We start from the raw sequence: 45,204 nt of genomic DNA on the forward strand, positions 1-45,204 counted from the left end.
CATCGGCAAGGAGCAGCTCGCATCGGCAAGGAGCAGCTCGTCGCCCGCGGCAAGCTCTTCGCCAAAACCGCCTACGGACAGAACCTCCTCAAACTCGCACAGGAAGACCAGACCGGCCGCCTCGTACGATGAGGCCCGCACGGGGCCGAAGCGGGCAGGGGCCTCCCCGAAGCGGGGACGGTCGGGTATAGGAGCGAGAATGGACAACATCATTCGCCCCACCTTCGGCGCCCCACGCCGCACGGAACCAGCCGATCCCCGTCGCGTCCAGGTCCTGACCCAGCGCGTGTACGGCGAGGCCCATGGCTGCCGGGTCTGCCTCGTCCACGACGAAGGCGCACCGGAGGGCGATGTCTACAAGGTGGTGGTGGGGTTCCTGACGGACGACGAAGTCAGCACCGTGGCGATCCTCCCGGCTACTCCGGAGGGGGACACCGATTGCGAGATCGTCGCCCTGGCGATCCTGCGCACCCTCGGCATGATCGAGGCCCGCCTGGAACCGCCGGGCAGCGCCTGAGGCAGCGCGAATCGCCTCACGGGCGGGCGTTCAGATGTGGGCTTGCATCGGTCCGGAAAGCCATGCTATCGCCCCTGCACCGGAACGGGCCGGGTCTCAACCGCTAGCCTCAGCAGCGCTCGAGACGAACGACCGGATCCTGCCTCGTGCCACGCGAGGATGTTGGGGGATAGTTTAACGGTAGAACAGTGGACTCTGACTCCTCTAGTCCAGGTTCGAATCCTGGTCCCCCAGCCACTGATTTGACTACTTATCGGCCACCTCGGAAAGCGGCTCATTTCAGAGCTAAACGGGTGCAGTATTAAATATCCGATTAAACAAATTATTTGGAAGCGCATTAGAAGTAGACTCTTAATATTGGGCACTTGGAAAATGCGCTCTCCAATTTAAGCCTGCGACTTATGCTGTAGATCTTAATAATAAAGCAAATATTCTATAGCATCGTTCCGGCTACAAGCTAAGACTGAGTTAATTCGGCCCTCCGGCGCGGCACATCAAGCCCGCATCAGAGTCGGCAAACACGCCGCCGGCAGTCCCCACGCGATCACTGATTCGCTCCAACAGCCACTTTAACGCGCGCGGTCGATAGGCATAAGACGCATGTCGAGTGCGCCCGCACGTATGCGCGCGACGCACTTTGAGCCCGCCCCCAGCGGCATTCCGACAATGTTCGGTTCGACCGGTTCGATGCCATGGGAGATTGTCGTGACTGCGGATGCGGACGGTGCGGTGGATGTCGCGCTTCTCAAATCCTGCGATTAGGCGGAGGAGATCGCAGCCGCGCAGCTTGCTGTCGATGGTCGTGTTGAACAGGGCGAGGTCCCCAGCGCGGCCCTCGTGCTGCAGGCAGGTGGGGATTGCCGAGATGTGCTTGGGCTCAAACGGCGACTCGGGTCCGACGAAGCAGCCGAGGTTCCACGGTCGGCGGGTCGTGTCACTGGTCGACGGGATGATGGAACTCTCGTTTGAGGAGCCAACAGCATCTCACCCCGGCCGCGATCCGCCCGCGCCGCAGCTGCGCACCAAAAGCGGAAGTCAGCCATCGGCCTGTAAGCGGACATTGTGCATCCTACCGGACCTTGCCGGACAAACCATTCTCCGCCATCCGCCGAAAGCGGTCGTTCGTCGATCCGTGAGGTGAGCAGCATCGCCCCATCTGCAGGTCCTGCCCCCGAGCGGGCGAGGGGCCGCCTCCGGTGCAAGAGCGAGCCCCGATACGGCGAGCATTGATATTGTCAGGTCGAAGTCGCCCGCGCGCATAAGGTCGAGATCGGACTCGGCGGCCTCCCGCCGGGGGCCTGAAACTTTTCGCCGGCCCGTTCCGTAACGATACGCGAGGATAGGAATCGTGCCCAGGCCAAAAGCCTCGATGTGAGCGCGGGCTGTCTCTTGCTAAAAAATTGCAGTATATAAAAGTAATTCTTTATTTTTCGAGGAACAACGACATAATCATACTGTTGCCCTGTGGGTTGGATATGATGTTCACCTCTACAGGAGATTCCACATGAAGAAGTTCACGCTTGCGCTGACCGCCTTGACCGCCCTCGGCGGCATCGCCCTCGCCGCCGGTTCGGCCATGGCCGCCCCGATGTCCGTCAACGGCCTTCAGTCCGAGAGCGGCGTCACCCAGGTCCGCATGGACCGCAGTGAGCGGATGATGATGAAGAAGCGCATGATGCGGAAGCAGATGATGAAGCGCCGCATGATGAAGAAGCGCATGATGAACCGCGGCATGTGATTTCAAGCCGTTGACGCTTCCGGAGGTCCCGACGCAGGGGCCTCCACCCTGACGGCGACGACTTCGAGGAATACCGTTTGGCGCGCACTGACCCGATCCGCTCTACGCCCGAGATCTGTGAGGTCGAGCGTCGCCGATGGATGTTCAGGCATCCCGTAGCCATCCGCATCACGCATTGGGTCAATGCGGTGTGCCTCCTGGTCCTGCTCATGAGCGGCTTGCAGATCTTCAACGCTCACCCGGCCCTGTACTGGGGCAACGTCTCGACCTTCGACACACCGCTGATGGCAATGGCGTCGACGGAGGACGATCCGCCCAAAGGGGTGACGACGGTCTTCGGACAAGGCTTCGAAACGACGGGCTGGCTCGGCTCATCGACGGGCTCCAACGGCGAGCCGGCCGACCGTGGATTTCCCGCCTGGGCGACCTTGCCGAGCGACCAGGATCTGACGGGCGGCCGAAGCTGGCATTTCTTCTTCGCCTGGGCCTTCGTCCTGAACGGCCTCGCCTATCTGCTCTACGGGCTGGTCAGCGGACAGCTTCGATTCCGCCTGATCCCGTCGCGCGATCAGGTTCGGCACTTCGGCGCGTCGGTGTGGGAGCACCTGACATTGCGCTTCCCGCAAGGGAACGAGGCCAAGCGCTACAACGTCATTCAGAAGCTCACCTATCTCGTCGTTCTGTTCGTGCTCCTGCCGGTGCAGGTCCTGGCCGGCCTCGCGATGTCGCCGGCGATGAACGCGGCCTTCCCGTTCCTGCTGACGGTGTTCGACGGGCGCCAATCGGCCCGCACGGTGCACTTCGTCGTGGCGGCACTGCTGGTCCTGTTCGTCGTCATGCACGTCGCCCTGGTCCTGCTCTCGGGCTTCTGGAACAACATGCGCGGCATGCTCACCGGTTGGTTCGTCATCGAGCGCCAAATCGAACCGACCGGCGCCCCGGAGGAGCGTCGGGCATGAGCCCTTTTCCCAGCCGACGCACCCTCCTGACGGGGGCGTCCGCGACGGCCGCTGCGGCCATGCTCGGCGGATGCGACCGCCTCGGCAATGCGGCGTGGTTCCAGCGCATGCTCAAGACCGGCGAGGATGCCAACCTGTTCGTCCAACGCCTGCTCCTCACCGACCAAGCGCTGGCACCGGAATATGCCGAGGCCGACATCTCCCCGTGGTTCAAGCCGAACGGCACCGAGGATCCGCCGGACAGGGCGTACAAGGCCCTGGCGACGGGCAAGTTCGCCAAGTACCACCTGGAGGTCGGCGGTCTCGTGGAGGCACCCTTCCGGCTGTCCCTGGCGGACCTCCGCACGCTTCCCGCCCGCACTCAGATCACGCGGCACGATTGCGTCGAGGGCTGGAGCGCCATTGGCAAGTGGACCGGGGTGCCGCTCGCTGACCTCCTGATCCGGGCCAAGCTCAAGCCGGAGGCACGCTACGTGGTGTTCCACTGCGCCGACACCATGGACCAGGGCAATCCGCTCGAAGGTGGGGGCGACGACGCGGAGACGGACGAGGCGGCGCCCGCGGGCAACGCCAACCCGGCCATGACCAAGCAGTCGGGCGGCCGCGAGAGCAGAAAGGATTCCGGCGGCCAGCAGGCGTCGGACGAGTCTGCGGCCAGCGCCGGATCGCCGGTCCGGTACTACGAGAGCATCGAACTCGTGGACGCGTTCCACCCGCAGACGATCCTCGCCTACAACATGAACGGGCAGGCGCTACCGGTGTCCAACGGCGCACCGCTGCGCCTGCGGGTCGAACGCAATCTCGGCTACAAACAGGCCAAGTACGTGATGCGTATCGAGGTGGTCGAGAGCTTCGCCCATTTTGGCGAGGGCAAGGGCGGCTACTGGGAAGACCAGGGCTACGCTTGGTATGCCGGCATCTAAGCCGTCCGCGTGCTGTCGGCTTCGGGAGGTGAACGCGATCAACGTCTGACGGGCGCCATCGGAAGGTCAAAGCTTGCCGAATGAGAATGGCTGTTCGCTTCATTCTCTGTCCAGGAGCGGACGGGCAGAACTCCAGCCGAAGCGGTCATGGAACGGACAAATGGGTCCCGTCCCAACCTCGCCGGACAATCCGGTCCGGACCGTCCTCGCGAGCGAAGGTTCGGTGTTTGAGCGCTACGAAACCTGCTCAGGCAACCGGTGGAAGGGCTGCTCACCACCGTCTCAGTCAAGCTCAATTCGGAAGCTTCAGGCCGCGCGCAGCGACGGCGCCTGTCCGATCACCGGCATAACATCCGGAGTGTTGTTGTGAAGCCCAGCCACAAACTGGGATTGCCATCGGCCTGCAGCGCACGCATTCAGACCCGCCTCTCTGCGAGATTGTCTTCCGATGCCAACGCCAATCCTCACGCCGGACGTGCCGCCGCGCGACGGCTTGCCGCCGGGCCAGCGCGGGCGCGCGATGATCGCAGTGCTGATGGGCGTCGCCCTCGCAACCCTCGATACCGCGATCGCCAACACAGCCTTGCCGACCATCGCCGCCGACCTCGGTGTCGATCCGGGCGCGTCCATCTGGATCGTCAACGCCTACCAGCTCGCCGTGGTGGCGACGCTGCTGCCGATCGCGGCGCTGGGCGAGATCGTCGGCCAGCGAAAGATCTACCTCGGTGGCCTCGTCCTCTTCACGCTCGCCTCCCTGGTCTGCGCGCTTGCCTGGTCCCTGCCGACGCTGGTGGCTGCGCGTGTGCTGCAGGGCGTCGGCGCGAGCGCCCTGATGGCGGTCAACATCGCGCTGATCCGCTTTATCTATCCGGCCGCTCAGCTCGGGCGCGGGGTCGGGCTCAATGCCTTCGTCGTCGGCGTCGGCTTCGCCGTGGGACCGACCGTGGCTTCCCTGATCCTGGTCGCCGCGCCCTGGCCGTGGCTGTTCGCCGTCAACGTACCGATCGGCCTCGCTGCCCTCGCCCTCGCCTGGACAGCGCTGACGGAAACCGGTCGCTCCGGCCACAGCTTCGACGGAGCCGGCGCCATCCTCAACGCCGTGGCCTTCGCTCTGCTCGTCCTGGGACTCGGGGATGCAGCCCACGAGGGACCGGTCTGGCGCATCCTGGCGGAGTTCGCCGGCGCGCTCGCCTGCGGCACGCTGCTTCTGCGCCGACAGGCCGGACATCCCGCCCCGATGCTCGCAGCCGACCTTCTGAAGCGTCCGCTCTTCGCGCTGTCCGCGTTGACCTCAGTCTGCTCCTTCGCGGCCCAAGGCCTCGCTTTCGTCTCCCTGCCGTTCCTGTTCCAGCACGCGCTCGGCCGCTCGCAGGTCGAGACCGGCTTCCTGATGACGCCGTGGCCGGTGGTGGTCGCGTTGATGGCGCCCCTCGCGGGTCGCCTGTCCGACCGCTATCCTCCTGGCCTGCTCGGCGGGATCGGGCTCGCCGTCCTGGCTTTGGGCATGGCGCTCCTGGCAGCACTGCCGGCGGATCCGAGCGTTTTCGACATCACCTGGCGCATGGCGATCTGCGGCGCAGGCTTCGGCTTCTTTCAGGCGCCGAACCTGCGCGCGATCATGACGAGCGCCCCGCCCACGCGTTCCGGAGGCGCGAGCGGGATCGTGGCCACCGCACGCCTCCTCGGCCAGACGACGGGGGCGGCCCTTGTGGCGGCATGCTTCGCCATCGCGGACGCGCGCGGGCCGGCGCTGGCGCTCGGACTCGGCGGCGCCTTCGCCGGGGTCGCGAGTGCCGTGAGCTTCCTGCGCCTCGCCGTGCGCGTTCAGCACACATAGTGGGCGTCTGAGTGCGGAACGGCTGAAAGCGAGCTGTCGGTGCGATCCTCCCCCGACCTCACGGACACGGGATTGGCCCGCATTCCGTTCGACCTGCTCGGGCGTGATGTCACCGAGTGCCGCGCGGATGCGCTGCCGATGTCATAGCCCTCGCTGTCGACGAACAAGTCGCCTCGGACCTCATCTCGGGTCGCCCATCGTCGTTGATGGACGAGTTCGACCTTAAGGGTGTGGAAGAAACTCTCCATCGGGGCGTTGTCGACGCAGCAGCCCGTCCGGCTCATGGAGGGCGTCGCCGTCATGTCGGCGAACTGCGTTCGGTAGGCCTCGGCGGCGTACTGGCTGCCTGATGGGAGGGGAAGTCACCGGGCCCGCAGCCGTGGCTCCTGGTGATCCTGCTGCCCGTGGTGGGGAAGAGGCTCCGATCAGCGCCCTTCGGCACTGTCTCAGCATCGAGGGTTGGATCCCGCGTTCGGCCGCGGTCTGCATCAGCGGCCGGCCGCTGCTGTCCAGCAGGGCCACCGCCTCGCGTTTGAACTCGCTGTCTCGTCTTCGCCATCAAACACCTTCCCCGCCCGTAACGAGCGTATCGGAGGTGTCCGTGAAACCGAGAGAGGATCACCTCTTGGTTCCTATCGCTGGCGGATGCTCATGAGCGCATTGAGGAATGGAGGTGCCACGACAATGAAGATTGACCCCACACGGCCCTGGGTGGCTTGACGCCCCGAGCCTTCGCCAACCACGCTGTCACGGCCCGAGAACTTGCATGGGTTCTGGACCACAAACCAAGTCAACTCCGAACAGGCTCAAAAGCCATACCAAAGGGCGGCCCCCTTCAATCGGGTCGGCTCACCATCGCACGCCTGACTGTCGAACGCGTGGCGTCGATGGCCACGTTGGCCGCCCCGAGCATCCGAAGCTCGGTCGGTCGATTGAGGGCCTGTCGGGCGATGCTCGCGGCCAGATCATCCACCTCGGCCGCCATGGCCTCCAGACGCGCGCGGTCGGTCTCCTGCCGCGCCGCCCCACGCAGTTCGAGCAGGCGGCTCGTCGCCACCTCGATCCGCTCCCGCCGGATGCGGCCCAGACGCTGGCGAAGCCAGGCTACCGTTGAGCCGACGCCGCCGGCCAGGATGGCCACGAGGTAGATCCAGCTCTCGTAGCGCTCGATGAAGGTCTCCTGCTCCCGCTCGTAATAGTCGATCGCCCCGGGATGGATGGGGAGGTGCGCGCTGGTGGCGTCGGCCGTGTCCTCGTAGGCGGGATTGTCGATGGCGTTGGCCGCCGACACCGTGTCGGCCAGCGCGCTGCGCATCTCGAACAAATGCTGGGTCACCTCGGCGGCGAGACTGCGCGACAGGTCGGCCCGGGCCACGAGCCGATAGGACGAGCCGACGGTGACCACGTCCTCGGCGGGGAGCCGGGGATTGCCGCCGAACAGAGCCGCCGGGAGCGTGACCGCTTGAAGACGTGGCCAGCGCGCCAGGACGGCCGTAGAATCCGGCACCCCGAACAGGGCGATCTCGTCGTCCTCGCTCTCGTCCTTGACGAACGCGACAAGCCGCCTGGCGATGGGCGAGGTGGGTGTCGTGACCATCACCAGCGCGTCGATCCGATGCTCGCGCAGGGCAGGGCCGACGTCGGCTTCCTCCAGGGGCACGAGCGCCACGGCCTTCTTCGGGAGGGCCCCGGTCTGTGGCTCCGTCAGGAGTTCCAGGTCGTGGTGGGCCACGAGCGTGCCGACGAGGGTTCGGTCGGCGGTGCGGCTCGCGAGCATGCCGAGGCGCTTGCCGGCCAGGTCCGAGAAGCCCTTGATGCCCGCGTTGGAGGGCGCCGCGACGAAGGCCGAGAGTTCGCGCAGGACGGCAAGCGTCAGGGCGTTCCCGGGCAACGCGACGTCGGGCCGGACCACGGCAAGGTCGGCCTTACCGGCCTTCAGCGCCTCGGCGCTCTCGCGAACGCCGTCGAAGGCGATGACCTTCAGCCGAATCCCGAGCTTTCTTCGGGCCAACTCGTCCGCGTAGGCCTGCAGCAAGGCTGGCTCGCTTCCGCCTTTCGGGGCAACCGCGACGGTCAGCGTCGTCGGCCGCGTCAGGTGATAGGTGGCCAGAGTAACAAGGAGGAGCACGGCCAACAGGCCCACCAGGAGCCATTGTTCACGGCCACCGGGGATTTTGATCCTGGACACGCCTGCTCCTCGTTGCCAACGGCTTCGCCCGCGGGTCGGGAATCCATCGCGGGATCTTTCCTGTTCGAAGGACAGCACCGGACCGACCGCCCACGCACTCGGGCGCCCATCCAAGACGGTTGTTTACGCAGGGAGCCCCACCAAGGCGATGGCCGCGTCCTTTGAAGACCAGGCTGTCGAAACTGTGGTCGACGAACTCCCGTAGGGTCCCGCCGCCCTTCGTTTCGACCGATGGCACGTCCGCGGCACGAAGCTCACGAATCGCTCCATGGATCGGGGTTCGACCTCGTTACGTCGGTAAAAATAGACTGAGCACCAAACCCTATTGCCGCGGATTTTTATGGGCCCTCTGACGTGCAACGGGACTCGAATGCAGTACGCAAGTCGACAACCAAAGCACAAAAGAGGAAAAGATAACTCCGAAGCAGTACCAGCGAAGTTGCATCCTGTAGGAAAAACCCACACGCGAGGAAATTTCCTATGTCCTTAAGGGTTTTTTAACTCTTCCGGCAGGGTCACAGGCATGGAACCTTCGCGGATGTGGAGGAGGCGTCCCGGAAAACAAGGGAACTCCTCGCATCCGATCAGGGCCGGCCATCGCCGCCCATGTCGTGCGGAGGGTGTCATGGCGGTTCATCTCAATCAGCAGGATCTGACCTTCATCCTGAGGCAGATCAGGATCGCCGAGGCCCACGCCAGCGGCATCGACCTGACGGAACTCAGGGTCGACCCCGCCACCGGCGACATCCTGACGGATCGCAGCCTCTACAACCCGGATGGCCTCTGGCTGGGTGCGGCCGACGCACCGCGCGCCATCCCCGATCCGCACGTGCCCTACGGGCTCCGCACGGTGGACGGGACCTTCAACAACATCGTGCCCGGCCGCGAGACCTGGGGCTCGTCCGGCCAGCCCATGCCCCAGCTTCTCGACAAAAGCTTCGTGAACGATCAGGACGGCGACGCCTTCGACCCGGACGGCCCCGGACCGGCACCGGCGGTCACCAACACCGACTACGGCACCGGTGGCAGCGTCGCCGACGCCGACCCACGCATCATCTCCAACCTTGTCGTCGACGCCTCGCTGAACAATCCGGCGGCCATCGCGGCCGCGCTCAGGCTCGCGGGCTCCACGGACATCCTCGGCGACCAGCGACTCATCACGGCGGCCTACGAGGCTCTGCGGACGGCGCAAGGGGCGGATCCCGCCGGCGAGCATGCAGAGCTGCAATCCGCGCTGGATACCATTCTCCAGCGGACGGGCGTCACCGTCACGAACGGCTCCATCAATGTCCTCAACGTCGCTCCGGACGAGGGCCTGTCCAAGCCCTTCAATGCCTGGATGACGTTCTTCGGGCAGTTCTTCGACCACGGGCTCGACCTGATCACCAAGGGCGGCAACGGCACGGTCTACATCCCGCTCACCGCGGACGACCCGCTCGTCACCCAGGGCCCCGACGGAATGCCCGGCACGGGCGACGAGGTGACCGCGCAGACCCAATTCATGGTGCTGACCCGTTCGACCCCCGTCGATGGCTCGCAGCGCAACGTCACGACGCCCTTCGTCGACCAGAACCAGACCTACACCTCCAACGCCTCCCACCAGGTCTTCCTGCGTGAGTACGCGCTGGTCGACGGGAAGCCCGTCGCGACCGGGTTCCTCCTCGGCGGCGTGAACGGCGGGCTCGCGACCTGGGCCGACGTCAAGGAACAGGCGCGGACGATGCTCGGCATCAACCTCGTCGATGCCGACGTCTCGGCGGTCCCCCAATTGCTCACAGACCCCTACGGCGCCTTCATCCCCGGCGCCGACGGCATGCCCCAGGTCATGGTCGGGATCACGCCCGGAGGGCAGCCGGTCTATGCCAGCGGCACCCTCGCGGCGCCGCTCTCCCTCTCCGCCATCCAGTTGCCGGTCGGCACGGTCCTCGCGGGCCCCAACGGCACCCAGAACACCATCGAGGCGGGCGAAACGGTCGCGGCCGCCCGCACCTTCAACGCCTTCCTCGACGACATCGCCAACGACGCCGTGCCGACCACCTCGCGGGGGATCGCGCTTCCCCAGGACGGAGACACCGCCCTGGGCTTCGCCAACGCGGACGGTTCCACGACGGGCCTGACCGCGCAGGGGCGCAATCTGGCTTACGACAACGAGCTCCTCGACCGGCACTTCATCACCGGCGACGGACGCGGGAACGAGAACATCGGCCTCACCGCCGTCCACCACATCTTCCACTCCGAACACAACCGACAGGTCGAGGCCCACAAGCTGACCATCCTGCGCTCGGGCGACCTCGCCTTCATCAACGCGTGGCTGGAGACGGACATCGCGGGGTTACCCGCGGGCTTCGCCCAGCTTTCGGCCCTGGAGCAGACCACGATTGCGAACGGCCTCGATTGGGACGGCGAGCGCCTGTTCCAGGCCGGACGCTTCGCCACCGAGATGCAGTACCAGCACCTCGTCTTCGAGGAGTTCGCCCGGAAGGTGCAGCCCCAGATCGACCCGTTCGTGTTCAACGCGGTGACGGAGATCAACCCGGCCATCTTCGCGGAGTTCGCCAACACGGTCTACCGCTTCGGACACTCGATGCTCACGGAAAACCTGCCGCGCGTCGGGGTGGACGGGGCTGCCCTCGACAATGGCCTCGGGCTGATCGAGGCCTTCCTCAACCCCGTGCTGTTTGACAGCCCCGGCGACCTCGCGCCCACGGGCACACCAAGGCTGAGCCACGACGAGGCCGCGGCCGCCATCATCCGGGGCATGACGGTCGAGCGTGGCAGCGAGATCGACGAATTCGTGGTCGACGCCCTGCGCAACAACCTGCTCGGATTGCCCCTCGACCTCGCCGCCCTCAACATCGCCCGCGGTCGCGAGACCGGGACGCCCACCCTGAACGAGGCGCGCGCGCAGCTCTTCGCCGCCACCGGCTCGACCTTCCTGACGCCCTATACCAGTTGGGCGGACATGGCCGGCAATCTCAAGAACGCGATGTCGGTCGTGAACTTCGTGGCGGCCTATGGGACACATCCGTCCGTGGTTGCGGCGACGACCCTCGACGGCAAGCGCGACGCGGCCCTAGCGCTCGTCCTGGGTGGGGTGGGGGCTCCGGAGGACCGCCTCGACTACCTGAATTCCCGGGGGGCCTGGGCGGGCCGGGAAACCGGCTACAACGCGGTCGACCTCTGGATCGGCGGCCTCGCGGAGAAGCAGATGCCCTTCGGTGGCCTTCTCGGTTCGACCTTCAACGCCGTGTTCGAGGCGCAGATGGAGAACCTGCAGGACGCGGACCGCTTCTACTATCTCACCCGCACCCAGGGGCAGAACTTCCTGGTCGAGTTGGAGCAGAACTCCTTCTCCAAGCTGATGATGGCCAACACGAACCTGGCGGAGCCCGGACCGGACGGCATCCGCGGCACCGGGGACGACATCGTCCCGCGCCACATCGGCGTCGACGCCTTCGCGGATTACGACTTCGAGCTTGAGGTCAACGCCGCCAACCAATCCGACCAGAACGGATCCGCCCCCGGTGTCGACCCGACCGGAGCCGATGCCATCCTGGAGGCGATGGGCCTCGGCAAGGTCATGCGGGACGATCCCGGAAGCGCGGCCGTCGAGGCCAACTATCTCCGCTTCACCGGCGGCGAGCACGTCCTCGTCGGCGGCACCAACGGCAACGACACCATCGTCACCGATTTCGGCGACGACGGGATCTGGGGCGATGCCGGCAACGACCGGATCGAGTCCGGTGCCGGCGTCGACCTCGTCAACGGGGGCGACGGCGACGACATCATCACCGATTCCGGCGACAGCGGCGACTTCCTCAAGGGCGAAGGCGGCAACGACGTCATCGCCAACTCGAACGGCATCGACATCCTGATCGGAGGCACGGGCAAGGACGTGGTCTTCGTGGGCGTGGACTCCACGGAGGTGTTCTCCGGTGCCGGCGACGATTTCGTCATCGGCGGCGACGGCGCCGACCTGCTGATGGGCAACGAGGGCGACGATTGGCTGGAGGCCGGCGGCGGCTTCGACACCACGGCCGGCGACAACTCGGAGCTGTTCTTCAACTCCGCCATCAAGGGCCACGACGTGATGTTCGCCGGCGGCGACGAACACGACTTCGACGGCGAGTCCGGCGACGACATCATGGTGCAGGGCGAGAGCGTCATGCGCAACGAGGGCATGTTCGGCTTCGATTGGGCCATCTTCAAGGGCAACGCCCGCGACGCCCACGCCGACATGCGCATCCCGATCTTCACGACCGAGGAAGCCGACATCCTGCGCAACCGCTTCGACAAGGTCGAGGCCCTGTCGGGGTGGAAGAACAACGACACGTTGATCGGCGACGACCGGACCGCCGCTGACGGGCTTGCGGAGGAACCCGGTGCCGCGACCGTGGGCGCCAACGAGGGCGTGTTCTTCAACGACGGTCTCGACGCGGACGGCCTCGCCCGCATCGACGGATTGAACCGGATCGTCTCGCTCGGCTCGAACGGGCTCTTCGAGGCCGGCAACATCCTGCTCGGCGGCGCGGGAAGCGACGTCCTCCAGGGCAATGGCGGCAACGACATCCTGGACGGCGACCGTTGGCTCAACGTCCGCATCCGCATCACCCGGCCGGACGATTCCTCGACCCCGGCCATCGAGTCCGCCTCCAACACCCAGGCCAACCAACTGACCTCTGTCGACAGCCTGCGCCACACCTTCACCCAGGGCCAGGTCACCACCGACGGCCTGCCGGCGTCGTGGGTGGGCAAGTCGCTGTTCGAGCTCCTGCTCTCGCGGGACGTCCGGCCGGACCAGATGCACATCGTGCGGGAGATCGTGTCGCCTGACGCGAACGCGTCCGATGTCGATACGGCCGTGTTCAGCGATGTGCGGGCCAATTACAGCATCACCCGCGGCACCGGTGCGGAAGCGGGGACGCTCACGGTCCGGCACGTGACCCTGAGCGATCCGGCGGTCGATGACGGCACGGACACCCTGCGCAACATCGAAGCCCTTCAGTTCGCGGACGGGCCGGTCGCCGTCGCGCTCATCCTCAACCAACCCTTCGACCGCTTGAACATCGTCGCATCCGATGGAGACATCGGCCGGTTCGACGCCGTGTTCACCGGCCTCGTCGCCGGGCGCCCGGTGACGGTCCAGTGGCAAGTCCTCGACGCCAACGGCACCTGGCGGAACGTCGGACCCGGGGACGGTCTCGTCGGCAACGCGCTGGGAGGCCCTTCAGGCGACCGTTTCACGCCGGCCAATCCGAACGTCGAGGTCCGGGCCGTCGCGAACTGGACGAGCACGCTTCCGGGCGTCACGCAGTCCCAGCAAACGCTGTCCGTCGAGACGGCCTTCGTCGGCACCGCCGGCGACGACGATCTTCCCGGTTCGACGGCTGCGAACGTCATCCTGGGTCTTGCCGGCGACGACGACATCGAAGGCGATGTGGGCAACGACATCATCGACGGCGGCGACGGGAATGATCGGGTCGACGGAGGGGCCGGCGACGACGACCTCCGAGGCAACGACGGCGACGACGTCCTCATCGGCCGGACCGGCGACAACACGCTCCGGGGCGGGGCCGGCGACGACCAGCTCTCGGGCGGACACGGCAACGATGCCATCGACGGCGATGCGGGCACGGATACGGCCATCGTGACCGGCCCGGTCGAGGCCTACGCCTTCGAGCGCACCGGGGCCGTCATCACCGTCACCGACAACCTCGGCTTGGAAGGCGACGGCCGCGATACGCTGACCGAGGTCGAGTTCCTGCAGGTCGGCGACACCGACGTCTATGCCATCGGCGCGGCCGGGACGGCCGGGGCCGACATCGTGGTGGGTACCGTCGCGTCGGAGACGCTGGCGGGCGGCGCAGGGGACGACCTCGTCTTCGCGGGCGGCGGGAACGATTCCGTGACGTGGCGCCCCGGGGACGGACGCGACTTCGTCGATGGCGGCGCAGGGACCGACACCTTCCGGATCCTCGACGGCGCGCTTCCGGTCCAGCAGCTCGGGCTTGCTGCCGCGCGCGCGCAGTTCCCGACCCTGACCTTCCGCGACGACACACAGTCAGTGGTGGTCCGCGGCGGCGTCGTGATCGCGGAGCTGAAGAACGTCGAAGCTGTCAGGGTCAACACCACGGCGACCGGCGTTCCGGCCATCGTCGACCCCACGCCGACGAACGGGCTGGTGTCGCCGACCGAGGGCCAGGCCCTCAGCGTCTCCACGGTCGGCATCGCGGATGCCAACGGCCTCGGCGCCTTCGCCTTCCAATGGCAGGTCCTGGCCGCCGACGGCGTGACCTGGAACGCCATCGCGGGCGCCACGGGCCAAGGATTCACACCCGCCCAGGCCCAAGTCGGCGCAGTCCTGAGGGTCCGTGTCAGCTTCACCGATGGCGAGGGCAACCCAGAAGAAGTCTTCTCCGCACCGACCGGCATCGTGGGAGACAACTTTACCGGTGCCCCTCTCATCGGCCTGAACTTCGTCGGCACGGCGGGCGACGATATCGCCAACGGTGCCAACGCCCTCCTGTTCTCCAACGACACGATGGATGGTCGGGGCGGCAACGACATCATCAATGGCCGTGCCGGCAACGACCGGATCACACAACTCAGCGTCGACGGGCGCGACCGCGTCGACGGAGGGGCCGGGACCGACACTTACGTGCTGAACGGGGTCGCGGCGGCGGAAGCGTTCGGCATCTACGCGCTCACCGGTGGGCAGAACGCCACGCTCGCGGCCACGCTCGGAACGACCTTCGGGGCCGCGACCGAGATCGTGATCACCCGCACCGTGGGGACGACGACGACCGTGGTCGCCGAGCTCGACAACGTCGAGGAGATCCAGGTGAACACGATCAACGTCACCGCCAACGATGGGGGCGGCCTGAACCAGGGTGCCGCCGGGAACGACACCGTCACGGTATCGGGCAACTTCACCGGGACCAGCCTGAACTTCAGCACCATCACCATCGACGGCGCTGCCGGCGACGATACGGTGGACATCTCCGGGCTCACCTCGGCCCACCGCATCGTCTTCCGGTCGAACGGCGGACACGACACCATCATCGGCACGCTGCGGCCCCAGGACGTCATCGAACTCGCCCCCGGCACGACGCGTGCCGACTACACGGCCACCCAGGCGAACGGCATGACGACCCTGACCAACGGGTCTCACACCATCACCTACGCAAGCTCGGGTACGCCGGCCTTCGGCACCACACCAGTCCAGGGCGGGGAGCAGCCGGGCGGCGGCGGAGCGTTCACCCTGACTGCGGCGGATCTCGCCGGCATCAAGAACCTCATCCAGGGACGTCCCGCCGTCGAGGGCGACGACGATACGGAGGGGGCGACCGGTGTCCGCACCCTGTCCGGAGCGGGCAACAACCTCGACCATCCCGAATTCGGCGCCGCGGACCAGCCGTTCATTCGGCTCACCGACGCCCATTACGGTGCGTTCGACCCGGCAACCAACAACAACGCCCTCAATCCGCTCTACGCCGGCCTCGATCCGCGCGCCATCAGCAACGTGCTGGGGACCCAGGAGGCCGACCTGCCGCACCAGGCCAACGGCTCGAACATCTTCTTCATGGCGTTCGGACAGTATTTCGACCACGGCCTCGACTTCCTCCCGAAGAGCGCCGCCAACGGAACCGTCCTGATCGACCAGCCAGGCTCGGGGCGCGCGCCCGGAACCAACAACCCGGCCGACCTGACACGGGGCGAGGTCTCGTCCATCGTGGACGGGGTGCCCCAGCACCTCAACAAGACCTCACCCTACGTCGACCAGAACCAGGCCTACGGCTCGCACGAACTCGTCGGCCAGTTCCTGCGCGAGAGCGACGGCAACCAGGGCGTCGGCGCGCGCCTTCTCGCGGGTGCTCCCGATCCCTCCAATCCCGCCTTCAACCTGCTCCCGACCCTCCGCGCCCTCATCCAGCACCATTGGGACGCGGACACGATCTTCCACGACCCCTCGCTCCCGGGCGGAGCGATCAGCTTCCGCACCTACTTCTCGAATTTCCCCATCTCCGAGACAAAGACCGGCTCCCTGTTCAATGCGGCCGGCGCGTATGATCCCGAGGCGGTGAGCGCCTTCGCCTCGAACTTCATGGGGAGCGGCAACGCGCTGCTGCTCGACACGAACCCCTTCGTCAGCCTGCTCGACCACTACGTGGCCGGCGATGGACGGGCGAACGAGAACGTGTCGCTCACCGCCATGCACACGATCTGGGCGCGCAACCACAACTTCCACGTCGAGAACCTCGTGGAGGCCGGCTTCCAGGGGACGCCGGAGGAGGTGTTCCAGGCCGCCAAGATGATCAACGAGGCTGAGTACCAGCGCGTGATCTTCGACGAGTTCGCGGATCAGCTCATCGGCGGCATGAAGGGCAGCGGAACGCACGGTCACAGCGGCTACAACCCGGACGTCGACGCCCGGATCTCCCACGAGTTCGCCTCCGCCGTGTACCGCGTCGGGCACTCGCTGATCGGCGAGACCCTGACGGTCATCGGCCCCGACGGCGCGCCGCGGCAGGTCGCGCTCTTCGATGCCTTCCTGAACCCCTCGAACGCCCCGGACGTCTTCACGGCGCCCCTGCCGCCCGGCTACGTGCCGCAGCCGGGTTACGCCCAGCTCGGGGCCAACGCCATCCTCGCCGGGGTCGCGACGCAACCGGCCGAGGAAGTCGACTTCAACATCGTCGACGCGGTGCGCAACGACCTGGTGCGGATCAACGCCGACCTGTTCGCCTTCAACGTTGCCCGCGGCCGCGATGTCGGCCTCGGCTCGCTGAACCAGGTTCGCGCCGACCTCATGGCATCCACGGATCCCTACATTCGGGAGGCGCTAGGCTTCGCGGGCGACCTGACGCCCTACGCTTCCTGGGAGGACTTCCAGGCCCGGAACGGACTGAGCGACACGGTCATCGCGCAGTTCAAGGCTGCCTACCCGGACCTGGCCCTGGCGACGGCCGACATGCGCGCGGCCTTCGTGGCCGCAAACCCCGACATCGCCATCCATCAGCGGCCGGACGGCACCGAATACGTGAATGGCATCGACCGGGTCGACCTCTGGGTCGGCGGCCTGGCCGAGCAGCACATCAACGGCGGCGTCGTGGGCCAGACCTTCTGGGTCGTGCTCCATGAGCAGTTCGACCGCCTGCAGGAAGGAGACCGCTTCTACTACACTGACCGGTTCGACAATTTCGACTTCTATCAGAACATCATCGATGGCCAGAACTTCTCCGACATCGTCGCGCGCAACACCGGGCTGACCGGCCTGCAGGAGGACATCTTCGCCGTCAGCGACGAGGACGGGACCGCCGGAGGCGATGGGCCGGCTGACGGGGAGGGCGACGGCACCGGGCCCATCGACGACGGAGACGACGGCACCGCGGGCGGGGACGGCTCCGACGACGGGGACGACGACACCACGGGCAGTGGCGGCTCGGACGACGGGGACGACTCGGACAACGGGACCACCGCTCCCGGGACGGGGGGAGGTTCGTCGGGCGGAGGCGCGACCGGGGGCACCACCGGTGCTGGGACGACCACACCCCCGGCCGAGCTTCCGGCAAGCCTGGTGGCCGGTACGACCGGCGATGATGTCCTTTCCGGGACGCCCGGCGCCGATACGCTCCTCGGCCTGTCCGGGGACGACAATATCCTTGCCGGCGACGGGGCCGACGTGATCCGCGGCGGTGACGGGAACGACTTCGTCGATGCCGGCGGCGGTCGCGACGTGGTCTTCGGCGGGGCCGGCGACGACGACATCCTCGCGGGCAGCGGCGACGACATGGTCTACGGCGACGCCGGCGCGGACCGCATCCTCGCGGGGGCCGGCAACGACCTCGTCACGGCCGGGGCCGGCAACGATACGGTGATCGGCGGCGACGGCAACGACCTGTTCGTGGCCGAGGTCGGGGATGGCGGCGACAGCTACTGGGGCGACGAGGTTGGGGGCGGCACCGGCGCCGACACCCTCGACATGTCGGCCATCACCGCCAACATCGCGGCCGACCTCGGCACGGGGCTCGCCGGGCGAGGCAGCGTCGCCAGCAGCCAATCTGGGTCCGATACCCTCTGGGGCATCGAGAACCTCGTGACCGGCTCCGGCGATGACACGATCACGGCCAGCGACGCCGTGAACGTGATGGATGGCGGCCGCGGGGCCGACACCTACCGCTTCGGGTCGGCCGCCGCGGCGAACGGCGACACCATCGCGAGCTTCCAGCCCGGCGACAAGGTCGACCTCAGCGGCATCGACGCGAACCAGGGCGTGGCGGGGAACCAGGCGTTCACGCTCGCGACTGGGGCGGCCTTCACCGGGGTCGGTGAGTTGCTGGTCACCCAGGAGCACCGGGCGGACGGGGACTACACCGTGGTGGCGGGCAACACCGGCGGCGACGCGGCCCCCGAGTTCAAGTTCAGCATCAAGGGAGCCCCGGCCGCGACGGCCGCGGACTTCGCCCTCTGACGTGGGAAAGGGCCCGGCGTCGGGCCCCTCCCGCCCAACCGCGCTCATGGGGGATTGAGACATGCGTTCCAGGGATCAGAAGCAACTCGCCCAGAAGCGAAGCACAGAGGCGCTGACCCGGCATTTCGGGATGCCGTTCGTGTTCCTCGTCGCGATGTCGGGCATCATCAACATCCTCGCCCTGACCGGGTCGTTCTACATGCTCCAGGTCTACGACCGGGCGCTGCCGAGCGGCAGCCTGCCGACCCTCGTCGGGCTCTCGACGCTCGCCATCGGCCTCTACGTCTTCCAGGGCCTGTTCGACGTCCTGCGCCAGCAGATCCTCGTGCGGATCGGGGCGCAGCTCGACCGCCGGATCGCGCCCCTGGCGCAGCGTGTCTCCATCGACATGCCGCGCTTCGGTTTCTCCACCGCGGAGGCGATGGAACGCAGCCGGGACGTCGACACGGTCCGCGGCTTCCTGGGAAGCCCGGGGCTCGTGGCGCTCTTCGACCTGCCCTGGACGCCGGTCTTCCTCGTCTTCGTCTACATGCTCCACCCCTGGCTCGGGGCACTCACCGTCGCCGGCGCCGCCCTCCTCACCCTCCTCACCATCCTCACCGAACTGCTGACCCGGCGGTGGACGGGGGCGACCCAGCAGGCCGTGGTGGCCCGCAATGCCATCGCCGACTCGAACGCCCGCAACGCCGACGTCCTGAAGGCGATGGGGTTCGCGGAGCGGGCCGTCGACCGATACCGCCTCGCCAACAACGAGCACCTGGAACTCCAGACCCGGACGACGGACATCACCGGAACCTTCGCCGCCATCTCTCGCGTCCTGCGCATGATCCTGCAATCGGCCGTGCTGGGGCTCGGGGCCTACCTCGTCATCGGCGGCGAGCTCTCCGCAGGGTCCATCATCGCGGCATCCATCACCTCGGCCCGCGCCCTGGCCCCCATCGACCAGACCGTGGGCAACTGGAAGGGCATCGCCGTGGCCCGCAAAGCCTTCGGGCGGCTGACGGAGACCCTCGTGGCCCTGTCCGGCCTCGACCGGCCGATGCCGTTGCCGATGCCGCACTCGTCCCTCCGCGTGGGGTCGATCACGGTGGCGGCGCCCGGCTCGGGGCGGGTGCTGCTGTCGGACGTCGCGTTCGAGCTCCAGGCGGGCCAGGCGCTGGGCGTCATCGGCCCCAGCGGCGGCGGCAAGACCACCCTGAGCCGGGCCCTGACGGGCATCTGGCCCCTCCTGCGCGGCGGCATCCGCCTCGACGGGGCCGACCTGTCGCAATGGGACGAGGACAGCCTCGGCCGCATCATCGGCTACCTGCCCCAGGAGGTCTGCCTGATGGACGCGACGGTCGAGGAGAACATCTCCCGCCTGGCGCAGGATGCCGATCCGGCCCTGGTCGTCGCCGCCGCCCGCGCCGCGGGTGTCCACGAGATGATCCTGCGGTTGCCCGACGGCTACCGCACCGAACTCGGCCCGTTCGGGACCGCCCTGTCCGGCGGCCAGCGCCAGCGCATCGCCCTCGCGCGGGCGTTGTACGGCAACCCCTTCCTGCTCGTGCTCGACGAGCCGAACTCCAACCTCGACGGCGAGGGCGAGGCGGCCCTGGCCGCCGCCATCCAGGGCGTGCGCGCCCGCGGCGGCATCGCGGTGGTGATCGCGCACCGACCGAGCGTGCTGGCGGCCGTCGATACCATCGCGGTCGTCCAGGACGGCAAGCTGACCGCCTTCGGGCCCAAGGAAGCCATTCTCGGCAAGGCCGTGCGCGACGCATCGGCCGGTGCCGATCCGGCCAAGATCGCAAGGGAGCGCTCCGTCATGGAGCGGGTGCCGGCATGATCATCGAGACGAAGGGCACGAAGACCGGCGAAGCCTCCCAGACCGGAGCGCAGAAGTACGCGCTGAAGGAAGCCGGCAAGTCGTCGACCACGCCCTACTACCTGGCCCTCGCGGTCGCTGCCGTGGCCGGATACCTGAAGTCCCTGTTCCACACCTCGGTTCATGCCGAGGTCGAGCCCAGCGCCGCCGGACACGAGACGAAGGCCGCACCCAAGCTCGTCGTCATGGCCTCGTCGGACGTGGATCCGGGCGAGACACCCGACGAGCATCACCTGCTGGGGTCATCCGGGGTCGTGCCCCAAACGGAGATGCCCTCACCGGAGTACGATGCCACCCACCTCCAAGCGCATACGCTCCATTTCGCCCGGCACGACCCCCAGCCGAACCTCAACGACTTCAAGGCGTCACCCGTCATCCCACGCCCCATCAACGACAATGCCGACCGGGCCCCCGGCGTCCGCGGCGGCGGCGGCGGGGGGGGCCGAGACAAGGACAATGGTGACGAGGGAGCGGGATCCGAAAACCTCGATGATCCCGCGACCCGATCGCCCGGCGGGTTGGGCGACACCGATGACCTTCCCGGCGGCGGCAGGGGCACGCCGTCGGACGCGGACCGTCCCGCGGGACAGGATGCCGCCGGCCCCGGCAAGCAGACCAACGGCGGGGACAGGGGAAACGGCGCCGACAATCCTCCCGGGTCCGGCGACGACGCGGGGAACGGCGCCGGCGCCGTCACGCCTCGTCCGGCCTCGAACGATGACGGGGACGGCTCTGCAGGCCGGCGCAACCGTGCGCCGACCACCAACGGCGCGGTCTACCTCGCCGACATGGCCGCCTGCGCGCTGCTTCCCATCGCCCTGTCCGACCTGCTCCGAAACGTCGAGGATCCCGATGGCGACAGCCTCTCGGTCCGCAACGTCACGGTCTCTTCCGGGTCGCTGGCCCGCGACGGCGACGGCTGGGTGTACGACGCCGATGGCCTCGGTCCGGTCACCATCACGTACGAGGTCACGGATGGCGAACTCGCCGTCACCCAGACGGCGGTCTTCAACGTCGTCGAACACGAGCCGATGAGCGGCACGGACGGCGACGACCTCTTGCTCGGAACGCTGTGCGCGGACGAGATCGACGGCCGGGGTGGCAACGACAACATCGACGCCCGTGCCTCGGCCGACATCATCGATGGCGGCGCCGGGGACGACCACATCGTCGGCGGCGCCGGGGACGACGTGATCCTGGGCGGCGACGGGAACGACGTCGTGCTCGCGGGGACGGGGGCGGATCGGGTCTCGGGGGGAAACGGCAACGACCGCCTCTTCGGCGAGGAGGGCGACGACATCCTGTTGGGCGACGCCGGGGACGACCTGCTCGACGGCGGAGATGGCAGCGATATCCTCGTCGGAGGGATGGGGAGCGACTTACTCCTCGGCGAGGTGGGCGATGATCGCCTCGACGGGTCGGAGGGGGCCGACGTCGCGTTCGGCGGCGCCGGGCGCGACGTCGTTTCCGGCGGCCTCGGGGACGACCGTCTGGAAGGGGGCGATGGCAACGACGTCCTCTCCGACGGGCAGGGGCGGGACGTAGCCTTGGGGCAAGACGGGGACGACGTCCTCGTGGCGTCCCTGGACGGCGAGGCCGACCGGTTCGACGGCGGCGAAGGGACGGATACGCTCGATCTGTCGAGCCTTGATACCGATGTCGTGGTCGACCTGGTCGCCGGCACGGCCATTGGTCAGGGGTCGGGACGCGACACGGTCGCGTCCGTCGAGGTTGTCCGGGCAGGATCGGGCGACGATGTCCTGACCGGGAGCTCGGTGGGCGAGGTCCTCCGCGGAGGAGCCGGACGGGACACGGTGTCGGGCGGGGCCGGCAACGATCTCGTCGACGGCGGAGCGGACAACGATACCCTCGCGGACGGGACGGGATCGGATACGGTTCTCGGAGGCTCAGGCGACGATATCGTCATGGCTGCGCGTGACGGAGATTCCGACCGCTTCGATGGAGGCGACGGGACAGACACGTTCGACGTTTCCACGACCGCATCCGGTGTTACGGTTGATCTCACCGCTGGTACCTCGGTGGCCGCCGAGACTGGCCATGACCTCCTCGTCTCGATCGAGGACGTCCGGGGCGGATCTGGTGCCGACACGCTGTCGGGGAGCACAGCCGCCAACACCCTCTCCGGTGGCGCGGGCCGCGACCACGTTTCGGGCGGGGCCGGAAACGACGGGCTCGACGGGGGCGACGGCGACGACACGATTCTCGACGGGGACGGCCGCGACGTCGCGCTGGGCGGCACCGGCGATGACATCCTCATCGCATCGTCGGACGGGGAGGCCGACCGGTTCGACGGCGGTGTTGGTCTGGATACGCTCGACCTCTCCGGGACGCGGGCGGGCATCTCCGCCGACCTGCTCATAGGCATCGCGACCGGGGCCGAGACGGGACGGGACCTCCTTGATGGGCTGGAGGCGCTGATCGGTGGATCCGGCGACGATACCCTATCCGGCAGTGACGGGAGCAACCGCCTGATTGGCGGAGATGGGGATGACCTTATTGCGGGACGCGGGGGCGACGATCTCCTCGATGGCGGCTCGGGTCGCGATACGCTCCGCGACGGAGCCGGGTGTGATACCCTACGCGCGGGCGCCGGCGACGATCGGATCATCCTCGCGTTGGATGGCGACGACGACCATGTCGATGGCGATGACGGCTCGGATACGCTGGACCTGAGCAGCGCGACCGGAGACCTGCTCGTCGATCTCGTCAATCATGTCGTTTCGGGCACCGAGCTCGGAGAGGACAGGGTCGATTCCATTGAACGCATCGTAGCCGGATCGGGTGACGACCGCTTCATCATCGGCGACGACGATGTCGTGCTCACGGGCGGCGGCGGCAACGACGGCTACGGGTTCCACCCGCGCTCCGGGATCTCGGAGGCAACCCGTTCCGTCGAGATCACCGACTTCTCAGTCGGGGATTACGTCGACCTTCTGAGATGGTCCTTTTTCGAGAACGGGTCGGGCGTCGTCGGCCACTCGCTGTCCGAGGCGATGGACCGCAACGACGGCACCGTGTCGGGCATCCGCTACCGGGCCGCGCTCTTCGACGAGGGCGACGTGACCGTCATCTCGGCCGACCTCGACGGGAACGACTCCTTCGAGACGACCCTCGTCCTCGACGGCCACCACACCCTGCTCTTCGTCGAGAAGCCGACGGCCGCGTCACCGGCCAACACACCCATCCATTGATCCATCCATCGAAGGGACCGGACCATGAGTACGCGAACCATCGGTGTCCATCGCCCCAGGCCTCTCGACGGGATCGACCATGGGACGGACCCCTCCTTCTCCGTCATCCCCCGTATCGCCCTCGGGTTCGCGCTGGGCGTGAGCCTCCTGATCGGGGTGGGAGGATGGGCCGCGACGACCGACCTCAACGGCGCCATCATGGCACCGGGCGCGGTCACCGTCGATCAGAACGCCAAGGCGGTCCAGCACAGGGACGGGGGGGTCGTCGGCGCCATCCTTGTCCGAGACGGGCAGGCCGTGACGGCCGGTCAGATCCTCATCCGCATCGACGACGCCCAGACACGGGCCGAACTGGCGATCGTCCGGGGGCAACTGATGGAGTTGTCGGCCAAGAAGGCGCGCCTGCTGGCCGAACGGGACGGGCTTCGCGACATCGCCTTCCCCGCGAGCATATCGGACGGCGCCGCGGAGGCGCTGGCCATCCTTGATGGCGAGAGCCGCCTGTTCCGTGGCAACCTCGCCAGCCGCGACAGCCAGCGCCAGCAGTTGGAGTTGCAGATCGGTCAGGTGGCCGAGGAGGTCGCAGGCCTGGTCAAGCAGAAGGATGCCAAGCGGGACGAGCTCGCGATCCTCACGAGCGAGCACGGCAAGCTGCAGGGCCTCGTCGACAAGCACCTGTTCGAGAGTTCGAAGTTCCTGCCCATCAGCCGCGACCGGCACCGCCTGACCGGTGAACAGGGGTCGCTGGAAGCCTCCATCGCCCGGGCCAAGGTGCGCACGAGCGAGATCCGGGTCCAGCTTCTGGCCATCACGGATACCGCGCGCACCGAGGCCCAGAAGGAACTCAGCGTCGTCGATGCCAAGCTCGCGGAATTGGGCAATCGGCGCATCGCCTTGGAGGATCGGCTGACGCGGACCGAGATCCGCGCGCCGGCCACGGGCGTCCTGCACGAGCTGAGGGCCTTCACCGTCGGCGGCGTGGTCACGCCGGCGGACGTGCTCGCGACCGTCGTGCCCGCGGACGCCATGCTCCGGATCGAGGTTCGCATTTCTCCGGCGAGCATCGACCAGATCGGTGTCGGCCGTCCGGCCAAGCTGCGGTTCACCGCCTTCAACCAGAGGACGACCCCCGAACTCAAGGGAAGGCTGACCTATGTCTCGCCGTCGACGACCAAAGGCGGCAAGGACGATGCGTTCTACGTCGGGTACGTCGAGCTGAATGAGGGGGAGTTGAACCGTCTGGGCGAGAGAGCCCGCTTGGTGCCCGGCATGCCCGTGGAGGTCCACGTCGCGACCGAGGAGCGCACGGCCCTCTCCTACCTCGTGAAGCCGATCCAGGATCAGTTCACGCGCAGCTTCCGGGAGAGATGACAACACATATGATGCAGATAACTGCATATTCCGCCCCGATCTTCAATCGAGTCAGAATATGACGGAAAATATGTCATCCCTCGGTATTCCTACCGACTAAGACTTAGTGGTTTCGCTGCATCGATGTGCTACGAAGGTGGCAATAAGTCTGGAGGGGGGAGGCCGCCGATGTGCCGAGAAGCCGTTGGCATCCCGGATTTCGAGAACGCACCGATTGGCATCGACCGAGAGGATTTCCTCGGCATGGTTTTCGGTGCCTTCGCCGGCGCCCTGGAGGATACCGTCGGCAGGTCGGAGGCCAGTGGCTTCATCGCCCTGGTCGGCATGGCCGTCTCGGAAGAGATCAAGGCGCGATACCTTCGGGTGGCGGGCCCCCGTCGGCTGGACCTCGTCGCCACCGTGGACGCCATGATCGACCTCAAGCGACGCCTGGGCGGGGATTTCTACGTCATCGAGACGACGCCCCGGCGCATCGTGCTCGGCAACCGACGCTGCCCGTTCGGCGACCTGGTAAAGAGGTCCCCCTCGATGTGCATGGTGACCTCGAACGTCTTTGGTCACATGGTTGCGGAGAGCCAAGGATATGGGCGAATCACGCTTGCAGATACCATCGCCCGCGGCGGCACGGGCTGCCGGATCGTCATCGACCTCGACCCTGATGCCCCCGACGAGGGAGGACAGGACTACTTCGGGACGGGTGACGTCTAGGTCCGACTTCGAGGCCTTGTTCGAGTTCGTCCCCGCCCCAATGCTCATCGTTTGGCGAGGCGGGGAGCTCCAAGCCGCCAACGCCTCGGCGCGCGAGGCGTTGGACGGTCTACGGATCGGCGACGTCCTACCCGTTCAGAAAGCCACCGAGGTGGAGTTCCGTCGCTATCTCGAGCGTTGCGCCTCCTCCTCCGCCACGTTGCCCGGAACGCTCTTCCTCCAATGCGAGGACGGAAGTCTCGAGCGCCATTCCTGCCATGGCACGCGCGCGCGATTGGGCGGTTTCGAGGGCGGCACGCTCGTCGTGCTGCATCTCGACGGGCTGGGGCTCGGCCGTCGGTTCGGGATCCTCGCCTCGAAGCTTTACGATGCCCGACGCGTCATGCTGGAACGCCGGCGGCGCACTCGGGAAATGCAGGCGTTGCTTCAGGAGCGAGAAGACCTGCTTGCTCGGCTCGAGGCGGACGCAGCCGCACGCGTGGGGGCCGAACGGGAACGCGACGAGGTGCTGACGCGGCTGTACCGCGCCGGGCAGGACGAGCGACGTCGGCTCGCGCGCGACCTTCATGATCATGCGGGCCAGCATCTGGTCGCCCTGAATTTCGGATTGCGACGTCTGCTGCCTTACCTCTCCAGCGACGATGCGCGCTCCGAACTCGACCGCCTCCTCGATCAAGCCCAGCAGGTGGGAGAGGCTCTGCGTCGCGTCACCCTGGAATTACGACCCGCGGCGCTCGACGAGTTCGGTTTCGTGACCGCGCTTCGCTACCTCGTGGAGGAGTGGAGCCGCACCACGCGCATCGCGACCGAGTTGCAGGTCAGCGGCAAGGAATTCCACCTGCCCGCCGAGCATGCCATCACGCTCTATCGCATCACGCAGGAGGCGCTCACCAACGTGGCCAAGCACGCGGGGCTGCCGAGCTACGTCTCGGTCGTCCTTCTGTTCAGCCCGGGACGCCTCACCCTCACGGTCGACGACGACGGCACGGGCTTCGAGGCCGACGACGCCTCGTCCCACTTGCTGGTCACCCAGGGCAAGCTCGGATTGATCGGGATGCGCGAACGCATGGCCCTCATCGGAGGCAGCCTGCAAGTCGAGTCCTCGCCCGGACAGGGTACGTCCGTGGTCGCGCGGATACGCCTGGGGAGTGACGTCGACCATGATGCCTGATCGCGCCCCGATCCGCATCGTGCTTGCGGACGACCACCCCGTCTTCCGCCACGGGGTCGCCGACCTCCTCAGCAACACGGGCCTCGTCGAGATCGTCGCGTCGGTGGATGGCGGCACGGCGGCGGTGCAGGCCATCGCGGACCTATCCCCGGACATCGCCATCCTGGACCTTGCCATGCCCGACATGAACGGCGTCGCGGTGATCCGCACGCTCGTCGACCGCCGGAGCAGGACCCGGGCGATCATCCTGAGCGTGTACGAGAGCCGGGTCTATGTCGACCAAGCGTTCGAGGCCGGCGCCTGCGCCTACGTCCTGAAGCGCTCGGCCTTCCTGAACATCGTGCAGGCCGTCGAGGCCGTGCGCGCCGGCGGGACCTACGTCGACCCGCTCCTTCCCGGGCACGGCTCCGCCCACCCAAGCCCGGTCGCCTGGACCCACGCCCACGAGGGCAAGTCCTCGCTCACGGAACGGGAGCGGGAGATCCTGAAATCCGTGGCCTACGGCTACACCAGCAAGGAGATCGGATCCCAGGTCGGGGCAACGGCGAAGGCCATCGAAGCCCAGAAGGGGCGAGCATGCTGCAAGCTGGGCATCACCAGCCGCGCGCAGATCGTCCAGTTCGCCATCCTGCAAGGTTGGCTGCAGGGTGAGATTCCCGTCCGGTGAGATCGTTCTACGGTCGTTCGGGGCGGCCAGGCTCGGTGGGAAACTGAAGGTTGTTCGAGGCCGGGTCGGTCATCTTGGACCGGGCCTCGCGTACTCCCGGCTTCCTACCTGCCGCGGCGGTGAATTCGACGCCGTCATCCTCCAGGGCGCGGCGCACGGCCATGACCGTGTCGTGCCGGGGCCCGATGGCCGAACCCCGGTCCTCCGCACCTTCCCTCTCCACGCCCGATACTGCCAGCAGCGGCCTTCGCGAACTATGGTCTGGCGGAGCGAACACGGTCCAGGAAGTTGCCGATCAGAGGCCCGGCCTTCTCCCTCGGCCACAGGGCATAGACGTCGGCGTGGATCGGTTTCCCCCTGATGGGTTTGTAGACGACGTCCGCGTGCGCCAGGCGGGCGACGAATTCCGGAATGATGGCGATCCCGAGCCCCGTCGCGACGAGGCTCGTCAGCGAGGCGGCTTCGACGACCTGATGCGTGATGTCCGGGGTGAACCCGGCTTCGACGCAGCACTCCCAAAGATATTTCGCGAACAGCGAATCCGAGAGCCGCAGGAACACGAACCGCTCGCGGCTCAGATCGGCGAGGTCGATCGCCGCCGTCCTGGCCAGGCGGTGGCCTTTCGGCAGGACGAGGGTGACGGTCTCGCACCAGGCGCGTTCGCTGGCGAGGTCGAGGTCCTGGGGTGGGCTGCGCAGGAAACTGATGTCGGTCTGTCCAGCCTTCAGCATCGAGATCTGGCGGTCCGGCGACATTTCGTGGATCCGCAGATCGACGTCGGGATAGGTGACCGAGAAGTCGCGGATGGCGCGCCCGAGGGGGCCGGCCAGCATCGACCCCGTCAGGCCGACATTGACGATGCCGGCCGCGCCGGCACCGATGGCGCGCGCGCGTCCGATTGCTTCGCCGGACTTGTCCAGGATCTCGCGCGCCTGCGCGAGGAAGTCGGTACCCGCCCGCGTCAACGACACGCGACGCGTCGTCCGTTCGAACAGCGCGGTGCCGACCTCCGCTTCGAGATCGCGGATCTGCTGGCTCAGGGGCGGCTGAGCGACACCGAGGCTCTCGGCGGCGGCGGTGAAGCTGAGATGACGGGCGACGGCCACGAAGTAGCGGAGGTGCCGGAGTTCCATACGCTCAGTCATAGCGAGAAGATCTCAATCAAGACATATCAAATATTTGACGTCTAGATTCCCTGGCAACATGGTGCCGCCGCAACGGGGGCACCCGAACGACCATGCAGGAAAATGCCAGCACGAATCCTGCAGAGCGGACGACACCGTGTCGAACCGGGGTGTCGGGACGCGGAACGGCGCGAAGAGGTACAGGCGTTATGATGAAGCGGTTCTTCGCGTCGTTGTTCGGGCAGGTTGTCGCCGCCCTGGTGCTCGGCATCGTCCTGGGCATGGTCTGGCCGAACTTTGCGGTCACGCTGAAGCCCCTCGGCGACGGCTTCATCAAGCTGATCAAGATGGCGATCGCACCGCTGGTCTTCGGCGTCGTCGTTCACGGCATCGTCGGCGCCGGCGACCTGCGGAAGGTCGGTCGCGTCGGGCTCAAGTCCCTGATCTACTTCGAGGCGGTGACGACCCTCGCCCTGGTGCTCGGCCTCGTCCTCGCCTACGCGTTCGCCCCCGGCCACGGCATGAACGTCGATGTGGCGACCTTGGACGCGAAATCGATCGCCGGCTACACCGACCGGGTCGGTCAGGTCACGGGAACCGTCGACTTCCTGATGAAGCTCATTCCGACCACGTTGGTCGATGCCTTCGCCAAGGGCGATATCCTGCAGGTTCTCATCATCGCGATCCTGTTCGGCTCCGGCCTGTCCCTTCTGGGCGAGCGCGGCAAGCCGCTGGCCGACAGCCTGGAGCGCATCACGGAGGTTCTGTTCAAGATCATCGGCTTCATCGTCAGGCTCGCCCCGCTCGGCGTGCTCGGCGCCGTCGCCTTCACGGTGGGCAAGTACGGCGTCGGCTCGCTGAAGCAGCTCGGCCTGCTGGTGGTGCTGTTCTACGCGGGCGTGGCGTTCTTCGTCTTCGTGGTGCTCGGCGGCATCCTGCGCCTGGCCGGCTTCAGCATCCTCAAGCTGCTCGCCTACCTGCGCGAGGAACTGACCGTCGTGGCCGGCACCGCCTCCTCGGACTGCGTGCTGCCGCAGGTCATGCGCAAGCTGGAGCGCCTCGGCATCAAGGATTCGACCGTCGGCCTCGTGATCCCGACCGGATATTCGTTCAACCTCGATGCCTTCTCGCTCTACCTGACCCTCGCCACGGTGTTCATCGCCCAGGCCACCAACACGGATCTCTCCTTCGGACACCTGATGCTGATCCTCGGCATCGCGCTCCTGACCTCGAAGGGCGCGCACGGCGTGCCCGGCTCGGCCATCGTCGTGCTGGCCGCCACCCTGTCGGCGGTCCCGGAAATCCCCGTCATCGGACTGGTGCTCGTGCTGTCGATCGATTGGTTCGTCGGCATCGCCCGGGCGCTGGGCAACCTGATCGGCAACTGCGTGGCGACGGTGGTGATCGCCGCATGGGAAGGCGACATCGACCGGGCGCAGGCCCGGCGTGTCCTCGATGGCCACGGTACGACGGACACGGCCGCGATCCTCGAGACGCCGATCGCGGAACCACGTTCGGCCTGACGCCCCCCGACACCTGCCCCATGCGGTGGCACGGCTGCCAAGCCGGGCTGCCGCCAGTCCAACCCGGATCATCGGAGACGCCTTCATGACCGCCTCGCCCTACAACCCGCCCTGCGGCGGCCTGCCGCCCCAGACCGCGCTGATGACCGGCCGGGCCGTGTTCACCGAGGCCTACGCCGTCATCCCCCGGGGCGTGATGAGCGACATCGTCACCTCCGTCCTGCCCTTCTGGGAGCACACTCAGGCCTGGATGCTGGCTCGCCCCCTCTCGGGCTTCTCCGAGACCTTCGCCCAGTACCTCGTCACCCTCGCCCCCGGCGGCGGCAGCGAGCGGCCCGAACCCGACCCCGAGGCCCAGGCCGTGCTGTTCGTCGTCGAGGGACAGGCCCGCCTCGTCCGCGACGGACAGGTCCACGCCCTCACCCCCGGCGCCTACGCTTACCTGCCCCCCGGCACCACCTGGAGCCTGCGCAACGACGGGGCCGGACCGACCCGCTTCCACTGGATCCGCAAGGCCTACACCCCCGTGCCCGGCCTCGAGGTGCCCCCCGCCTTCGTCACCCACGAGACCGCCGTCGCCCCCGTGCCCATGCCCGGCACCGACGGAGCCTGGGCCACCACCCGCTTCGTCGCCCCCGACGATCTGCGCCACGACATGCACGTCAACATCGTCGCCCTGCGCCCCGGCGCCTCGATCCCCTTCGAGGAGACCCACGTCATGGAGCACGGCCTCTTCATCCTCGAGGGCAAGGCCGTCTACCGCCTCAACCGGGACTGGGTCGAGGTCCAGGCCGGAGACTTCCTCTGGCTGCGCGCCTACTGCCCCCAGGCCTGCTACGCCGGAGGACCCGGACCCTTCCGATACCTCCTCTACAAGGACGTCAACCGGCACGCCCTCCTCTCACCCTTCCGGGGCCGGCGATGATCGGCGGAGGGCGGAGCGCGACGCGGCGCCCTCCCGCCCCTGGCTGACCCGGGCCCGCATCGTGCGCGCCCGTGCGGCGATCCGGACGATCGCCCACCGCCCCCCGAGCGCGCCTCTGCGCCCCGGGGCCGGGCGGGAGGCCCCGGGGCCGACAACCCTCCGGGTTTGTCGATCTCGGTCGGCGCGTCTATTGCGTGGCCCTCCGGACACCGGCTCGGAGCTTTCCGCACCCCGGCGCGGGCGGCCCTCGCCGAGACGACGGTCGCAGGGACGTCGTCGGGCTTCGGGACACCCTGCGCGAGAACTCGAGACCGGGCGTTCGACATCGGTGGGTTGGCGACGACCGCGGCCGGTGGCATTCCAGCGCAAACCTTCCGTGAATGGATCGAAGATGGATCGAATGGATATCGGCGGCCTCGCCGTCGCCCGCGTGCTGTACGATTTCGTCGCGGAGGAGGCCCTGCCCGGGACCGGCATCTCGCCCGAGGTGTTCTGGGGCGGCCTCGGCGCGATCGTGCGCGACCTGACGCCGAAGAACCGGGCCCTGCTGGCCAAGCGCGACACGCTCCAGGGGCAGATCGACGCCTGGCACCGGGAGCGGGCCGGCAAGCCGTTCGATCCGGCGGCCTACAAGGCGTACCTGAAGGACATCGGCTATCTCCTGCCCGATCCGGGACCGGTGGCGGTGCGGACGGAGAACGTCGATGACGAGATCGCCCGCATCGCCGGGCCGCAGCTCGTCGTGCCGGTCTCGAACGCCCGCTACGCCCTCAACGCCGCCAATGCCCGCTGGGGCTCGCTCTACGATGCCCTCTACGGCACCGACGCGGTCTCGGAGGAGGGCGGCGCGATCCGCAGCGGCGGCTACAACCGCGCCCGCGGCGCCCGGGTCGTGACCCGCGCCCGCAGCTACCTCGACCGCTTCGTGCCGCTGGCCGGCGGCCGCCATGCCGACGTGGTCACCTATGCGGTCGAGCAGGGCGGGCTCGTCGGCAACATGAACACCGGAGAGACCGTCCCGCTCGCGCGACCGGATCTCTTCGTGGGCTATCGCGGCCGGGCCAGCATGCCCGCCTCCCTGCTCCTGCGGCACCACGGGCTGCACGTCGAGGTCGTACTCGATCGGACGCATCGGATCGGCCGCTTCGATGCGTCCGGCGTCGCCGACATCCTGCTGGAATCGGCCGTCTCGACGATCATGGACCTCGAGGATTCCGTGGCCACGGTCGATGCCGACGACAAGGTGGTCGTCTACCGCAACTGGCTCGGCCTGATGAACGGGACGCTGACGGCCTCCCTGCAGAAGGATGGCCGCACCCTGGAGCGGCGCCTCAACCCCGACCGGCACTACATCGCGCCGAACGGCGGCGAGGTGGTGGTGCCGGGCCGCTCCCTGATGCTGGTGCGCAATGTCGGCCACCACATGGACACCGATGCGGTGCTCGACGCCGAGGGCCGCGAGATCCCCGAGGGCATGCTCGACGCCGCGGTCACCGCGATGATCGCGATCCACGATCTCAAGGGGGATTCCGGCCTGCGCAACAGCCGGCACGGTTCGGTCTACATCGTCAAGCCGAAGATGCACGGGCCCGAGGAGGTCGCCTTCGCGGTCGAACTATTCGGACGCGTGGAGGCCATGCTGGGTCTCGACGCGAACACCCTCAAGATGGGCATCATGGACGAGGAGCGCCGCACCACGGTCAACCTCGCCGCCTGCATCGCGGCCGCGGCCGAGCGGGTCGTGTTCATCAACACGGGCTTCCTCGACCGCACGGGGGACGAGATCCACACCGCGATGGAGGCCGGCCCGGTCATTCGCAAGAACGACATGAAGGCGACGCCCTGGATCAAGGGCTACGAGGAGAACAACGTCGATGTCGGCCTCGTCTGCGGCCTGCTCGACCGGGCGCAGATCGGCAAGGGCATGTGGGCGGCCCCCGACGCCATGGCCGACATGCTGATGCAGAAGGGCGCCCACCCCAAGGCGGGCGCGAGCACGGCCTGGGTGCCGTCGCCCACCGCCGCGACCCTGCACGCGCTGCACTATCACGAGACCGACGTGCGGGCGCGGCAGGTGGAACTCGCCCGCCGGCCGCGCTCGGCCCTCGACGAGATCCTCGAGATCCCGCTGGCCCGGTCGAACTTCGCCCCCGACGACGTGGCCCAGGAGATCGACAACAACGTCCAGGGCATCCTCGGCTACGTCGTCCGCTGGATCGACCAGGGCGTGGGCTGCTCGAAGGTGCCGGACATCCACGATGTCGGGCTGATGGAGGACCGGGCGACCCTGCGGATCTCGTCGCAGCACATCGCGAACTGGCTCCATCACGGCGTCGTCAGCGAGGAGCAGGTGATGACGGCGCTCAAGCGGATGGCGAAGGTGGTCGATCGCCAGAACGCCGGCGATCCGCTCTACCGCCCCATGGCCCCGGACTACGACGGCCCGGCCTTCCAGGCAGCCAGCGACCTCGTCTTCAAGGGCCGCGCGCAGCCGAACGGCTACACGGAATGGATCCTCACCGAGCGCCGCCGCGCCGCGAAGGCGGCCCGCTAGACCGGCATCGGATCCACGCGAACCGGGTTAGGGATGGCGCGGGCAGCGTCGTCAGGGCGTCAGACAGATGCGCCATAGCGGAGCCTCCGGAAGGGAGTCCGCCGCCATGTCCGCCTCGTCCCGTTCCAGCCTGCCCCGTCGTCCGTTCCTGACCGGGGCCGCCGCCGGCCTCGTCGGTCTCGGCACCGGCGTCTTCCGGCCCGGCCTCAGCCGGGCCGCAGACCGCCCGATCCTCACCCACGGTTTGCAATCCGGTGACGTCGACGGCGACTCCGCCGTGGTCTGGGCCCGGGCCGACCGCCCCTGCCGGGCGATGATCGCGTGGTCGACGACGGAAAGCTTCGCGGACATTCGCGGCGGCGTCTTCGCCGATGCCCTGCCGGCGAGCGACGGCACCGTGAAGGTCGCCCTGACGGACCTGCCGCCGGGCCAGGACGTGTTCTACCGGGTCCGCCTGCAGGATCTCGCCGCGCCGACGATCCTCGGCGCGGCGCAGGTCGGGCGCTTCCGCACGGCGCCCGCCGAGCGCCGCTCGGTCTCGTTCTGCTGGTCCGGCGACACGGCCGGCCAGGGCTGGGGCATCGACGAGGCCCGGGGCGGGATGACGATCTACGCCGCCATGCTGCGCAACCGGCCGGATTTCTTCCTGCATTCCGGCGACACCATCTATGCCGACGGCCCGATCGTGCCGGAGGTGCGCCTGCCCGACGGCACCCTCTGGCGCAACCGCGTGACCGAGGCGGTGGCGAAGCCGGCCGAGACCCTGGAAGAGTTTCGCGGACGCTACCGCTACAACCTCACCGACGCGAACGTGCTGGCGATGAACGCCGAGATCCCGATCTTCGCGCAGTGGGACGATCACGAGGTCACCAACAACTGGTGGCCGGGCGAGCCCCTGACCCGGGCCGAACACCTGCGGAAGGCCTATCGCGACCCGAACGTGCTGGCGCTCCAGGTCCGCGCCGCGCGCGCCTTCCACGAATACATGCCGATGCGCTTCGCGCCCTCGGAGCCCGGCCGCGTCTACCGCAAGATCTCGCATGGGCCGCTGGTCGACGTGTTCCTGCTCGACATGCGCTCCTATCGCGGGCCGAACGGCGAGAACCGGCAGACCACCTACGGACCGGAGGCTCACTTCCTCGGCCCGGCGCAGGTCGCCTGGCTCAAGCGCGCGCTCCTCGCCTCCCGCGCGACCTGGAAGGTGATCGCGGCCGACATGCCGATCGGGCTCGTCGTCCCCTACGATTCTCAGCCGCCCTTCGGGTCGGAGGCCGTCGCGCAGGGCGACGGGCCGCCGCTGGGCCGGGAACTCGAGATCGCCGACCTCCTGCGCTTCCTGCGGGATGCGGGCATCCGCAACACGGTCTGGCTGACGGCGGACGTGCACTACGCGGCGGCGCATTACTACGATCCGAACCGGGCGCGATTTCAGGAGTTCGAGCCGTTCTGGGAGTTCGTCGCAGGCCCGCTGCATGCCGGGACCTTCGGTCCCAACGCCCTCGACGACACCTTCGGGCCCCAGCTGCGCTTCGCGAAGGCCCCCCCGCCGGGCCAGACCAACCTCTCGCCCGCCGCGGGCTACCAGTTCTTCGGCCATGTCGCGGTCGAGGGCGCGACGGAGCAGATGACCGTCACCCTGAAGGACGCCGCCGATACCGCGCTCTGGTCGGTCACCCTCGACCCCGTGCGGACCTAGCCTGCCGGACCGGACACGCCCGGCAGCGTCGGTCCGACACGTCCGTCCCACCCCTCAGTGATGCCCCGCCATGTGGCGACCGATGCTGCGGGCGTCGGCCTCGGCGCGACTCACCGCGTGCACGATGCGGCCGTCGGACATCACCACGATGCGGTCCGAGAGTTCCAGGATCTCGTCGAGATCCTCGCTGATCAGCAGGACCGCCGCCCCGGCGTTGCGGGCCGCCAGGATCCGGGCCCGGATCTCGGCGACGGCGGTGAAGTCGAGCCCGAAGCAGGGATTGGCGACGACGAGGAGGTCGACCGGGTCGGTGAGTTCGCGCGCCAGCACGGCCCGCTGCACGTTCCCGCCGGACAGGGTGGCGATCGGCGCCTCGGCGGAGGCGGTCTTCACCCCGAAGCGCGCGATGAGGTCCCGGGCGCGGCGGCGCATGGCGCCGGTGTCGAGCCAGACGGTCGGCCGCCCCGGGACCGCGCCCCCCTCGGAGGCGCCACGCTCCGCGCGCCGGTCGAAGGCCCGGAAGGCCAGGTTCTCCGCGACCGACATGCGCGGCGCGCAGGCATTGCGCAGCGGCTCCTCCGGGATGACGCGGACCCGCCGCGCCCGGCTCTGCGCGCGCCGTCCGTCATAGGCCTCGCCCCCGACCTCCACCCGGCCAGCGGCCGCCCGGATCTGGCCGCCGAGCACGTCGGCGAGTTCCTTCTGGCCATTGCCCGAGACCCCGGCGACGCCGACGATCTCGCGGGCCTGCACCGCGAGGGCGTCGACGGCGAGGTGACGCAGGCCGGAGGCATCGGTGGCGCGCAGATCCGCGATGCGCAGGACGACCCGGTCCGGGTCAGGCCGACCGACGCGGTTGGGGGCGGCGCGCACCGGGCGGGCGCCCATCATCATCGCCGCCATGTCGTCCCGGCTGAGTTCGCCGACCCGTCCGCCGCCCGCGAGCGTGCCGCGGCGCAGGACGCTGACGCTGCGGGCGAACGCCTCGACCTCGCGGAACTTGTGGCTGATCATCAGCACCGTCAGCTCGCGCCGGTCCGCCATGGCGCGCAGGAGGCCCAGCACCTCCTCGGCCTCCGCCGGCGTCAGCACCGAGGTCGGCTCGTCGAGGATCAGGAACCGGGCCTTGAGGAAGAGCTGCTTGATGATCTCGAGCTTCTGCTTTTCCCCGGCCGCGAGCTCGGCCACCGGGCGTTCGAGGTTCAGCCGGAACGGCATCCGTTCCATGAAGGCGGCCAGCGCCGCACGCTCGGCGCGCCAGTCGATCACCGCCGGCACCCGGGGCCGGGCGATGACGAGATTCTCGAGGCCCGTCAGGGACGGCACCAGGGTGAAGTGCTGGTAGACCATGCCGAGGCCGCGGGCCTGGGCGCCCTTCGGATTGGTGATCGCGACCTCGCGGCCATCCACCAGGACGCTGCCCGCGCTCGGCGCGTAGAAGCCCATGATGCACTTCACCAGGGTCGACTTGCCCGCGCCGTTCTCGCCCAGCAGCGCGTGGAAGCCGCCCGCCTCGATCTTCATCGAGACGTCGTCGAGGGCCGCGAAGGTGCCGAAGCGCTTCGACATGCCGATGGTCTCGACCGCGATGGCACCGGGCGGCGGGGCCTCGGGCACCACCGCTGCCGCGTCTCCGTCCCGGGGCACCACGTTACGAACCGATTGCGGGAAGGGCACCATCGCGGATCATCCCATCGCCACCAGGAGGGCCTCGGAGGTCGCCACGGCGCCGAAGACGCCGCCCTGCATCGTCACCATCCTGAGGGCGGCCTCGTGGTTGCCCCGGTCGGTGGCCGCGCAGGCGTCGGAGACGATCACGCATTCGAAGCCGCGGTCGTTGGCCTCGCGCATCGTGGTGTGGACGCAGACATCCGTGGTGATCCCCGTGAGGATCAGGTTGCGGATGCCGCGCCGCCCGAGGATCAGCGCCAGGTCGGTGGCGCAGAACGAGCCCTTGCCGGGCTTGTCGATGACGGGCTCGCCGGGCATGGGCGCCAGTTCGGGGATGATCTCCCAGCCCGGCTCGCCCCGCACCAGCACGCGCCCGCAGGGCCCGGGATCACCGATGCCGGCTCCGATCCGGCGCGAGCGCCAGCGCTTGTTCTCGGGCAGGTCCGCCAGGTCCGGGCGGTGGCCCTCGCGGGTGTGGATGACGGGGTAGCCGAGGCGCCGGGCCGCCGCGAGCAGGCGGCCGATCGGCTCGATCGGCGCCCGGGTCAGGCCGATATCGTAGCCCATGGCGTCGACGTAGCCGCCGGGACCGCAGAAATCGATCTGCATGTCGATGATGACGAGGGCGGTGTTGTCGGGCCTCAGTGCCCCGTCGAAGGGCCAGGGATAGGGCTCGGCGGCGGCGTAGCGCGCCGCGTCCACCGCCGTCGGGGCGAGGGGCGCCGCCGGCACGGTAAGGGGCGTCGCCGGCACGGTGAGGGGCGCCGCGCTCATTCCGCCGCCTCCCGGGCGTCCGGGGTCTGTCCGGCGCCGTAGGACCGGGTGGGCGCGGCGAACCCGCAGGAGGTGCCGTCGACGACCTTGACCCCGTCCTCCCACGGCAGGCGGTAGCGGCCGGCGGCGAGGTCCTGCATGTAGGTGTAGGGGCAGTCCCCGGCGCCGCCCTTCACGGCCGTGTAGCCGCGGTGTCCGAGCTGGTAGATGTTGTTCTCGACGCCCCAATGCAGGCGCGCCTCGCGCACGAGGTCGGGCCGGACCTCCGCCGTGATGATCTCGTCGACGCGCCCCGTGGTGCCGTGGGCGATGATCTGACCGTCGAAGTTGACGATCATGCCCTCGCCCATGGAATCGAACGAGCCGTCCGAACCGCACAGGCAGACGTTGGCGGTGACCATCAGGTTGCAGAAGGCGTTCGACTGGTTGGTGAAGCGCCAGGATTCGCGGATCGGCGCCGTGTAGCCGGCCGTGCGGACCATGATCTCGGCGCCCTTGTAGGCGCATTCCCGGGCCATCTCGGGGAACATCCCGTCGTGGCAGATGATGAGGGCGATCTTGGCCCCGCGTGGCCCCTCGATGACCGGGATGCCGATGTCGCCGGGCTCCCAGGGCTCGACGGGCACCCAGGGGTGCATCTTGCGGTAGGAGAGCTTCACCGCGCCGGTCTCGTCGATGATGATGCCGGTGTTGTACGGGTTTCCGTGCGGGTTGAATTCCATGATGGAGAAACAGCCCCAGATCCGGTTGTCGCGGCAGGCCTTCGCGAAGGCCGCGACCTCCGGTCCGTCCATCCGGCACAGGATGTCGGGGTTGGTGTCCATCGACAGGCCGTGGAGGGCGTATTCGGGGAAGACCACGAGGTCCATGGTGGCGAGGTTGCGCCGGGCCTTGCCGACCATGTCGACGATGCGCTGCGTCTGCGCGGCGAGGTCCGCCGGCGTGGCGACGGTCGGCAGTTGCAGCTGCACCAGCCCGAGCACGACGCCGTTCGGGGATTTGTTGAGGCCGCCAAGTCCGTTCATCGGAGATACCTGATTGCTGAGGTTTACTTCGCTTGGCCGAGTTCGCCCGGCGCTCCCGCCAGGGCGTGGTTCGGTGACGAGGTGGCGATGAGGACGCCGAGGGTGAGGACGTAGGGCGCGGCGTAGAACAGGTAGTAGCCCTGCGAGACCCCCACCGACTGGAGCGCCGGGCCGAGGGCCCCGGCCCCGCCGAACAGCAGCGCCGCGCCGAAGCAGGCCAGGGGGTTCCAGCGGGCGAAGACCACGAGGGCGACGGCCATCAGGCCCTGCCCGGAGGAGATGCCCTCGTTCCACGAGCCCGGATAATAGAGCGACAGGTAGGCGCCCCCGATGCCGGCGAGCACCCCGCCGGCTCCGGTCGCCAGCAGCCGGACACGGTCGACGTCGTAGCCCATGGCCCGGGCCGCCTCGGCGCTGTCGCCGACGATGCGGACCACGAGGCCGGTGCGGGTGTTGCGGAACCCCCACCACAGGACGAGGCTGAGCACCGCCCCGATCAGGAACAGAACGTTGACCTGGAGGGCGGCGCGGATCTGGGGCAGGTCGGACCAGTTGCCGAAGGGGATCGCCGGCAGCTGCGGCGCCGAGGGCTGGATGAAGGCCTTGCCGAAGAAGAACGCGAGGCCCGAGCCGAACAGCATCAGGGCGATGCCGAGCGCCACGTCGTTGACCCGCGGCAGCCGGCAGATCCAGCCATGGACGAGGCCGAACAGCCCCCCCGCCGCGCCCGCCACCGCGACGCCGGCCCAGGCCGAGCCGGTCAGCACCGCCGTGGCGTAGGCCGACATCGCCCCGAACACGAGGGTGCCCTCGAGGCCGAGATTGATCCGGCCCGAGCGCTCCGTGATCGTCTCGCCGAGGCTGACGAACAGGAACGGCGTCGAGACCCGGATGGCCCCGCCGATCACCGCGATGAGGACGTTCCAGAGGCCGAGGTCGCTCATGCAAAGTCGCTCATGCGAGGTCACTCATGGCCGAGGTCACTCATGGCGCGGCCTGGCCCGCGGCGGCGCGCTTCTCGCCCCAGAGATGCGGACTGAACGGCTTGAAGCGCCCGTACAGCGTCTCGCCCACGAGGACGAGGAGGAAGAGCAGGCCCTCCAGCAGCAGGATGGTGGCGTCCGGCAGGTGCAGGCGGCGCTGGATCAGGCCGCTCGACGCCTCGATCCCGCCGAGCAGGAAGGCGACGGGCGGGATCGCCAGGGGGTTCTGGCGGGCCAGGAACGCGACGAGGATACCGGTATAGCCGTAGCCGGCGATCAGCGACGCGTTGGCGTTGCCGTGGACGGCCGCGACCTCGAAGAATCCGGCCAGGGCCGCCAGCGCCCCCCCGAGGGCGGTGAATCCGGCGATCAGACGCCCGACCGGCAGGCCCTGGATCTGGGCCGCGCGCACGTTGCCGCCGGCGATGCGGGCGGCGAAGCCCAGGGTGGTGCACTCGGTCAGGAGCCAGGCGAGGAGGCAGGCCACAACCCCGACGCCGAGGCCCCAATGCACCTCCAGGCCCGGCATCGGGCCGACCCGGAAGGCCTCGTCGATGGTCCGGGTCGACGGCTTGTTCAGGCTGCCGGGATCGCGCAGCAGGCCCTCGATCAGGTGGTTGGCGAGCGCGATGGCGATGTAGGACATCAGCAGGCTGGCGATGGTCTCGTTGACGCCGCGCCAGGCCCGCAGGGCGCCCACCGCCCCGAGCCAGAGCGCCCCGGTCAGGAAGGCGGCCATCGCCATGGCGGCGATGCCGAGGCCGGAGGCTGCGCCCGACAGGGGCGCGGCCACCGCCGCCGCGGCGAGGCCGCCGAGCACGATCGCGCCCTCGCCGCCGATGACCACGAGGCCGAGGCGGGCGGGCAGGGCCACGCAGAGGGCCGCGAACAGCAGGGGCGCGGCGCGCTGGAGGCTGTTCTGCAGGGCGAAGGCGGACCCGAAGCCGCCCCGGTAGACGAGGTCGAGGAAGGCCGCCGGCGATTTGCCGAGGCTGAGGAGGAACAGGCTGAACAGGCCGAAGCCGAGGGCGAGCGCCCCGAGCGGGATGGCGAGCGCCTCCGCCCGGCGCGCGCCCCAAGCTCGCAGGGGCAGGCTGGCCGAGGGGCGCGCCCCTGCCACGACCATGTCCGACGGAGCAGTCTCGGCAACCACGGCTCTTCCTCCCGCTGGTGGCGTGCGTGACGGACGCGTCCCTCAGGCCGAGCCCTTCACGCCCTCGACGAGGTAGCCGGTGCTCTCGAGTTCGGGCGCGTTCTCGGCAAAACCCTTGCCGGCCTCGGCGATCGCGTTGCCCTTGTTGTCCTTGAGCGGCCCCCGGATGATGGCGAACCCGCCCTTCATCATCTCGGCCTTGACCGCATCGGCGTTCTTGCGCGCCGCCTCCGAGACGGCAGGGCCGTAGGGGCTCATCCGGACGAAACCGTCCGCCAGACCGCCGCGCAGGAAATTCGGGGGCGCCTTGCCCGCCTGCATGTCGGCGACGAAGCCCTTGTAGATCGGGGCCCAGTCCCACTCGGCGCCGGTGAGGTACCGGTCCTTGGCGAGGGCCGACTGGTCGGCATGGTAGCCGCAGACGTAGGCGCCGCGCCGGGCGGCGGTCTCCACCGTCACCTTCGGGCTGTCGACGTGGCAGGTGATGACGTCGGCGCCGCCATCGATCAGCGCGTTGGTGGCCTCCGCCTCCTTCACCGCCAGCGACCACTCGCCGGTGAAGATGACCTGGCAGGTGATCGACGGGTCGACGCTGCGGGCGCCGAGCAGGAAGCCGTTGATGTTGTTGAGGACTTGGGGGATCGGCTTGGCCGCCACGAAGCCGAGCTTCTTCGACTTCGTGGCGTGCGCCGCCACGATGCCGTTCAGGTACTGGCCCTGCGCGATGTAGCCGAAATAGGAGCCGGCGTTCTTCGGGTTCGCCTCGGTCCAGAGGCCGCCGCAATGGCGGAACTGCACCGTCGGGTTCTTCTTGGCCTCGATCAGCACGTGGGGATCGAAGTACCCGAAGGAGGTCGGCAGGAGCAGGCTCGCCCCGTCCATGTTGATCATGCTCTCCATGGTCTTCTGGACGTCGTTGGTCTCGCGGACGTTCTCCTCCTCGACCACCTCGACCCCGGGCAGCCCCTTCAGGGCCGCCGCGCCCTTCGCATGGGCCTGGTTGTAGCCGTAATCGTCCTTGGGGCCGACATAGATGACGCCGACGGTCATCGGCCCGGCCGCCCGGGCGCCCGTCGACGCCAGGGCCGAGAGGCCGAGAACGGCGGTGCCGCCCAGGAGGGTTCTGCGCGAGATCGACTGATGAGCCACGGGGCCTCGTTCCATCGTTTGGCGAGCGATGGGGGAGACCATTGCAAGGTCTGGGCCGCAGTGCAGGCGCACGGACCCTGGACTTTTCCATCAGGTCGGACGTCGGATGCCACCGTCCGGGCCAGGGCGACGGTGCTCCGATGGGCGACCCGGCCGCGGCCCACGCATCCCCGCGGAGCGCGGCGGCACGTGTCCCATCGGGCATGCCGATGACGCCGGCCTTGGGAACGAAAAGGGCGCCCGGTTCGAACCGGGCGCCCAGCTCACGCCGACCGCGCCTTACCAGCGGTGATGCCAGCCCACGTGGCGGTAGCCGCCGTGCCAGCCCCAGGGCCGGTGATATCCGACGGGGCGGTAGCCGCCCCAGCGGTGCCACCGCGGGCCATACCAGCCGACGCGGCGGTAGCCGTAGACGATGGGGCGGGCCAGGATGGGGCGATAGATTACGTTCGGACGGCAATATCCGTAGTAGCCGCGATGCCCCCCGGGTCCACACCCGTCACGAGCCTCGGCGGCACCGACGGTCGCGGCCATCGTACCCAGTGCAAGAACGGCTGCGCCAGCAAGTTTCAGTCGCATTCGCATCTCCTCTGTTGCGGTAGCCTATAAACACACGCCCCGTCACGACGGTTGCGCACCTATAGCCTGGTATATGTTACGAATTGTATCTCCGCTCAGATCAGACCGGGCGCGCATCCGGCCGATCCCGATCGAAGACAGATCAGCGCCGGCCGACCGTCTCGTCAGCCGGTCCTGCGGGACGTCCCGCGGACAGAGCCCGTCACCGGTTCGGACAAATCCAGACACCGGTTCCCTCCGAGCCGCGCAGCCGGTCCTGGACGGCCACGCGCGTCAGGCCGCGGCCGACGATGCGGCCCTCCGGGACGAGGCGGCATCGCGGGCGGGGTGTCGTCCGGGATGCGCTGAGGCCTGTCGGCATCGGCCATGCGACCTTCCGGTGCTTCTGCCATGATCGCTCGTCCCATGATCGCCGCAAGACGGCCTTCACGAAGCGTTGGAAGCGGTCTCGAACCCGGACGGGACCTTGGGGCCGGGCCTGCGCCCGGAGTGGCGCGATGCCCGGCCCTGCGGCCATGCCGAACCTGATCGGGGGACTCATGAGGCCCGGCACAACGCTGCGAATATCTGGGACGCGACAGTTATTACGTCGACGGTCGGCGATGCCGTCGAGATATGCGCGCCATCGGTGTGCTCAATGGTGCAGATGCATCATTTTGCTCGGATTTTACCGGGTCAGATGCAGTTTTGTTGCTTGCTGTCCTCGGGCCGCGGATGAGGCATGCTGCCGATGAGCCGCCGCGCCTCGCGAAGACGGCGGGACCCGGCGCTCCGGGTCGAAAGGCGAGGGGCCGGGCGATGGCCGCCTGGGCGCGCGCGCCGACGCGGTCGGGTTCGAACGGCGATGCGGAGGAGTCCGAGTCGCTCATGCCGCCCCCATGGCCTTGGCCAAGCGTTCGCGGGCGCGGCTGACGCGGCTCTTCACGGTGCCGGTCTGACATCCCAGGACGACCGCGGCCTCGTCGTAGAGCAATCCGTCGACCATCACGAGGAGCAGCGTCTCGCGGTGTTCGGCCGTCAGGCCGTTCAGGGCGGCCTGAAGCTCGATCAGTCCGACACGATGCTCCTGCTCGGGCTCCAGGCGCAGGGTCGCCGCGAAGGCACCGTCGACGTCCTCGACCTCGCGGCGAAGCCGCTTGCGCTGATTGAGGAAGGCGTTCCGCAGGATCGTGAACAGCCAGGCGATCAGCCTAGTCCCCGGCTCGAACCGGGCCCGGTTCTCCCAGGCCCGCAGGAGGGTGGTCTGAACGAGGTCGTCGGCCTCGGCGGCGTTCTGGCACTGGGAGAAGGCATACCGGCGAAGCCGCGGAACGGCGGCGATCAGGTCGGTCCGGAACGGATCGGGCACCTGTCCGTCCGCCTGCGCCGCGGACAGGGCACTTCGCAGCCGAACCAGAACCTGACCGAGACGGGAATCCGCCGCGACGTCACCGGGGAACGGAACAATCTCGTTCAATCGCCGGCCGATCAGATCCTGAATCGGTCGTGGCAATCCCTGACCGTCCGAAGAGGATTTCGGCACTCTGACATCTGTCTGCACGGATGATCGCCCTCGGGTCTGGAACAGACGATGATGTGCTCGGCGCTGGAGAAGCCGAAGCCGCTGGAGGCTTGTGATTGGGCAATCACATTCACGTCAATGATCCAGATATACCAGGCAATCGCGGATCGGACGCGGAACTGCCTTCCCACGCACTTGTTACGACCGGGACTTGGAAAGCGGCGCGGTGCGCCATGGGAGATCCAGTGACACTCGGCGTCGACACGCAGGACCACGTACGGACGAGGGCCGACCCGGAAGGGGCCTGGAGCCCGGGGACGCGTGGCGGCCCAGGGATCTTCGTCGGGGAACGCGGCCTCCGTCGCGCTCGCCGCAACCCGGTTGGAACGCCGGCATCCAGGTAGATAACCCCGGTCTACCGGTACGCCTGCATCATTGATGGGGGTTCGTCCGGGACCATCTGTGGGTCCAGCGAACGGCCGCGACCTGCGCGGCGATGTCCCTCCCGCCCGTTGGCCCGCCGCGGCCCCGTCCATCCCATCCCTGAGGATCCCATGCGTCCCACCAAGCCCTCCGCACCCGGTTCGGCCCCCGCTTCGACCGACGCGGTTAAGGGCTCGGTCAAGGAAGCCATCGGGAAGCTGATCGGCGACCGGCAGGTCGAGGCCGAGGGTCGGTCCCAGCAGGAATCCCCCCTGTCCGACGGTCCCCCGAAGACCCGCCCGAAGTCGGACAAGACCAACCCCAAACCCTAGCTTCGGCCGCGCGCCGCGCGACGAACCCCAGCCACGAACACAGCAAGGACAACCATCATGGTCGACACGGATCGCATCACGGGCGCCGCCAAGGAGCTCGGCGGCAAGGTTCAGGGCACGGTGGGCGATCTCACCGGCTCGAAGCGGGACTCGCTCGAGGGCG

Annotated in this window: 27 protein-coding genes, 1 tRNA gene and 3 pseudogenes; 20 read left to right on the forward strand and 11 right to left on the reverse strand. The window is 68.3% G+C overall.

Annotated elements, in window-relative coordinates; all coding sequences use genetic code 11:
• Nucleotides 1–199: 199 nt before the first annotated feature.
• The 6 genes from ASG63_RS12240 to ASG63_RS12265 all read left to right on the forward strand — a co-directional run bounded on the left by ASG63_RS12240 (nt 200) and on the right by ASG63_RS12265 (nt 5,974).
• Nucleotides 200–517 carry a hypothetical protein gene (locus ASG63_RS12240; RefSeq protein ID WP_056216461.1) on the forward strand — a complete coding sequence of 106 codons (318 nt, stop codon included), beginning with the start codon at nt 200–202 and terminating at the stop codon, nt 515–517.
• 163 nt (nt 518–680) lie between these two features.
• Nucleotides 681–754, forward strand: a tRNA-Gln gene (locus tag ASG63_RS12245).
• 1,267 nt (nt 755–2,021) lie between these two features.
• The gene (locus ASG63_RS12250; protein WP_056216462.1) at nt 2,022–2,255 is read left to right on the forward strand and encodes a hypothetical protein; all 234 of its coding nucleotides are present in this window, start codon (nt 2,022–2,024) and stop codon (nt 2,253–2,255) included.
• Between the two features lie 140 nt (nt 2,256–2,395).
• Entirely contained in the window at nt 2,396–3,214 is an 819-nt protein-coding gene (locus ASG63_RS12255) for a cytochrome b/b6 domain-containing protein (protein WP_056216464.1), read from the forward strand.
• Complete coding sequence (locus tag ASG63_RS12260; RefSeq protein WP_056216466.1) at nt 3,211–4,137, forward strand: molybdopterin-dependent oxidoreductase; 927 nt, start codon at nt 3,211–3,213, stop codon at nt 4,135–4,137. Before ASG63_RS12255 ends, ASG63_RS12260 begins: the two co-directional genes overlap by 4 nt.
• Before the next feature lie 448 nt (nt 4,138–4,585).
• Complete coding sequence (locus tag ASG63_RS12265) at nt 4,586–5,974, forward strand: MFS transporter (RefSeq protein ID WP_082501204.1); 1,389 nt, start codon at nt 4,586–4,588, stop codon at nt 5,972–5,974.
• Between the two features lie 78 nt (nt 5,975–6,052).
• On the opposite strand, the pseudogene ASG63_RS24210 reads toward ASG63_RS12265, so the two are convergent.
• Nucleotides 6,053–6,321, reverse strand: a pseudogene (locus ASG63_RS24210) (IS3 family transposase); the annotation flags it as partial.
• A gap of 276 nt (nt 6,322–6,597) precedes the next feature.
• On the opposite strand from ASG63_RS24210, the pseudogene ASG63_RS25275 reads away from it, so the two are divergent.
• A pseudogene (locus ASG63_RS25275) lies at nt 6,598–6,741 on the forward strand (integrase core domain-containing protein); the annotation flags it as partial.
• Nucleotides 6,742–6,809: 68 nt separating this feature from the next.
• On the opposite strand, the gene ASG63_RS12270 reads toward ASG63_RS25275, so the two are convergent.
• Nucleotides 6,810–8,162, reverse strand: a complete 1,353-nt coding sequence (locus ASG63_RS12270; protein WP_056216468.1) for a TAXI family TRAP transporter solute-binding subunit — start codon at nt 8,160–8,162, stop codon at nt 6,810–6,812.
• Nucleotides 8,163–8,787: 625 nt separating this feature from the next.
• Between ASG63_RS12270 and ASG63_RS12275 the strand changes: the two genes are divergently transcribed.
• The 7 genes from ASG63_RS12275 to ASG63_RS12305 all read left to right on the forward strand — a co-directional run bounded on the left by ASG63_RS12275 (nt 8,788) and on the right by ASG63_RS12305 (nt 27,629).
• A complete protein-coding gene (locus tag ASG63_RS12275) occupies nt 8,788–18,633 on the forward strand; it encodes a peroxidase family protein (protein ID WP_056216470.1) in 9,846 nt (3,281 codons plus the stop codon).
• 61 nt (nt 18,634–18,694) lie between these two features.
• Entirely contained in the window at nt 18,695–20,461 is a 1,767-nt protein-coding gene (locus tag ASG63_RS12280; protein ID WP_056216472.1) for a type I secretion system permease/ATPase, read from the forward strand.
• A 308-nt stretch (nt 20,462–20,769) separates the two neighbouring features.
• A complete protein-coding gene (locus ASG63_RS12285; protein WP_274534734.1) occupies nt 20,770–23,712 on the forward strand; it encodes a cadherin-like domain-containing protein in 2,943 nt (980 codons plus the stop codon).
• Nucleotides 23,713–23,736: 24 nt separating this feature from the next.
• Nucleotides 23,737–25,083 (forward strand): HlyD family type I secretion periplasmic adaptor subunit, encoded by a 1,347-nt coding sequence (locus tag ASG63_RS12290; RefSeq protein ID WP_056216477.1) that lies wholly within the window; start codon nt 23,737–23,739, stop codon nt 25,081–25,083.
• Nucleotides 25,084–25,251: 168 nt separating this feature from the next.
• Nucleotides 25,252–25,791, forward strand: coding sequence for a methanogen output domain 1-containing protein (locus ASG63_RS12295; protein WP_244472528.1), 540 nt, complete (start codon nt 25,252–25,254; stop codon nt 25,789–25,791).
• Nucleotides 25,792–25,807: 16 nt separating this feature from the next.
• Entirely contained in the window at nt 25,808–26,962 is a 1,155-nt protein-coding gene (locus ASG63_RS12300; protein WP_244472527.1) for a sensor histidine kinase, read from the forward strand.
• Nucleotides 26,952–27,629, forward strand: coding sequence for a response regulator (locus ASG63_RS12305; RefSeq protein ID WP_244472526.1), 678 nt, complete (start codon nt 26,952–26,954; stop codon nt 27,627–27,629). Before ASG63_RS12300 ends, ASG63_RS12305 begins: the two co-directional genes overlap by 11 nt.
• Nucleotides 27,630–27,883: 254 nt before the next feature.
• Here the strand turns inward: ASG63_RS12305 and ASG63_RS12310 are convergent, their stop codons facing one another.
• On the reverse strand, nt 27,884–28,762 hold the full coding sequence (locus ASG63_RS12310) for a LysR family transcriptional regulator (protein ID WP_056216479.1): 879 nt from the start codon (nt 28,760–28,762) through the stop codon (nt 27,884–27,886).
• Between the two features lie 203 nt (nt 28,763–28,965).
• Here ASG63_RS12310 and ASG63_RS12315 point away from each other — a divergent pair, with 203 nt between their 5' ends.
• From ASG63_RS12315 to ASG63_RS12330, 4 genes are all read left to right on the forward strand, one after another.
• The gene (locus tag ASG63_RS12315; protein ID WP_056216510.1) at nt 28,966–30,276 is read left to right on the forward strand and encodes a dicarboxylate/amino acid:cation symporter; all 1,311 of its coding nucleotides are present in this window, start codon (nt 28,966–28,968) and stop codon (nt 30,274–30,276) included.
• An 85-nt stretch (nt 30,277–30,361) separates the two neighbouring features.
• Nucleotides 30,362–31,201 carry a bifunctional allantoicase/(S)-ureidoglycine aminohydrolase gene (locus ASG63_RS12320; RefSeq protein ID WP_056216481.1) on the forward strand — a complete coding sequence of 280 codons (840 nt, stop codon included), beginning with the start codon at nt 30,362–30,364 and terminating at the stop codon, nt 31,199–31,201.
• Nucleotides 31,202–31,592: 391 nt separating this feature from the next.
• Nucleotides 31,593–33,755, forward strand: coding sequence for a malate synthase G (locus ASG63_RS12325; protein WP_056216483.1), 2,163 nt, complete (start codon nt 31,593–31,595; stop codon nt 33,753–33,755).
• A gap of 106 nt (nt 33,756–33,861) precedes the next feature.
• The gene (locus tag ASG63_RS12330) at nt 33,862–35,451 is read left to right on the forward strand and encodes an alkaline phosphatase D family protein (protein WP_056216485.1); all 1,590 of its coding nucleotides are present in this window, start codon (nt 33,862–33,864) and stop codon (nt 35,449–35,451) included.
• A gap of 54 nt (nt 35,452–35,505) precedes the next feature.
• Here the strand turns inward: ASG63_RS12330 and ASG63_RS12335 are convergent, their stop codons facing one another.
• The 8 genes from ASG63_RS12335 to ASG63_RS12370 form a co-directional block, all read right to left on the reverse strand.
• The gene (locus ASG63_RS12335; protein ID WP_244472547.1) at nt 35,506–37,020 is read right to left on the reverse strand and encodes an ABC transporter ATP-binding protein; all 1,515 of its coding nucleotides are present in this window, start codon (nt 37,018–37,020) and stop codon (nt 35,506–35,508) included.
• Nucleotides 37,021–37,137: 117 nt separating this feature from the next.
• Entirely contained in the window at nt 37,138–37,896 is a 759-nt protein-coding gene (gene biuH / locus ASG63_RS12340) for a biuret amidohydrolase (protein ID WP_082504174.1), read from the reverse strand.
• Entirely contained in the window at nt 37,893–38,921 is a 1,029-nt protein-coding gene (locus ASG63_RS12345; protein WP_056216487.1) for a formamidase, read from the reverse strand. The genes biuH and ASG63_RS12345 overlap by 4 nt, the downstream gene beginning before the upstream one ends.
• A 23-nt stretch (nt 38,922–38,944) precedes the next feature.
• The gene (locus ASG63_RS12350; RefSeq protein WP_056216489.1) at nt 38,945–39,865 is read right to left on the reverse strand and encodes an ABC transporter permease; all 921 of its coding nucleotides are present in this window, start codon (nt 39,863–39,865) and stop codon (nt 38,945–38,947) included.
• A 40-nt stretch (nt 39,866–39,905) separates the two neighbouring features.
• Nucleotides 39,906–41,030: an ABC transporter permease gene (locus tag ASG63_RS12355; RefSeq protein ID WP_056216492.1), complete on the reverse strand. Its 1,125-nt coding sequence runs from the start codon at nt 41,028–41,030 to the stop codon at nt 39,906–39,908.
• Between the two features lie 69 nt (nt 41,031–41,099).
• Entirely contained in the window at nt 41,100–42,221 is a 1,122-nt protein-coding gene (locus tag ASG63_RS12360; RefSeq protein WP_056216494.1) for a BMP family ABC transporter substrate-binding protein, read from the reverse strand.
• Between the two features lie 264 nt (nt 42,222–42,485).
• A complete protein-coding gene (locus tag ASG63_RS12365; protein ID WP_056216496.1) occupies nt 42,486–42,785 on the reverse strand; it encodes a GCG_CRPN prefix-to-repeats domain-containing protein in 300 nt (99 codons plus the stop codon).
• A gap of 865 nt (nt 42,786–43,650) precedes the next feature.
• On the reverse strand, nt 43,651–44,241 hold the full coding sequence (locus ASG63_RS12370; protein ID WP_244479889.1) for a sigma-70 family RNA polymerase sigma factor: 591 nt from the start codon (nt 44,239–44,241) through the stop codon (nt 43,651–43,653).
• A gap of 599 nt (nt 44,242–44,840) precedes the next feature.
• Between ASG63_RS12370 and ASG63_RS12375 the strand changes: the two genes are divergently transcribed.
• Both ASG63_RS12375 and ASG63_RS26465 read left to right on the forward strand, forming a co-directional pair.
• On the forward strand, nt 44,841–45,041 hold the full coding sequence (locus ASG63_RS12375; protein WP_056216500.1) for a CsbD family protein: 201 nt from the start codon (nt 44,841–44,843) through the stop codon (nt 45,039–45,041).
• Nucleotides 45,042–45,098: 57 nt separating this feature from the next.
• Nucleotides 45,099–45,204 (forward strand): annotated as a pseudogene (locus tag ASG63_RS26465) (CsbD family protein); the annotation flags it as partial.

It is taken from the genome of Methylobacterium sp. Leaf94 (assembly GCF_001426045.1).
In the GTDB taxonomy this organism is placed as follows: Bacteria; Pseudomonadota; Alphaproteobacteria; order Rhizobiales; family Beijerinckiaceae; genus Methylobacterium.

Coding starts and splice junctions, on each gene's coding strand:
- ASG63_RS12240 (WP_056216461.1), top strand. CDS start 200: ATGGACAACATCATTCGCCCCACCTTCGGCGCCCCACGCCGCACGGAA.
- ASG63_RS12250 (WP_056216462.1), top strand. CDS start 2,022: ATGAAGAAGTTCACGCTTGCGCTGACCGCCTTGACCGCCCTCGGCGGC.
- ASG63_RS12255 (WP_056216464.1), top strand. CDS start 2,396: ATGTTCAGGCATCCCGTAGCCATCCGCATCACGCATTGGGTCAATGCG.
- ASG63_RS12260 (WP_056216466.1), top strand. CDS start 3,211: ATGAGCCCTTTTCCCAGCCGACGCACCCTCCTGACGGGGGCGTCCGCG.
- ASG63_RS12265 (WP_082501204.1), top strand. CDS start 4,586: ATGCCAACGCCAATCCTCACGCCGGACGTGCCGCCGCGCGACGGCTTG.
- ASG63_RS12275 (WP_056216470.1), top strand. CDS start 8,788: ATGGCGGTTCATCTCAATCAGCAGGATCTGACCTTCATCCTGAGGCAG.
- ASG63_RS12280 (WP_056216472.1), top strand. CDS start 18,695: ATGCGTTCCAGGGATCAGAAGCAACTCGCCCAGAAGCGAAGCACAGAG.
- ASG63_RS12285 (WP_274534734.1), top strand. CDS start 20,770: ATGCCCTCACCGGAGTACGATGCCACCCACCTCCAAGCGCATACGCTC.
- ASG63_RS12290 (WP_056216477.1), top strand. CDS start 23,737: ATGAGTACGCGAACCATCGGTGTCCATCGCCCCAGGCCTCTCGACGGG.
- ASG63_RS12295 (WP_244472528.1), top strand. CDS start 25,252: ATGTGCCGAGAAGCCGTTGGCATCCCGGATTTCGAGAACGCACCGATT.
- ASG63_RS12305 (WP_244472526.1), top strand. CDS start 26,952: ATGATGCCTGATCGCGCCCCGATCCGCATCGTGCTTGCGGACGACCAC.
- ASG63_RS12310 (WP_056216479.1), bottom strand. CDS start 28,762: ATGGAACTCCGGCACCTCCGCTACTTCGTGGCCGTCGCCCGTCATCTC.
- ASG63_RS12315 (WP_056216510.1), top strand. CDS start 28,966: ATGAAGCGGTTCTTCGCGTCGTTGTTCGGGCAGGTTGTCGCCGCCCTG.
- ASG63_RS12320 (WP_056216481.1), top strand. CDS start 30,362: ATGACCGCCTCGCCCTACAACCCGCCCTGCGGCGGCCTGCCGCCCCAG.
- ASG63_RS12325 (WP_056216483.1), top strand. CDS start 31,593: ATGGATCGAATGGATATCGGCGGCCTCGCCGTCGCCCGCGTGCTGTAC.
- ASG63_RS12330 (WP_056216485.1), top strand. CDS start 33,862: ATGTCCGCCTCGTCCCGTTCCAGCCTGCCCCGTCGTCCGTTCCTGACC.
- ASG63_RS12335 (WP_244472547.1), bottom strand. CDS start 37,020: ATGTCGAAGCGCTTCGGCACCTTCGCGGCCCTCGACGACGTCTCGATG.
- biuH (WP_082504174.1), bottom strand. CDS start 37,896: ATGAGCGCGGCGCCCCTCACCGTGCCGGCGACGCCCCTTACCGTGCCG.
- ASG63_RS12345 (WP_056216487.1), bottom strand. CDS start 38,921: ATGAACGGACTTGGCGGCCTCAACAAATCCCCGAACGGCGTCGTGCTC.
- ASG63_RS12350 (WP_056216489.1), bottom strand. CDS start 39,865: ATGAGCGACCTCGGCCTCTGGAACGTCCTCATCGCGGTGATCGGCGGG.
- ASG63_RS12355 (WP_056216492.1), bottom strand. CDS start 41,030: ATGGTCGTGGCAGGGGCGCGCCCCTCGGCCAGCCTGCCCCTGCGAGCT.
- ASG63_RS12360 (WP_056216494.1), bottom strand. CDS start 42,221: ATGGAACGAGGCCCCGTGGCTCATCAGTCGATCTCGCGCAGAACCCTC.
- ASG63_RS12365 (WP_056216496.1), bottom strand. CDS start 42,785: ATGCGACTGAAACTTGCTGGCGCAGCCGTTCTTGCACTGGGTACGATG.
- ASG63_RS12375 (WP_056216500.1), top strand. CDS start 44,841: ATGCGTCCCACCAAGCCCTCCGCACCCGGTTCGGCCCCCGCTTCGACC.